General features: G+C 29.1%; 34 protein-coding genes, 12 tRNA genes and 1 other annotated feature (2 of these 47 cut by a window edge). Of the genes, 3 read left to right on the top strand and 43 right to left on the bottom strand.

The genetic code is table 11. The annotated features are described in order from the left end of the window. Positions 1-871 carry the 3' portion of a DUF5050 domain-containing protein gene (locus CNEONATNEC86_RS00785; protein WP_159115452.1) on the top strand. 146 nt of this gene lie to the left of the window's left edge, so 871 of the gene's 1,017 nt are visible here — the last part of the coding sequence; its start codon lies beyond the left edge, outside the window; its stop codon occupies positions 869-871. 48 nt (positions 872-919) lie between these two features. On the opposite strand, the gene murD is transcribed toward CNEONATNEC86_RS00785, so the two are convergent. From murD to purR, 42 genes are all read right to left on the bottom strand, one after another. Further along, a complete protein-coding gene (gene murD / locus CNEONATNEC86_RS00780) occupies positions 920-2,296 on the bottom strand; it encodes a UDP-N-acetylmuramoyl-L-alanine--D-glutamate ligase (RefSeq protein ID WP_159135403.1) in 1,377 nt (458 codons plus the stop codon). Positions 2,297-2,479: 183 nt separating this feature from the next. After that, positions 2,480-3,871: a glycine--tRNA ligase gene (locus CNEONATNEC86_RS00775; protein WP_159115450.1), complete on the bottom strand. Its 1,392-nt coding sequence runs from the start codon at positions 3,869-3,871 to the stop codon at positions 2,480-2,482. A gap of 47 nt (positions 3,872-3,918) precedes the next feature. Next, positions 3,919-4,086, bottom strand: a binding site (T-box leader). A gap of 100 nt (positions 4,087-4,186) precedes the next feature. Beyond that, positions 4,187-4,261, bottom strand: a tRNA-Asn gene (locus CNEONATNEC86_RS00770). Between the two features lie 197 nt (positions 4,262-4,458). Next, positions 4,459-4,533 (bottom strand) — tRNA-Asn (locus tag CNEONATNEC86_RS00765). A gap of 560 nt (positions 4,534-5,093) precedes the next feature. Continuing rightward, a tRNA-Asn gene (locus CNEONATNEC86_RS00760) sits at positions 5,094-5,168 on the bottom strand. Between the two features lie 158 nt (positions 5,169-5,326). Beyond that, positions 5,327-6,832 carry a lysine--tRNA ligase gene (gene lysS, locus CNEONATNEC86_RS00755; protein WP_058293110.1) on the bottom strand — a complete coding sequence of 502 codons (1,506 nt, stop codon included), beginning with the start codon at positions 6,830-6,832 and terminating at the stop codon, positions 5,327-5,329. Between the two features lie 16 nt (positions 6,833-6,848). Then, positions 6,849-7,331: a transcription elongation factor GreA gene (gene greA / locus CNEONATNEC86_RS00750; RefSeq protein ID WP_058293111.1), complete on the bottom strand. Its 483-nt coding sequence runs from the start codon at positions 7,329-7,331 to the stop codon at positions 6,849-6,851. Between the two features lie 235 nt (positions 7,332-7,566). Then, the gene (gene dusB / locus CNEONATNEC86_RS00745) at positions 7,567-8,532 is read right to left on the bottom strand and encodes a tRNA dihydrouridine synthase DusB (protein ID WP_058293112.1); all 966 of its coding nucleotides are present in this window, start codon (positions 8,530-8,532) and stop codon (positions 7,567-7,569) included. A gap of 6 nt (positions 8,533-8,538) precedes the next feature. Then, entirely contained in the window at positions 8,539-9,321 is a 783-nt protein-coding gene (locus CNEONATNEC86_RS00740; protein ID WP_058293113.1) for a type III pantothenate kinase, read from the bottom strand. A 132-nt stretch (positions 9,322-9,453) separates the two neighbouring features. Continuing rightward, complete coding sequence (locus CNEONATNEC86_RS00735) at positions 9,454-11,124, bottom strand: formate--tetrahydrofolate ligase (RefSeq protein ID WP_125147974.1); 1,671 nt, start codon at positions 11,122-11,124, stop codon at positions 9,454-9,456. Positions 11,125-11,375: 251 nt separating this feature from the next. Beyond that, the gene (ftsH, locus tag CNEONATNEC86_RS00730; protein WP_058293115.1) at positions 11,376-13,175 is read right to left on the bottom strand and encodes an ATP-dependent zinc metalloprotease FtsH; all 1,800 of its coding nucleotides are present in this window, start codon (positions 13,173-13,175) and stop codon (positions 11,376-11,378) included. A 69-nt stretch (positions 13,176-13,244) separates the two neighbouring features. Then, positions 13,245-13,784, bottom strand: coding sequence for a hypoxanthine phosphoribosyltransferase (hpt, locus tag CNEONATNEC86_RS00725; RefSeq protein ID WP_058293116.1), 540 nt, complete (start codon positions 13,782-13,784; stop codon positions 13,245-13,247). 1 nt (position 13,785) lies between these two features. After that, positions 13,786-15,180, bottom strand: coding sequence for a tRNA lysidine(34) synthetase TilS (tilS, locus tag CNEONATNEC86_RS00720; protein ID WP_125147973.1), 1,395 nt, complete (start codon positions 15,178-15,180; stop codon positions 13,786-13,788). 145 nt (positions 15,181-15,325) lie between these two features. Beyond that, on the bottom strand, positions 15,326-17,725 hold the full coding sequence (gene spoIIE / locus CNEONATNEC86_RS00715; RefSeq protein ID WP_058293117.1) for a stage II sporulation protein E: 2,400 nt from the start codon (positions 17,723-17,725) through the stop codon (positions 15,326-15,328). A 328-nt stretch (positions 17,726-18,053) separates the two neighbouring features. After that, positions 18,054-18,992 (bottom strand): AEC family transporter, encoded by a 939-nt coding sequence (locus CNEONATNEC86_RS00710; protein ID WP_159115447.1) that lies wholly within the window; start codon positions 18,990-18,992, stop codon positions 18,054-18,056. 161 nt (positions 18,993-19,153) lie between these two features. After that, positions 19,154-19,242: transfer RNA gene (locus CNEONATNEC86_RS00705), tRNA-Leu, on the bottom strand. A gap of 28 nt (positions 19,243-19,270) precedes the next feature. After that, positions 19,271-19,346 (bottom strand) — tRNA-Met (locus tag CNEONATNEC86_RS00700). Positions 19,347-19,369: 23 nt separating this feature from the next. After that, positions 19,370-19,458 (bottom strand) — tRNA-Leu (locus CNEONATNEC86_RS00695). A 5-nt stretch (positions 19,459-19,463) separates the two neighbouring features. Continuing rightward, positions 19,464-19,540, bottom strand: a tRNA-Met gene (locus CNEONATNEC86_RS00690). A gap of 4 nt (positions 19,541-19,544) precedes the next feature. Next, positions 19,545-19,620, bottom strand: a tRNA-Met gene (locus CNEONATNEC86_RS00685). 22 nt (positions 19,621-19,642) lie between these two features. Further along, positions 19,643-19,731: transfer RNA gene (locus tag CNEONATNEC86_RS00680), tRNA-Leu, on the bottom strand. A 5-nt stretch (positions 19,732-19,736) separates the two neighbouring features. After that, positions 19,737-19,813 (bottom strand) — tRNA-Met (locus CNEONATNEC86_RS00675). A 4-nt stretch (positions 19,814-19,817) separates the two neighbouring features. Next, positions 19,818-19,893 (bottom strand) — tRNA-Met (locus CNEONATNEC86_RS00670). A gap of 22 nt (positions 19,894-19,915) precedes the next feature. After that, a tRNA-Leu gene (locus tag CNEONATNEC86_RS00665) sits at positions 19,916-20,004 on the bottom strand. Between the two features lie 207 nt (positions 20,005-20,211). Further along, on the bottom strand, positions 20,212-20,622 hold the full coding sequence (locus CNEONATNEC86_RS00660) for a S1 domain-containing RNA-binding protein (protein WP_058293119.1): 411 nt from the start codon (positions 20,620-20,622) through the stop codon (positions 20,212-20,214). Positions 20,623-20,764: 142 nt separating this feature from the next. After that, complete coding sequence (locus CNEONATNEC86_RS00655) at positions 20,765-21,061, bottom strand: FtsB family cell division protein (protein ID WP_058293120.1); 297 nt, start codon at positions 21,059-21,061, stop codon at positions 20,765-20,767. A gap of 77 nt (positions 21,062-21,138) precedes the next feature. After that, positions 21,139-21,531, bottom strand: coding sequence for a spore cortex biosynthesis protein YabQ (gene yabQ, locus CNEONATNEC86_RS00650; RefSeq protein WP_058293121.1), 393 nt, complete (start codon positions 21,529-21,531; stop codon positions 21,139-21,141). 9 nt (positions 21,532-21,540) lie between these two features. Next, positions 21,541-21,834, bottom strand: coding sequence for a sporulation protein YabP (gene yabP / locus CNEONATNEC86_RS00645; RefSeq protein ID WP_058293122.1), 294 nt, complete (start codon positions 21,832-21,834; stop codon positions 21,541-21,543). 104 nt (positions 21,835-21,938) lie between these two features. Then, a complete protein-coding gene (locus CNEONATNEC86_RS00640) occupies positions 21,939-22,199 on the bottom strand; it encodes an RNA-binding S4 domain-containing protein (protein ID WP_058293123.1) in 261 nt (86 codons plus the stop codon). A 69-nt stretch (positions 22,200-22,268) separates the two neighbouring features. Further along, positions 22,269-22,544, bottom strand: coding sequence for an HU family DNA-binding protein (locus tag CNEONATNEC86_RS00635; RefSeq protein WP_058293124.1), 276 nt, complete (start codon positions 22,542-22,544; stop codon positions 22,269-22,271). A gap of 234 nt (positions 22,545-22,778) precedes the next feature. Further along, positions 22,779-24,224: a bifunctional methyltransferase/pyrophosphohydrolase YabN gene (yabN, locus tag CNEONATNEC86_RS00630; RefSeq protein WP_159115446.1), complete on the bottom strand. Its 1,446-nt coding sequence runs from the start codon at positions 24,222-24,224 to the stop codon at positions 22,779-22,781. Positions 24,225-24,240: 16 nt separating this feature from the next. Beyond that, positions 24,241-25,776: a putative polysaccharide biosynthesis protein gene (locus tag CNEONATNEC86_RS00625; RefSeq protein ID WP_159135402.1), complete on the bottom strand. Its 1,536-nt coding sequence runs from the start codon at positions 25,774-25,776 to the stop codon at positions 24,241-24,243. Between the two features lie 113 nt (positions 25,777-25,889). Continuing rightward, the gene (gene spoVT / locus CNEONATNEC86_RS00620; protein ID WP_058293127.1) at positions 25,890-26,441 is read right to left on the bottom strand and encodes a stage V sporulation protein T; all 552 of its coding nucleotides are present in this window, start codon (positions 26,439-26,441) and stop codon (positions 25,890-25,892) included. A gap of 257 nt (positions 26,442-26,698) precedes the next feature. After that, positions 26,699-27,736, bottom strand: coding sequence for a peptidylprolyl isomerase (locus tag CNEONATNEC86_RS00615; protein ID WP_058293128.1), 1,038 nt, complete (start codon positions 27,734-27,736; stop codon positions 26,699-26,701). Between the two features lie 154 nt (positions 27,737-27,890). Continuing rightward, complete coding sequence (mfd, locus tag CNEONATNEC86_RS00610) at positions 27,891-31,394, bottom strand: transcription-repair coupling factor (protein ID WP_125147968.1); 3,504 nt, start codon at positions 31,392-31,394, stop codon at positions 27,891-27,893. 14 nt (positions 31,395-31,408) lie between these two features. Continuing rightward, the gene (pth, locus tag CNEONATNEC86_RS00605) at positions 31,409-31,984 is read right to left on the bottom strand and encodes an aminoacyl-tRNA hydrolase (RefSeq protein ID WP_058293130.1); all 576 of its coding nucleotides are present in this window, start codon (positions 31,982-31,984) and stop codon (positions 31,409-31,411) included. Positions 31,985-32,001: 17 nt separating this feature from the next. Further along, positions 32,002-33,417: a sensor histidine kinase gene (locus CNEONATNEC86_RS00600; protein WP_125147967.1), complete on the bottom strand. Its 1,416-nt coding sequence runs from the start codon at positions 33,415-33,417 to the stop codon at positions 32,002-32,004. Continuing rightward, positions 33,417-34,103 carry a response regulator transcription factor gene (locus tag CNEONATNEC86_RS00595; protein ID WP_058293132.1) on the bottom strand — a complete coding sequence of 229 codons (687 nt, stop codon included), beginning with the start codon at positions 34,101-34,103 and terminating at the stop codon, positions 33,417-33,419. Before CNEONATNEC86_RS00595 ends, CNEONATNEC86_RS00600 begins: the two co-directional genes overlap by 1 nt. A 221-nt stretch (positions 34,104-34,324) precedes the next feature. Next, positions 34,325-35,290, bottom strand: coding sequence for a ribose-phosphate diphosphokinase (locus CNEONATNEC86_RS00590; protein WP_058293133.1), 966 nt, complete (start codon positions 35,288-35,290; stop codon positions 34,325-34,327). A gap of 49 nt (positions 35,291-35,339) precedes the next feature. Next, positions 35,340-36,710, bottom strand: a complete 1,371-nt coding sequence (glmU, locus tag CNEONATNEC86_RS00585) for a bifunctional UDP-N-acetylglucosamine diphosphorylase/glucosamine-1-phosphate N-acetyltransferase GlmU (protein WP_058293134.1) — start codon at positions 36,708-36,710, stop codon at positions 35,340-35,342. A 158-nt stretch (positions 36,711-36,868) separates the two neighbouring features. Beyond that, positions 36,869-37,144 (bottom strand): septation regulator SpoVG, encoded by a 276-nt coding sequence (gene spoVG / locus CNEONATNEC86_RS00580; RefSeq protein ID WP_058293135.1) that lies wholly within the window; start codon positions 37,142-37,144, stop codon positions 36,869-36,871. 289 nt (positions 37,145-37,433) lie between these two features. Continuing rightward, positions 37,434-38,249 (bottom strand): pur operon repressor, encoded by an 816-nt coding sequence (gene purR, locus CNEONATNEC86_RS00575; protein ID WP_058293136.1) that lies wholly within the window; start codon positions 38,247-38,249, stop codon positions 37,434-37,436. 391 nt (positions 38,250-38,640) lie between these two features. On the opposite strand from purR, the gene murC reads away from it, so the two are divergent. Beyond that, entirely contained in the window at positions 38,641-40,020 is a 1,380-nt protein-coding gene (gene murC / locus CNEONATNEC86_RS00570; RefSeq protein ID WP_159135401.1) for a UDP-N-acetylmuramate--L-alanine ligase, read from the top strand. 91 nt (positions 40,021-40,111) lie between these two features. On the opposite strand, the gene CNEONATNEC86_RS00565 is transcribed toward murC, so the two are convergent. Then, positions 40,112-41,188: a M24 family metallopeptidase gene (locus tag CNEONATNEC86_RS00565; RefSeq protein WP_159135400.1), complete on the bottom strand. Its 1,077-nt coding sequence runs from the start codon at positions 41,186-41,188 to the stop codon at positions 40,112-40,114. Positions 41,189-41,610: 422 nt separating this feature from the next. On the opposite strand from CNEONATNEC86_RS00565, the gene CNEONATNEC86_RS00560 reads away from it, so the two are divergent. Next, positions 41,611-42,158, top strand: partial view of a metallophosphoesterase family protein gene (locus tag CNEONATNEC86_RS00560; RefSeq protein WP_058293139.1) — the 5' portion only. 151 nt of this gene lie beyond the right edge of the window; the window shows 548 of its 699 coding nt (coding positions 1-548); it begins with the start codon at positions 41,611-41,613; its stop codon lies off the right edge, out of view.

Here is a 42,158-nt window from a genome sequence, read left to right as displayed (position 1 = left end):
AGACTCTTCATCAAAGATAGAATTAACTGATGATCTTAGTTATTATTCTCCTTTTATCTTCAACGGGACAGATTTAATTTTTTCTAATCCCGAAGAAAATAATAGAATCTCTATAATTCCAGACCCTATAAAACCAAATATTTTAGAAAGTAAACTTATAACTGATTTCGCTGATTACTCAGCAGATAGCATAGCATTAATCAAAGACACTCTATATTTTTCAAATGGATCAGAAAATAATTCTTTATGTTCTATAGATATTAATACTAAAGATTATAAAAAAATAAATACTCACTCTATTAACAATCTTACTAATTATAAAGACAAACTAGTATATACTAATAAATCTTCAAATAATAGATTATTTGTATTCGATACTAGCTCTTCAGAAACATATCAAGTTACTTCTGATAGCGTTGGATATTTTATTATAAATAACAATTATATTATTTATCAAAACCTTAGTGATAATTCTAAAATCTATTCTATTAAAATTGATGGATCAGAAAGACAAAAACTTACTGATTATACATCTAGTAGTTTTACAAGCTATGATAATGAATTATTATTCTTTAATTCATCTGATAATAATAACTTATACTCCTTTGACCCTTCCACTTCAAATTGTAAGAGACTTTGTATAATGAATGGTTCTCAAATCCAAAATATAAATAATTCATTATATTTTATTAATCAGGATGATTATAATTACATATATTCTATGACTTTAGATTTAGAAAAAGGCTCTGTTAAGTATTCACCAGAAATTAAAGAAAATGTCAATAAATATTATGCTACTGCTGCAGGTATTTTTTATGAATCATCTCTCAATGTTAATAATATTAAATTCAAAGAATTTCAATCTAAATAAGAAAAAGTGTACTCAAACTTCAGTAGTTATTGAGTACACTTTTTCTTTCTATAATGAATTAACTATTTCTTTAAACACATTACCTCTTGCCATAAAATTAGGGAACATATCAAAAGAAGCACACGCAGGCGATAATGTTACTATATCTCCTGATCTAGCAATTTTTTTTGCCACATCAACGGCTTCATCTAGGGAAGAAACTGTCTCTATATCAACTTTTATTCCTTTTTCTTTCTCAAGTTTATCAAAAACCAATTTAATTTTATCTTTAGTTTTTCCTAAAAGTATCAATGTTTTTATATAAGGATATCCTTCATAAGCTAATGGTTCAAATGGTATGTTTTTATCATATCCACCTGCAATTAATATAACTTTTTCATTAAAAGCTTTAAGCCCAGCTAATGTTCTTGTAGGGCTAGATGCTATTGAATCATTATAATACTTAACGCCATCAATTTCTCTTACAAGCTCGCACCTATGTTCTACTCCCGCAAAAGTTTTAGCAATTTTTTTCATAGTCTCTATGCTTACATCATCTTTAGTTGCAATAAATGCTGCTAAATAATTTTCAACATTATGAACTCCCTTAATTATAATATCATCTCTATCACAAACTTCTTTCCCTTCAAGATAAAGAATATTATCTTTTAAATATGCACCATCTTTAATTACTCTTTTAGAACTAAATTCTCTTACTTTGCCTTTTGCTTCTTTTTCAAACGAATAAGTTATATCATTTTCTCTATTAACAACTAAAACATCATCATCATTTTGATATAAGAAAATATTCTTTTTCGAATCTATATATTCTTGCATATCTTTATGCATATCTAAGTGATTTGGTGCTAGGTTAGTACAAATAGCTACATTTATTTTTTCATGCATTGTCATAAGCTGAAAACTTGATAATTCCAAAACTACTTTGTCATCATCTTTTATATTTTCTATTTGTGCAAATAAAGGAGTTCCTATATTGCCTCCAACCCAAGTTTTATATCCCTCTTCTTCTAATAACTTAGACACTATAGTTGTAGTTGTAGTCTTTCCATCGCTACCAGTTATGGCATATATTTTTCCTTTAGTATATTTAACAAATTCCTCCATCTCAGATGTTACATATGCACCTTCGTTTTTAGCTCTCACCAAAGCTTCACTGTCTATTCTCATTGATGGCGTTTTAAATATCACATCAAATCCTGTTAAATTATCTAAATAGTGTTCTCCAAGCTCTAAAGTTACTCCTTTTTTACTAAACTCATCTGCTACGTTTCCAAGATCTTCTTTATTCTTTTTATCAAAAGCGGTTACTTTTGCCCCTAGATCTAATAAAAAGTTTATCAAAGGGATGTTGCTGACACCAATACCAACCACCCCTACATTTTTACCACATATAAAATCTTTAAACTCTTTGAAATCCCTTTTCATTTTTTGCCTCCAAAATTTATATTAATATATAACGTTAAATTTAATTATATCACTCTAATCATCAGCATACCATATTAATACATCTTTATAAATTATGAACTATAATTTATTTTGTAATCGCTATATTATAAATAAAAAGTTGTTTTAGAATACTATTTTCATTCTAAAACAACTTTTTAATCATTAAAATTCTAAACTTTTTTGAATATAATTTTCTAATTCGCTTATTTTTATTCTTTCTTGAGTCATAGTATCTCTATCTCTAATAGTAACTGATTCATCTTCTAATGTATCAAAATCAATTGTTACGCAGTATGGAGTACCTACTTCATCTTGTCTTCTATATCTCTTCCCTATACTTCCTGTTTCATCAAAGTCAACACTAAACTTCTTACTTAATTCAGTATATATATCTAACGCCCTATCAGAAAGCTTTTTAGATAAAGGCAATATAGCAGCTTTAAACGGTGCTAAAGCTGGATGTAAATGCATTACCGTTCTAACATCTCCACCTTCTAATTCTTCTTCATCATACGCTTCTACTAAAAATGCTAAAGCAACTCTATCGGCACCTAATGATGGCTCGATAACATATGGAATATATCTTTCATTTGTAACTTGATCCAAGTAAGTTAAATCTTGACCAGAATGTTCTTGATGCTTATTTAAATCATAATCAGTTCTATCAGCTATACCCCAAAGTTCTCCCCAGCCAAATGGGAATAAATATTCTATATCAGATGTTGCATTTGAATAGAATGATAACTCTTCTTCTCCGTGATCTCTCATTCTTAAGCTTTTAGGATTAATGTTTAAATTAAGTAGGAAATTCCAACAATAATCTTTCCAGTATTTATGCCACTCTAAATCTGTTCCTGGCTTACAGAAAAATTCCAATTCCATTTGTTCAAATTCTCTTATTCTAAAAATAAAATTACCAGGAGTGATTTCATTTCTAAAAGATTTACCTATCTGAGCTATACCAAATGGCACTTTTTTTCTTGAAGTTCTTTGAACAGCTTTAAAGTTAACAAAAATACCTTGTGCTGTTTCCGGTCTTAAGAATATTTCTGCTTTCGCATCCTCAGTAACTCCTTGGAAAGTCTTAAACATAAGATTAAACTTTCTTATATCTGTATAGTTCATCTTTCCACATTTAGGACACACTATATTATTCTTTTCAATATATTCTTTCAATTGTTCATTAGACCATCCATCAGCACTAGCTACTTCAGCTCCATTTTCCGTCATATGATCTTCAACTAATTTATCTGCTCTAAATCTAGCTTTACATTCTTTACAGTCCATCAATGGATCTGAAAATCCTCCAACGTGACCTGATGCAACCCAAACTTCTCTATTCATTAATATAGCAGAATCTAAGCCTACATTATAAGGACTCTCTTGAACAAATTTTTTCCACCAAGCTTTTTTTACATTATTTTTAAACTCTACTCCTAATGGACCGTAATCCCAAGAATTTGCCAATCCACCATATATATCAGATCCTGGAAATACGAATCCTCTGTTCTTACAAAGCGCTACGATTTTATCCATTGTCTTTTCTACTGCCATTATTATCCCTCCAAATATTTTATTATAAAATAAAAAAGCTCTAACCATAAAGGGACGAAATTATTATTCCGCGGTTCCACCCTTCTTGGCTAAAGCCCAACTTTCAAAACATTACACTCAAAAGCTCCATTCATTTTAAATTATTAATGATTTTCACCTACCATCATCTCTCTTTAAATGAATTTAAAATTACTCTTCTTTCTCAACATGTATATTAAATTTTATAAATTAATTTTATCAAAATACCCATATATGTCAAGTTCAATTATCATTATATAATACATTCAATAATAGAGTAAAAAAATATAAAAAAAATGGCTCCGCGAAGAGGACTCGAACCTCCAACCTATCGGTTAACAGCCGAGTGCTCCACCATTGAGCTATCGCGGAACGTCATTACTTTTATTATTATAACAGATTTTTTAGATTATGCAACCCTTTTTTATTTAAATTTTTTATATAGCAAATTAAATTCAATATATCTTATTTATAAAATTAATAGTTAATGTTTGAACTATAAAAATAAGAAGCTATTATATAAAATAACTTCTTCACTCTTTCTTATGAAAACTTCTTTAATAAAAAAATGGCTCCGCGAAGAGGACTCGAACCTCCAACCTATCGGTTAACAGCCGAGTGCTCCACCATTGAGCTATCGCGGAACGTCATTACCTTTATTATTATAACAGGTTTTCTTAATTATGCAACCCTTTTATACTAAAATTAAATATTTAAAGTCTTTTTCTTTTAAATCATATATACCTTTCAAGTAACCTTATTATATATGATAAATTGCAGTATTAAGCTGACACTAATTAACTACAAAAAACAAGCAGCATGAACAAGTTCATGTTAAATTAATATTTGACTAGAAGATCACTTTAAAGAACGCGACTTATGATCTATAAACATATTACTATAAACTGATTACTACAGTTCATCGCAAAAAACAAATTAAAATGAAAATGATCTTATTATAGATTTTTTTCATAATAAATTTGATTTTCTTAATATAACGCGATCATATATTTATATATTAAATATATTGTAAATAATAAGCCAAGGAAATATCTTGGATTCACAGCCATACTAGAAGTATTTAACATAGAGTAAAATCAGTGCCACACTTAACTTGTTAATTCATCCCATTATAAAAAGAAGTTATCATAAAATATCCTCAAAAAATATCTTATGATAACTTCTTTATTTTTAAATAAAAAAATGGCTCCGCGAAGAGGACTCGAACCTCCAACCTATCGGTTAACAGCCGAGTGCTCCACCATTGAGCTATCGCGGAACGTCATTACTTTTATTATTATAACAGGTTTTCTTAATTATGCAACCCTTTTTATAATATTTTTCACAATTTATTTTATCAAAATATTATATTTCATCTTAAACAAATAAAAACCAGGCACAAATACATACTTTATGCCTAGCTTTCTATATAATCTATTACTTTTGTGGCTTCATTGTAGGGAATAAAATAACATCTCTAATTGATGCTGAATCTGTAAGGAACATTATTAATCTGTCTATTCCAATTCCTAATCCTCCAGTTGGTGGCATACCAGTTTCTAAGGCGCTCATGAATTGTTCATCTAACATGTACGCTTCATCATCACCAAGTTCTCTTTCTTTAGCTTGTTGTTCAAATCTTTCTCTTTGAACAATTGGATCATTCAATTCTGAATAAGCATTACAAAGCTCTCTACCAAATACAAAACCTTCAAATCTTTCTGTGAATGCTGGATTGCCTCTTTTTTTCTTAGTTAAAGGTGATATTTCTACTGGATAATCCATAACAAATGTAGGTTGAATCATATTAGCTTCACCAAACTCTTCATATAAAGCATTTAATACTTCACCCTTTGTTACCTTATCTAAAGGCTTAGAGAATTCTAGATTTTTTTCTTTAGCTATAGATTGTGCTTCTTCATCTGATTTTATTTCATTGAAATCCACACCCGCATGTTCTTTAACTACGTCTACCATTGTCACTCTTCTCCAAGGCGGCATGAAGTCTATTTCAGTACCTTGATAATTAACTTTAGTAGTACCATTTACTTTTTCACATATATACGCAACCATATTCTCAGTAATTTCCATCATATCATTATAATCTGCATATGCTTCATATAACTCTATAGCAGTGAATTCCGGATTATGTCTGACCGACATTCCTTCATTTCTAAAGTTTCTTCCAATTTCATACACTTTTTCAAATCCAGCCACTATTAATCTCTTAAGGTATAGCTCTGTAGCAATTCTTAAATACATATCAATATCTAAAGTATTATGATGAGTTATAAATGGTTTAGCAGCAGCTCCACCAGCAATTGGTGCAAGTATAGGAGTTTCTACTTCTAAGAAACCTTTATTATCTAGGAATTCTCTCATTGCTGATATTATTTTACTTCTCTTAATAAAAGTATCTTTAACTTCTGAATTAGTTATTATATCAACTTCTCTTTGTCTATATCTTAAATCCGGATCTTTTAATCCATGCCATTTTTCTGGTAATGGTTTTAATGATTTACATATTAATTCAAAAGAACTTACCTTTACAGATACTTCTCCAGTCTTAGTTGTGAATACTTCACCTGTAGCTGAAACCCAATCACCTAAATCTAAGCTTTTATATTGTTTTAGGTTTTCTTCTCCAACCATATCAATCTTTATAAATAATTGCATTTTTCCATCTTTATCATATATATCTGAGAATACAACCTTACCTTGACCTCTCTTAGACATAATTCTTCCTGCAACTGTTACTTCTTTGCCTTCTAATGATTCATAGTTAGCTTTAACTTCTTCTGATGTATGAGTACGTTCTACTTTGTAAACATCAAACGGATCTTTACCTTCTCTTTGTAATTCTGCTAGCTTCTCTCTTCTTAGGGCTTCTTGCTCACTAAATTGAGCTTCCAGCTCTTGTATACTCATTTCTTCTGTTGACATCATTGTCCCTCCATTTTTAACTTCTACTTATTTCTAATATTTCAAATTTATTCACTCCATCCGGAATTACTACTTCAACAATTTCTCCAACTTTTTTTCCTATTAAAGCCTTTCCAACAGGAGATTCATTTGATATCTTAAAATTCATAGGATCTGCTTCAGCTGAACCTACAATTGTATATTCTACATCTTCATCAAATTCATAATCTTTTACTTTTACTTTTGAGCCTACTGACACCATATCATTAGGTATTTCTGATTCATCAACAACTACTGCATTTTTTAACATAGCTTCTAACTGAACTATTCTTCCCTCAACAAAAGCCTGATCATTTTTAGCTTCATCATATTCTGAGTTTTCACTTAAATCTCCATATCCTAAAGCAACTTTTATTTTTTCAGTAATTTCTTTTCTTCTAACTGTTTTTAAATATTCTAGCTCGTTTTCTAATTTTTTTACACCTTCATATGTCATAACATATTGTTTTGATTCGCTCATATATTTGACTCCCCTTTAGAACCTTATTTTTTAATATTAATATAATATACTTAATATAATTATTTTTATACTAAGAATTATTAATTTGTAAATTTATTCAAACCATTTATTCAAAACATTATATGTGAATATAATTAAACTCATTTACAGATATCAATTAAATAGTTTATCTTGAAATCATTCTAATAATTATAAATCAGCATATATGATATGTCAATAAATCCTAATTCAAATACTATAATTCATTTCTATATTCTCTTAAAATTTCTATGACTTGATTACTGTCATCCAAAACATTTATTTTATTTCGTATTTCTGTGCATTTAGGAAGACCTTTTATATACCAAGATGCATGTTTTCTCATTTCTCTAACAGCTTTATAATTACCATCATATTTGATAGCTAGCTCATAGTGTCTTATACACATATCCAACTTTTCTCTGTTTGTAATTTCTTTTATTCCTTCACCTTTTAACGCACTTAATATTTGTTTAAATATCCAAGGATTTCCTTGACTCGCTCTGGCAATCATTATTCCATCACAATTAGTAAGTTCTTTCATCCTCATTGCATCTTCTGGAGTACAAACATCTCCATTCCCTATAACCGGTATGCTAACACTTTGCTTTACTTTCTTAATTATTTCCCAATCAGCTACACCTTGATACATTTGCTTGCTAGTTCTTCCGTGTATCGCAATTGCATCTATTCCAGCTTGTTCCATACCTTTTGCAAAATCTACAGCATTTACATTATCTTCATCAAACCCTTTTCTGAATTTTACTGTGACAGGTTTATTAGATACTTTCTTTATTTCCCTAACAATCTCAAATGCCAAATCAGGTTCTTTCAGTAATGCTGATCCTTCTCCATTCTTTACAATTTTAGGAGCTGGACACCCCATATTTATATCTATAATACAAATATCATCTCTTTCATTTAGGTGTTCCTCACAAATTTGAGCCATAATTTTAGGGTCTCTTCCGAAGATTTGAGCTGCAACTGGTTTTTCTTCATCTGCAATTCTAAGAAGAGATTTCGTATTTTCACTTCCATAATATAATGCTTTTGCACTTACCATTTCAGTGTAAACTAAGCCACATCCCATTTCTTTGCATAACCCTCTAAATGATATATCAGTAACTCCAGCCATAGGAGCTAAGAATACATTATTATCAAGAGTAACATTGCCTATTTTCATTTAAATTTACTCCTTATTTTTTTCATATAAAATTTTTAGTCCTTCTAAGGTTAAATCCGAATCAACTATATCTATAAAATCTGTCTGTTTAGCTATAAGATTAGCTAAACCTCCTGTAGCTATTACAAGCGGTTCTTCTTTATTCTTAGAATTCTTAATCTCTTCTTTCATTTTTTTAACTATATATTCAACTTGCCCAATATAGCCAAATAAAATTCCCGCTTGCATACTAGTTACCGTACTCTTGCATATTATAGTTTTAGGTACTTCTAATTCTACTCTTGGAAGCTTTGCTGCCCTCTCAAATAGTGCATCTGCTGAAATCCTAATACCCGGACATATACATCCGCCTAAATAATCTCCATTTTTTCTTAGAGCACAAAAAGTAGTTGCAGTACCAAAATCTATTATTATAGCAGACTTCTTATATATCTCATGTGCAGCAACTGCATTTACTATTCTGTCAGCTCCAACTTCTTTGGGATTATCATATTTTATATTTATTCCTGTCTTTATTCCTGGACCAACTATTATCGGTTCATGACAAAAACATTTTCTAAGCATATTTTCTAAAGAATGCATTATGTTAGGAACAACAGATGAAACAATAACACCCTTTATTTCCTTAGGATCAATTTCACTCACATTAAATAATTGCATAACTTGTATGCTATATTCATCTGAAGTCTTATTTCCATCACTAGAAATACGCCAACTAGCTATGTATTCTTGACCATTATGTACTCCTAAAACAATATTAGTATTTCCCACATCCACTAGTAAAATCACCAAAAGCACCACCTTTATAAAATTAAATTAAAAGCAGCCCAAAGAGCTGCCTTAATTTAAATCCATTCCAAAATAACAATATAATTTTAACAATTCTCATATATTTGTCAAGAGCTTATAATACAAATACTTCTAAAATAATCCTATTATTTCCCCATCTTTTAAAACATCCATTTTATTAGCTGCTGGTACTTTTGGTAAGCCTGGCATAGTCATAATATCACCAGTTAACGCTACTATAAATCCTGCGCCATTTGATACTTTTATTTCTTTAACTGTAATAGTAAAGTTTTCAGCTCTTCCTAGCAAATTAGGGTTATCTGATAATGAATATTGTGTTTTAGCCATACAAATAGGTAATTTATCTAATTTAAATGCTTCTAACTCTTTTATTTGTTTTTTTGCTGCTGGTGTATAGTTAACTCCATCAGCACCATAAATTTCTTTAGCTATAGTTAATATTTTTTCTTCTATTGTAGATTTTTCATCATAAATTGGAGCAAAATTTGATTTATCATTTTCTAAAATATCTATAACTATGTTTCCTAGCTCAATTCCACCTTCTCCACCTTTAGCCCACACATCAGATAAAGCTACCTTTACACCCAGTTTATCACAGTAATCTTTTATAAACTTAACTTCTTCATCACTATCAGTGACAAATTTATTTATTGCAACTACTGCATCTACATTAAATTTCTTAATATTTTCAATTTGTTTTTCTAGATTTGATATTCCTTTTGATAAAGCTTCAACATTTGGAGTATTTAAATCTGCTTTTGCTACTCCCCCATGATGCTTTAAAGCTCTAATAGTAGCAACTATTACAACACAAGACGGCTTTAATCCACCATATCTACATTTTATGTCAAAGAATTTTTCCGCACCTAAATCAGCACCAAATCCCGCTTCTGTAATAGCAATATCTCCAAGCTTCAATGCTAGCTTTGTTGCCATAATAGAATTACATCCATGTGCAATATTAGCAAATGGTCCACCATGTATTAACGCAGGTGTATTTTCTAACGTTTGTACTAGATTAGGTTTTATAGCATCCTTCATTAATAGTGCCATCGCTCCTTGTACATTCAATTGCTTTGCATATACAGGACATCCATCTAAATCATATCCTATAACTATATTCCCCATTCTTTCTTTTAAATCTTCCAAATCTTTAGATAGACATAATATAGCCATTATTTCCGATGCCACAGTTATTGTAAATCCATCTTCTCTAACAAATCCATTAACTTTTCCACCCATTCCAACAACTATATTTCTAAGAGCTCTATCATTCATATCAATAACTCTTTTAAAAGTTATCCTTCTTGAATCTATTCTTAATTGGTTTCCTTGATGGATATGATTATCTATAGCTGCTGATAATAAGTTATTAGCTGATGTTATTGCATGCATATCTCCTGTAAAATGAAGATTTATGTCTTCCATTGGGACTACTTGAGCATATCCACCACCTGCTGCCCCACCTTTTATTCCAAAAACAGGCCCAAGAGAAGGTTCTCTTAAAGCTATAACTGCTTTTTTACCTAATTTATTAAGCGCCTGCCCTAATCCAACGGTTACAGTTGATTTTCCTTCACCTGCTGGTGTTGGGTTTATAGCTGTTACTAAAACTAATTTTCCATCTTTTTTATCTACAACTTTATTATATGCATCTAAAGATATTTTACATTTATATTTCCCATAATACTCGATATCATCTTCACAAAGACCTAAGCCTTCAGCAATCTCTTTTATTGGTTTCATCTTTGCTTCTTGAGCAATTTGTATATCACTTTTCATTTAATCTTTCCCCCTAAAATTTATATATTAAAATAAATTCTTCTATCACAAATTCAATATATATTATATCATCCAAAATAATCTATTAAAAGTTATTTTCGAATATTTATTTGTATTTTTAACCTATCATTCGTATTTTGTCATAAGCAATATTATTATATATAGATATTTCTTCGGAAATAAAAAAATATGTATCCAATAAAATTAAAGTTTAATAATTTTATATAGATACATATTTATACTACATTATATTAACTATTTGCAAAAATTTCTTCAAATTCCTTTGCATCTAATTTTTCTTTTTCAATCAATGCTTGTGCAACTGCATGTAATTTATTTAGATTATTGCTTAATAAATCAATAGCCTTATTATATGCTTCATCAATTGTTTTCTTAATTTCCTTATCTATTTTAGCTCCTAATTCTTCACTGAAGTTTCTTCCTTTGCCGATATCTCTTCCCAAGAATACTTCATCTTGACCTGCATTATATGATATAGTTCCTATAACATCACTCATACCATATTCCATTATCATACTTCTTGCTATATTACTTGCTCTATCTATATCATTTTTAGCACCAGTGCTTATATCTCCCATTATTAATTTTTCAGCAACTCTTCCACCTAAAAGCCCTACCATTTCATCCTTTAATTTATTTTTAGATGTATACGAAGTATCTTCTTTAGGTAGATGCATCGTATAGCCACCAGCTCTACCTCTTGGTATTATACTTATTTCATGAACAGGATCACAATTAGGAAGTAATCTCATAACAACTGCATGCCCTGCTTCATGATAAGCTGTTAGCTTTTTATCATGCTCTGTTATAACTTTACTCTTCTTTTCCGGCCCTGCAATCACTCTAGTAATCGCTTCTTCCATTTCGTCCATAGATATTTGTTTTCTATCTTTTCTAACCGCAAGTAGGGCAGCCTCATTAGCCAGATTTTCTAAATCTGCTCCAGAAAATCCTGGTGTTCTCTTTGCTAAAACATCTAACTTTACACTTTCTTCAAGAGGTTTTTTCTTAGTATGAACCTTAAGTATTTCTTCTCTTCCTTTTACATCTGGTGCTCCTACAACAATTTGCCTATCGAATCTTCCAGGTCTAAGCAATGCTGGGTCTAATATATCAGGTCTATTAGTTGCAGCTATCATAATAATTCCTTCATTTACACCAAATCCATCCATTTCAACTAGTAACTGATTCAATGTTTGTTCTCTTTCATCATGCCCACCACCAAGACCAGCTCCTCTTTGTCTACCTACAGCATCAATTTCATCTATAAATACTATACAAGGAGAGTTCTTTTTAGCTTCTTCAAACAAACTTCTAACTCTAGATGCTCCAACACCAACAAACATTTCAACAAAATCTGAACCTGATATACTAAAAAATGGTACACCCGCTTCACCTGCGATCGCTTTGGCAAGTAAAGTCTTTCCTGTCCCCGGAGGTCCAACTAAAAGAACTCCCTTTGGTATTCTTGCTCCCATTTGAATATATCTTGAAGGTTGTTTAAGAAAATCAACAATTTCCTCTAATTCTGCTTTTTCCTCATCTGCTCCTGCCACATCAGAAAAAGTAACAGTTTGGCTTTCTGGAGTTACCATTTTTGCCTTACTCTTTCCAAAATTCATGACACCTCTACCACTTCCACCGCCTTGTGACTGCTGAGTAAATATGAAGAAAAACATAAAAATTACTATAGCTAATAAAACAAATGGTAGTAACGTTGCCAGCCATGTTGCATTATTAGATGGTGCTCTAAACTCAACTATAACATTTGGATTTTTATGATTTTCCATCAAAGATGTAAGTAGTTCATCAGGCGCATAAGTACTAAATTTTTTATTATCTTTCGTTTTTCCTTCTATTTTATTATTTTCTACAACAATGCTATCTATTTCATCCGCATTCCACTTTTGTGAAAATATATTAAACGGTATATCTGTAGATGGTTTCCCTGTTTCCCACATCATAACAGCAGCTAAAAATAACATTATTGCACATACAGTCCATACAGCTGTGCTCGAATATTTTTTCATTCAAGCCCCCCCTCTCTATTACTTCTAAATTTTATCATAGGGAATTTCTCATTACAACATTTTACATTATTACTTTTCATATACCTCTGGCTTCAATATTCCTATATAAGGTAAATTTCTATACCTCTCAGCATAATCTATTCCATATCCAACAATAAATGCATCTGGAACTTCAAATCCTATATACTTAACATCTAACTCAACTTTTCTTCTAGCTGGTTTATTTAACAATGAAACTATTTCTATGCTATTAGCTTTTCTTGCTTTAAGATACCCAAGTAAATACTTTAATGTTGTTCCTGTATCTACAATATCCTCAACTATTAATATATCCTTTCCCTCAATATTACTGTCTAGATCTTTAAGTATTCTTACTACTCCTGATGTTTCTGTAGAATTACCATAACTAGATACTGCCATAAAATCTATCTCACATTGAATTGAAATATTTTTTATTAGTTCAGCTGCAAATATGACTGATCCTTTTAATATCCCAACAACAACTAAGTCTTTACCTTTATAGTCTTCACTAATTTTCTCAGCTAATTCTCTAACCTTTTCTGATAATGTATCACTTGAAAATAATACTTCTTTAATATCTTCCTTCATCTTAATGTTCCTTTCTACTAACTATAACCTTTAATATATTTTTACTATTATTTGATATCCTATATTCTTCTGAAGTCCTAACTCCAATAACCCATGCAATCCTACTATCAAAACATAATATCGGAATTAAATCTCTTAAATCTTTAGGGACTTTCATATCAATAAATATATCTTTTACCTTTTTATTCCCTTTCATCCCTAAAGGAATCATTCTATCTCCATCTTCCCTTGTCTTCAAAAGAATTTCATCCTCTATTTTATCAAATTCAAAATATTTTATGAATTCATTTTCTTTTAAATTAATATTTTTGTCATTTTTCATTACAGTAAATTGTATAAAGAAATCTTGAAAATCAATTTTTTTATTGTCTATATCAAGTTTATTTAATCTTATCTTGTTACTATCTATTTTCTTTTGATTTAATTTATTCTTTATGTATATATCTCCATATATATTTTCCACAAAAATATTTTTAGGTAAATTAACAATTTTCCCGGTATCTTTTCTAGCTAAATCCATAATTTCATATATATGCTTCATTTCAAAATCATAGGTCTGATTAGAATATCTTATTAGTGCATTTCTTAACATCCTAGAGATAATGGAATCATGATTAGTAAATGCATCCTTTTTTATTATAAAATATTTATCGTATTCTATACAATATTTCTGGTAAACTTTTAAAGATTCACTTTCTAAAAACTCATTATCTTTTTGTAACAATCCAGCTGTTCTATTTAAAGTTTTTATTATGTCTTCATTAAAATATTCTTTTATATATGGTAATATATCTAAGCGTATTTTATTTCTATTATATATTTTTTCAAAGTTTGTTTTATCAATTCTTGGATTCAAGTTTTCTTTTCTAATATATTCTTCAACCTCCTCCCTATCAAGACATAATATAGGGCGTATTATTTTATTATCTCTATAAGCTTTAATACCACCAAGCCCCTCTAATCCACTACCTCTAATTAGCCTAAAAATTATAGTTTCCGCCTGATCATTGGCATTATGCGCTGTAGCAATTTTGTTATATTTACCATTTTTCATTACTTCTTCAAAGAAATCATATCTCACTTTTCTTCCAGCCATTTCAGATGACATTTTATTTTCAGCCGAATACGCATTTATATCTACTCTTTTTATATATGATGGAATTCCAATCTTATTACAAAGCTCAATTACATATTCCTCATCCTTGTCAGAATCTTCTCCCCTAAGCATATGATTTATATGTACTGCACCTAAAGTAATATTTAATTTATCTTTCAACTTATATAATATATCTAATAAACAAACTGAATCTGGTCCACCTGATAGAGCTACTAATACATTATCTCCAGGTTCAATTAATTTATTTTTTCGTATATAAGTAATAACTTTATCTTTCAAACAAACACTTCCTATTTTTTTATTAAAAACATAATATATATTTATTTTACGTATATATATATTAATTGTAAACATTATTAACTCAAATATATAATATAATCAAAATTACAAAGAGCTGTTTCAAAAGAAACAGCCTCACTATATACTAACTTACAGAATAAACTTTAGAAACAACTACCATCATATCATCTTTTAAAATTCCATTACTAAGTTCTTTTGCTCTTTTTAATATATTCTCTGATAGTTGCTTTGGATCATAACTATTCTCACCTAAATATTCTTCAATCCATAAATCATCTCCTACTTTTAATTTATCTATATCCACTATTCCATCACTTATACTTACTATCATATCGCCAGGTTTCAACTCTTCATTTATAACTTCTACATCCACTTCATCAACAAGACCAAAAGGTAAATTATTAGAAGCTATTTTTTGTACACCATCTTTTCTTTTTATAAAACTAGGTGAAGCACCTATCTTGATAAACGATGTTCTGCCATTATATAAATTAATTTTACTCAAATCTAAAGTTGCAAATTTTTCATTTTCTGCAAACTTCATACCCATTATTGAATTAACTGTATTAACAGTTATATCTTCTGCAAAACCAGCATCTGTTAAATGTTCAACTAAATTAACAGTTGCCTTGCTTTGATCACTAGCTTCAGGACCAGATCCCATTCCATCACTCAAAATAATTGTATAGTTTCCATCCGTAGTTTTTCCAAAGCTATAATAATCGCCTGTCTGACTTTCTCCATCTTTAATATCCATTGCAGCATATGACATGACATAATATTTGGGCGCTTCTTCAATTGTTATTGTACACTCATTGCTCTTCGGATTAATATTACACCCTTCACTACTAATACTTAATGGAATCTTAATTATATCATTTAATATAGGCAAAACATCTTTATTACAAAATTCACACCCTTCACAACTGTTCATACTTATTTTTATTCTAATTCTTCCTTCATAATTTTTATAACAAAATATATCATTATATTCTATAGAATTTCTATTTAACCCCCTTCTTATCATTCTCTCTAAATCATCCGATATTTTAATTTCTCTTTTGAAGTTATCTAATATTCTCTCTAACGTAATTCCTATATTGTTTATATGCTCCGATAAAATCTGTCTTCCTTCATTAATTTTTTCTTTTTTAGTTTCATTTAAATTATGGTTATTAATAATAGTTTCTGTGTTTTTTAGTATAGAAAGATGTTTAACACAATTTTTCTCTAAATAAATTGGTAATGTAACCTTTCCACTTTCATAATTATCTATCAGAGTTTGAAATGAAACATACGTCTGATTAAAATTCTTTTGCCAACACTTTTCTCTATTTATACATTGACTACAACTTCTTTCTGCAAGATTTTCTATTAACGCACATGATTTATTTTTGATTGATAAATTACTATTTTCGTTGTCCTCACCTAAGCATGCAGAAATTGCACCCAAAACATCAGTAATCCCTCTTATTCTTAGGGTAAACTCCTCCTTTAAATCATTTAAACTAATATTACTTATAGCATTTCTCTTTTTTTCAGGATTTATCTCAATTTCAATACTTTTATATGCAGATTTAGGAATTAACAAAAATAAAATAGCTCCTATCATCACTTCAATAATCAAGTTTGTTGTTAGCTGATTAGAATATAATCCCAAAGCAAAATATATTATTATACCTGCAAGTATTGAAAGAATTTTCCCAGTATCTTTAAATATTCCTACTATTAAGCCCTCAACTCCATAAAAAGCCACATTAAAAATCATATCATTTTCAGATATCCCCAATATTACTCCCATAGCAACTCCAATCATTGCCCCATAACTAGCTCCACCCATATAAGCAATAATAAAGACAGAAGTCAGAGCTAATATATTTCTAATTGAACAGTTTAATATATATATTTCTCCCACTCCTGTAATTATTAAGCAAAACAATATGGATATGCTTACAATTTCCTCAGCCGAAATACTACTATTTATTCTAAACTCATCTAAGGATCTAATTGAGTACTTTATAATATGATATATAGGTATAACTACTGATGTCTGGAGTAGGGTTAATGTTAAATTTATTCCACCATCATACTTAGAAATAAAGATTCCACCTAATACAAAAACTACTAATAATATGGAAAAGCTTATTATTTCTAATTTAATTTTATCTTTAGTTGATATCAATAGATAATAAATACTTAAAACAACTATTGAGACTAAATATATATATGGATCATTTATTGAATTCCACATAGATAAATATCCAAGACCAACACCAATTGATGCTAGAATACATTTCTTTTTATCTCTTTTAATAGCACATAGAGCCATTAAATACGCTATACCAAATGGTGCAATTCCTTTATTATCTGCTCTATTTAATAATAAAATCACTCTTCCAAGTGATACTCCAATTATAAAAATTGCAAATAGTCTTACCAAAGATATCCTTAACCACGGATTTTTTTTTACTTTATTCTCTCTCCCTATATCATTATAAGAATTTAATTCTAATTCGTATTGCATTTTCGTCGCCTCATTTCCAAATATTGTAATTAGAATTATATCACTCTAGTCTTTCGATATATGTCATAAACTGTTTTCAAACCATAACTTTCGTAGGACAACATCATCTAAAATTCTCTAATATTTAATAATATAGTGTTTTATTTTTAATCTATAATTTATATATAAAATATAAAAAAATCTATGCAAAATGTAGGTTTGCATAGATTTCTTGAAATTAAAATTTGAATAATTAATTTGTCGTTAATGTTAATTATTTTATATATTGTATCGCAAATAAACTGTATTTATTTTTCAGTTTATGAATATACTTATATATTATAAAAATTTAAAAATATCCAAGTTGCTTAATTAAAAGAACCCATAGAAATATGGTTACAATAGATATTGCAGTTGTAAAAACAACTAGCTGTCCAGCAAGTTCACTATCTGCCCCCATTTGTTCAGCCATTGTAAAAGATGATACTGCTGTAGGTGCTGAAAACATAATTAATACGCTCGCTAACTCAATATCTCTAAATCCCATAGCTATTGATATAGGAATAAATATTGAAGGAATAAATATTAATCTTCCAAATACTCCTATAAATATATTTCTTATATTTCCTTTTAATCTACTAAACTCAAATTCCCCTCCCAATATTACAAGTGCTAGAGGTGTTGCTATTTTTGATATGTCTTGTATTGCAGTTTCCATAAAAACAGGCAACTTTATATTTATGAAAAGAGCCATTAAACCAAGTGCTGATGCTATAATTAACGGGTTTTTAGCAATACCTTTAATTATAGCTTTTATGTTAATATGTCCACCTCTAAATATCTCTAAAACTATAACTGCGAGAAAATTAAAAGTAGGCACTACAACAGCTATAAGTAATGATGTAATTCCAATAGCGTCATCTCCAAACAGAGAAATTACTACTGGTATTCCAAATAAAACAAAATTACTTCTAAAAATAGTCTGTATTAATACCCCTCTTCTTGCATTTTCTTTTTCAATTAACGGTATTATAATACACATAAATAAACAACTTATTACTATAGAACTTGGAGCAAAAATCATGAGCTTAATATTAAAAACTCCATCCAAATTAGTTTTGTATACATTATAAAAAAGTAATGTTGGTAGAAATATTTTAAATGTTACATTATTCATAACCTTTAATGTATGTTTATCTATTAACTTAATTCTTTTAATAAAATACCCCAATGCAACCGTAAGAAATAAAGGTAAAACTACATTTAATGATAATATTATATTTTCCATAAGCCCCCCCAATTTATATTTATTATATAAATATTACATTTAAGAAATTTCTCTGTCAAACTCGTCACTTAATTTAGAAAAAATATAATGACATATATTTTTTCATCTTTATATAGAATTTTGCACAAAACAAAAAAGACTTAAGCTTTTGCTTAAGTCTTTGGTGCCGAAGACCGGAATCGAACCGGTACGGTGTTTAACCACCGCAGGATTTTAAGTCCTGTGCGTCTGCCAGTTCCGCCACTTCGGCATACTATAAGGCAATTGTTATATAATTATGGTTGCGGGGGCAGGACTTGAACCTACGGCCTTCGGGTTATGAGCCCGACGAGCTACCAACTGCTCCACCCCGCGATGTTAAATACTATTTATTTTTTTGGTGCCGAAGACCGGAATCGAACCGGTACGGTGTTTAACCACCGCAGGATTTTAAGTCCTGTGCGTCTGCCAGTTCCGCCACTTCGGCACTTTTGGTAGCGGAAATAGGACTTGAACCTACGACACCTCGGGTATGAACCGAGTGCTCTAGCCAGCTGAGCTATTCCGCCATAATGGTTGCGGGGGCAGGACTTGAACCTACGGCCTTCGGGTTATGAGCCCGACGAGCTACCAACTGCTCCACCCCGCGATGTTAAATACTATTTATTTTTTGGTGCCGAAGACCGGAATCGAACCGGTACGGTGTTTAACCACCGCAGGATTTTAAGTCCTGTGCGTCTGCCAGTTCCGCCACTTCGGCACTTTTGGTAGCGGAAATAGGACTTGAACCTACGACACCTCGGGTATGAACCGAGTGCTCTAGCCAGCTGAGCTATTCCGCCATAATGGTTGCGGGGGCAGGACTTGAACCTACGGCCTTCGGGTTATGAGCCCGACGAGCTACCAACTGCTCCACCCCGCGATGTTAAATACTATTTATTTTTTGGTGCCGAAGACCGGAATCGAACCGGTACGGTGTTTAACCACCGCAGGATTTTAAGTCCTGTGCGTCTGCCAGTTCCGCCACTTCGGCTTGTTGAACATCAAGCTGCTAACAACAAAACTTATTATAATGCATAATGTTATTACTGTCAACCTAATTTTTTTATAAATTTTATTATTTATTTTAATTAATTAAATTTTAATGTATAAAAAATGTAGAATAAATATAATTGCAAAACAAGCCAATTATTAATTCATCCTACATAATAGCGCCATTAATAATATCTTTGATAGATAATTAAACTCTTTTACTATTCTTACCTTTGAATTCTTGATGTTTTTTCACATCTTGCATTCTTTCCTCACTATCTTTTAAGAATTTTGACATAATATCTTCAAAGTTATTTGCTGCTGATTTTTTCTTTTCAGATGATTTCCAATCAATTTCCGCTGGTCTAGCTGATCTTTTAGGAACATTAGTATTTGCTTGTTTTATTGAAAGACTTATTTTACCATTATCATCAATTGATATAACTTTTACTTTAACTTTATCTTGTTCTTTAAGATGCTCCTTTATATCTTTTACATAAGAATCCGCTACTTCTGAGATGTGAACCAATCCAGTTTTCCCTTCAACTTCAATAAAAGCTCCAAAATTTGTAATATTAACTACTGTGCCCTCTACTATGTTTCCTGCCATTAAGGTCATGTTTAAACGACTCCTCCTTGAATTTGAAAATATATTGTTTAAGAACAATTTACATTAGTAATTATTCTTGCTTTAAACCTAATTATTAGTTAAATGATTTTTTATTATTCAATTTAAGATAAATATTTATAAAAATCAGAATCTAATTCCCATCGTTTTTGGCCGACTCTTCACTATTAACAACTTTCTCACCGGGTTTAATCATACCAAGTCTTTCTCTTGCCAATCTTTCTAAGTAATCCAATGATCCTTCATCAATTTTATTAACCTCATCTTGAAGTCTTTCATGTTTAGTCTTAATTTCGTCTAACTGAGATTGTTTGCTTTGTATTTCCTTTTCTATTCTGTTCATTGTTATCATTTGTCTAATATAGCCAAAACAAAAGATGAATAAAAATAAAGCAATTATCAATTTCTTTAATATTGACTTTTTTCTCATAATATAGAACCTCTATTTTTATAAATTACCCTAATTATATTGTAAACACTATATTAATATTATTCAAGATATTTTTCTTATTTATTCTTATCTATAATCTTATAAAATGCTAGTTTTAATGGATAACTTAAGTTTTTTAATATCACCCTTATAATCTTAAAAATTATATCTAGTATAAATTTTTCGATACTATAAAAATACTTACTTATAAATATCATATAAAGTAAAATAGTGCAACATATAAAAATATATACATATGGAGTTAAAAAAGCATAGTTAGTATATAATAAAAAAGTAAAAACAATTATACTTGCGAGTATCCAAAATAATATATCTTCCACAATCATAACAGCCTTAAAATTACTTAACCCTCTGATTATTCTATACATATCAAATAGTATGCCTGTTATTATTCCTGCTAATATACTAAAGAATACTATGTTAAATTGCATGCTTATCTGTAGCGGCATCTTCTTACCCTACCTAAATAGCCTTTTTATTATGCTTTCATCGCTCTTTTTTGTTACTTTTCCATTATACACCATAGATGCAATATTGCCTTCAATTATAACATCTCCATTTTGCACATCTAATTTATTCATTTTTAGATCTTCACCTTTAATAGTTAGATTACCTAAATTAGTAGTCAAATCTATTTTTAATTCATCAAAACTTATAACTTCAATAACTCCACTTATAGTTAATCTTCTTCTATTTTCTAAATTTAAATTAGACTTATTTTCTTCTTGTTTATTATCTACTCTTTTCTCCATAAAAACTTCCTCCTATATTCTTCTTATATACATATATGATTATAGGATTAGATTTAGAATTTATATTTTCTATTAAATATAATAAAAAGAGTAGTTATTAGTTTCTACTCTTTGTCTTCTTCGCCTTCTAGTATAGTATACATTTCTTTAGCATCTTCTTTTCTAACATGTTCAGCAATATTAATAATCTCTGCTTTAAGCATTCTGTTAGCAAATGTTATTTCGATAATATCACCTTCATTTATCTTTGTAGAAGGTTTTGCTACCTTATCATTTATTTTTATTCTTCCACTTTCGCAAACTTCCTTAGCTACCGTTCTTCTTTTTATTATTCTTGAAACTTTTAAGTACTTATCTAATCTCATTTCTTCTCCTTATAGTAAATTAAAAGAACCCGAAACTTCGGGTCCACTTTTCCTATTTTAAGTTAATTATTACTTATTAACTTTATCTTTAAATTCTTTTCCTGGCTTGAATACTGGAACTGTTGTTTCAGCAATATCAAGAGGTTCTCCTGTTCTTGGATTTCTTACTTTTCTTGCTTTTCTTACTCTGCTTTCAAAAGTACCAAATCCAACTAATTGAACCTTATCCTTGTTTTCTAAAGTTTCTTCAACTGTTTCGATGAATGCTTTTAAAGCTAATTCAGCATCTTTTTTAGTTAATTTACTTTTTTCTGCCATACTAGTGATTAATTCTGATTTATTCACAATAACATCCTCCTTAAAATACAGTTACATTTTATTTAAACTGTTCTTTTTATGTACTAAGTTGCACCCTTTTATTATATAACCTCTTTCCACAAGAGTCTATAGAAAAACAAATTCTTTCATTGAATTAAAAATAAAGCAAAATTATATAGCAAATAAGTTACAACATAGTTACTTTATAAATTATTATTCTTCAAAAAGTAGAAAATTCCTTTAATATATTGTTATATTAATCTATTTTTTTGATTTTTCCCAAAGTTTATCCATATCTTCTAAGCTCATATCAATTAATTCAATACCTTTTTTCTTTGATTCTTCATCAATATAAGCAAATCTACGTATAAACTTGTCTATAGCATTATTTAAAGAAATTTCTTCATCAACCTTTAAAAGTCTAGCAATATTTACACAAGAAAATAATAAATCACCGACTTCATCTTTTATTTTATCCATATTTTCCATATTATATACATCTATTACTTCTTGAATTTCTTCATTTAATTTTTTTATTGCTTCATCAACATTTTCAAAATCAAATCCAACCTTTTTAGCCTTTTCTTGAACTTTATGCGCTCTTAAAAGCGCTGGTAATCCTTTAGTTATTCCTTTCATTTCATCAACAAGTCCTAAATATCCCTTTTCTTTCTTTTTTAATTCATCCCATTTGATTATAACTTCATCAGAGGTATTTAAATTAACATCACTATTAAAAATATGTGGATGTCTATATATCATTTTATTACAAATCCCCTCTATTACGTCTAGAATGTTAAAATAACCATCTTCATTACCTATTGATGAATGAAATACAACTTGAAGTAATACATCTCCTAGCTCCTCTATCAAGGCGTCATCATCATCTCTGTCTATAGCATCAATAACTTCATAACTCTCTTCTACAAGTGCCTTTTCTAAGGATTTATGAGTCTGTTCTTTATCCCAAGGACATCCATCTTCACTTCTTAATTTTTCTACTATATCTAATAAATCATTAAAATCTTTTTTATTATTTAGATCCCTAGGCATATATATAGATGTTAGATAGTCTATATCCTCCTGCATATCTAGTTCAAATAAAGGTATCTTTCTAATACTTTCTTCTCCCTGTATACCTGCTGCTCTTACATAAAATATTTCTGTCTCATCATTATAATATTCTAATAATCTAAGTTTAACTTCTGATGCTATTAATGGATTATATACTTGAGTTACTATTGTTCCTATTCTCTTGTCTAATATTTGATTTTTTATATCAAATGCATCTATTACCTTTAATCCTTCTATTGGATCTATTTGTAGACCTTCCATCATAGCATCTATAAAACTAACAGCTGGAATTATTTTATACTCTATGTTTTCTTCTTTACATAAATCAATTAAATTAAAAACAGATTTTTCAGCAACTAGAGGATGACCCGGAACTGCATAAACCAAGTCCCCGCACTCTTTATGTTTACATATTAAATCTTGTGCTATATCTAAATATACTTCATCAAAGCTTTCCTTAGTCTCATATACGTTATCATAGGTGCTGAAATTCACTTTCTCTTCTATTAAGTAATCTACTGTTGGATGTTTTTCTGTTCTCAAAAACACATTCTTCCCATTTCTAAGTTCATTTAATGTTCCTATTGTTAATGATTCCTTTGATCCTGGTCCTAATCCAACTATTTTAATCATTAGGTTCCTCTCCTTTTTATATCCTTTTGATTCTATCTTTTATTTCTTCTATTCCAAATACTTTAAATACTATTACTAATATACCATATATTATTCCTCCTATAAATATTGACAACAAACATGATATACCATTACTTACAGTGCACTTATATATAATATTATAACTAAACATTACTGCTATTATCATAATTATTGATGCATATGAAGGTTTTATTAATATGTCATATAAATCTAATTTTATTTTTAGCGTAACTTTTAAGACTATAATATTTAATATACTTGCAATAACATATGCGCTTATAGTTCCAATAACTGCACCATAAATATTAAGATATTTAACAGGCATTAATGTCCATGTTAATATTACCTTAACAATACATCCAATAAATAAATTTATAACCGGCTTTATATAATGCCCTGTTCCTTGCAATATTGACGTAGTAGTTTGTGTTATTATTATAAATGGTATAGATATAGATAGATATGTCAATATTTCAAATCCTTCAAATCTTCCTGGAAAAATAAATTTCATTACAGGTTCAGCTAAAAAGAATAAACCAAGCGTACACGGAAGTGCTATTACTATTGCCATTTTCATTGACATATTTATTTTATTCTTTAATTCACTATTCTTTTTTAAAATAAAACTCTCAGCAATTATAGGAATTAAAGATGTGCAAATTGCCATTGAAAGTGTAAGTGGTATATTAACTATGACAGACGCTTTTCCAGTTAATTGAGCATATAATACTGTAGCTTCTGTAGTTGTAAAACCAGCTTGTAACAGCTTTTGCGGAACTAAAATGGAATCTATTAAATTCATTATAGTTCCTACTGTTGTTCCCAATGAAATTGGAATTGCAATTTTCAGTATTGTATTTAATACATCTGAATTAGCCTTCAATCTCTTTATTCCATATTCTTTTTTTATTTTTTTATATTTTGAATACAGATACGACGTACCTAAAACCGCTCCAGCTGTTGCACCAAAGGCTGCGCCACCAGCTGAATATTCTATACCCCTTGGCAATAAAAACACTGCTAATCCCACTCCAAAAAGCACTCTTCCAATTTGTTCTATTATCTGAGATATGGCTGATGGGGTCATATTTTGAAATCCTTGAAAAAATCCTCTTAGTATTGTCATACATGAAATAACAACAGGAGCAAAAGAGATCCCTATTAAAGAATAATACGACTTCTCATCCCATTTAAGATAATGAATTATAGGATGAGCAAAGAAAAATAAGAATACCGTCATGCCTGTCCCTATTATTATCATTAAAAGAAACGACTCCTTCATTACTTCGAAGGTTCCTCTTATATCATTTACAGCATTTCTTTCAGATATTATTTTAGACATAGCAACTGGTACACCTGAAGCTAATGCTATGTAAAACATATATAGCGGATAAGACATCTGATAATACCCTATACCTTCATCTCCAATTAACATTATCAATGGCCATCTAAAAAATAATCCTAGGAATCTTGTTAATATTCCTGCTATACCTAAAATTAAACTTGCTTTAACAAGTGATTGTTTTTTCATAAAACACCTCCAAACTTACATACTATTAATAATTCTTATTGTAAATCTGGAGGTATTATGACTTTTATTTTAATTATTGATAATTTTGATTTTTTATGTTTCTCAAAGAAGTATTATTGCTCCATTTGTTTTCCTAAAAATGCAGCTGCTGTCTCAACTAGTTTTGTTTCAACATCTCCTAATTCTACATCATCTTCTTTTGATAGAATAATTACAGCTCCAATCTCATCACCTTCTGCTATGATAGGTGCAATGACTTGACTGATATATTCTGTTTCTTCATCATCATTATGTAATGGAACTACTGATCCTGAAGATTTATTTAATAACACAGTTTTTCTATCATTCATTATTTTTTCTAATTCGTTACTTACTTTTCTTTCAATATACTCTTTTTTGGGAGCTCCACTTACTGAAATAAATGCATCTTTATCACATATCAATACAATATGTCCTATAACTTGTTGTAAACTTTCGCAATATTCCTTTGAAAAATCAGTTAGCTCTTCAATTGGAGAATATTTTTTCAATATTACTCCTCCATCACGGTCTGTAAAAATCTCTAACGGATCTCCTTCCCTTATTCTTAATGTTCTTCTTATTTCTTTTGGAATTACTACCCTTCCTAAGTCATCAATTCTTCTGACAATTCCTGTTGCTTTCATTAGTTATTCACCGTTGTAGAAAGTTTATAAAATATTATATGTTTTTGTTATATAACACTTAAAAATATTATTTAATATAAAGTTATCTATTCCTTTCTAACAACATGCTCCTTTCTTCTATATTTGTTTAAGTAATTTTATCTAAGTAATTTACGATATTATTATTTGAATATATAGAAATTTTATGCACTAATAACTAAATTTTATATTATATAAAAAAAAATTTTCTCCTCTTTAAGTTAAGAGGAGAAAATTTACTATAATCTATCTTCGTATGTCTTTATCTGTATATCCTTTTTCCATTCTTCTAATTTTGAATTATATGCTGCATTAGTTTTTTCTTGAGTTACTTGTGATTTAATGCTATCTTTTACTTCATCAAAAGGAGTTACTTTACTTTCTCCTCTTTCTGCAACTAAAATATGAGATACATTCGCACCTTCACTAGTTACACCAGTGACTTTAATTATATGATATCCAAATTGGCTCTTTACAGGTGCTGAAATTTCACCTTCTTTTAAATTTTTAAATCCATCCATAAATTCTTGAACATATTGAGTATCATCATACTTTACAAATCCTAAGCTTCCGCCATTGTCTTTTGTTCCAGTATCAGTTGATTTTTCTTTAGCTGTCTTAGCAAAATCTGCACCAGCATCTAATTCAGCCTTTATAGCATTAGCTTCTTCTAAAGATTTGTTATAATCTATTTCTCCTTGTGTAGTATACTTACTGTCTTTATTCTCTTCATAATAATTCTTTACATCATCATCAGTTATCTTAACATCTTTAGTCATTGCTTCATATATAGCATTTAATTTTGCTTGATCTCTTTGAATTTCTTTAAAGCTATCCTCTGTATAACCATATTGCTCTAAAGCTTTCTTATACTGATCTTCTCCACCGTACACTTGTTTATATTGAGAAATTGTATCTTCAACTTTCTTATTAAGTTCATCATCTGATGGTATTAATTTTAATTCAGTACCTTTTTGTATCATTACTTTTTCATTTACTAACATAGTTAAATATTGTTGTCTTATTTGTTTAAGTTGTTCTTTTGCTTGATCATTATTTGCATAATCTTCGCCATAAGTAGATTTTAATTGCTGAACAACTCCAGCTTTTTCCAATTCACTTTCTAAATCACCTTTAGTAATTTTCTCATCACCTACTTTTGCAATAACTGTTTTTGCTATAGCTTCAGGCGTTTTTTCAATCATTTTGCAACCCATCATTGATATTGCTAATGCACAAACTGCTGCAGTTGCAATAATTTTTTTTAATCTTTTCAAAGTATTCCCCTCGCTTTTTTCTAAGTATTGCTGTAAAAGACATAATATTAGTATATCAATATTATTTTTACAATTCAATTTTTTCAATTAATATTTATATTGTAATATTACTCAGTTCAAAATAAACAATATAATTTAGTATATCATTTTTTTATTACAAGATTATGTCATCTACTACTTCTTTTAAAAACTCTAACTTATTTTCTTTTTTTATTCCTTTAATTTTAAAAGCAAAATATGGTTCTAATCCAAATTTCAATACCACAATATCTTTGTATTTTTTAATAAGATTTACATAAATATTAGAATAATCACTTTCGCCTTGAGCGAATTTAAATATTATCACTTTTGGCATTTCTTTTATTTCCTCAATAAATACAGTTTTTGCTTTATTCTTTATATATGCTATATCCATCAAGTTACGAACTGATTCAGGCATTTTAGAGTATCTATCGTTTAGTTCTTCTTCTATATCATTATAATCATCTATATTTTCAATAGCTGCAATCTTTTTATATACCTCTATCTTTTGTATTTCATCTTCTATATAATGTTCTGAAATAAATGCATCAACTTTTATATCTACTGTAGTTTCAATAGGTTCTTTACTTATTTCACCTTTAATTATCTTAATAGTATCCTCGAGCATTCTACAATATAAATCATATCCTATAGTTGCCATGTGTCCATGTTGAGAAGATCCCATCATGTTACCTGCTCCCCTTATTTCTAAATCTCTCATAGCTATCTTAAATCCTGATCCTAATTCCGTAAAATCCCTCAAAGCTTTAAGTCTCTTCTCTGCTACTTCTGTTAAAACCTTATCTTTAGTATATAGCAGATATGCATATGCTATTCTGTTAGATCTACCTACTCTTCCTCTCAATTGATAAAGTTGTGATAATCCCATTTTATCAGAATCATATATTATAATAGTGTTTACATTCTGAATATCCATTCCAGTTTCTATAATTGTTGTACACACCAGTACATTATGCTCTCCCGACATAAAGTCCATCATTTCTTTTTCAAGTTCTCTTTCTGCCATTTGACCATGTGCGATGCCTATCTTAGCCTCCGGAACCAATTCTTGGACGTATTTAGCCATTCTATCAATATCTTCTACTCTGTTATAAACAAAATATACTTGCCCATCTCTGCCTACTTCTCTCAAAATTGCATCTCTTATAAGTTGATCATTTTGTTCTACAACATAAGTTTGTACAGGATATCTCTCTTCTGGAGGAGTTTCTATAACCGATATATCTCTCACCCCTGTTAATGACATATGAAGAGTTCTTGGTATAGGAGTAGCACTTAAAGTTAATACATCTACATTTTTCTTTAAATTTTTTATTTTCTCTTTTTGTTTAACTCCAAATCTTTGCTCTTCATCAATTATTAACAATCCTAAGTCTTTGAATTGTATGTCCTTTGAAACTATTCTATGAGTTCCTATTAAAATATCAACGTTTCCTTCTTTAAGCCTTTGAAGTGTTTCCTTTTGCTGTTTTGTAGTTCTAAACCTACTTACCATATCAACTTTTATTGGAAAATCTGAAAATCTATTTTTCATATTCTTGTAATGTTGTTCTGCTAAGATTGTAGTTGGAACTAAAAAAGCCACTTGCTTTCCATCCATAACACATTTAAATGCCGCCCTTACTGCAACTTCTGTCTTTCCATATCCAACATCTCCACATAAAAGTCTATCCATAGGCTTATCTGATTCCATGTCACTTTTAATTTCTTCTAATGATGTTAATTGGTCCGGAGTTTCTTCGTAAGGAAATTCATCTTCAAATTGTTTTTGCCATTGTGTGTCCTTTGAAAATTTGTAGCCCCTTACTGTTGCTCTTGTTGCGTAAAGCTTAACTAGGTCCTCAGCTATTTCATTAATGGATTTTCTAGCCTTAGCTTTAGCTTTTTGCCATTCAGTTCCACCAAGTTTGTTTATCTTAGGGAATTTCCCTTCACTTCCAACATATTTTTGTATTAAATCCAATTGCTCAACAGGAACATAAAGCTTATCCCCCTTATCATACACAATATCTAAGTAATCTCTCTTATGTCCTGCAACATCAATTTGTTTAATACCCTTATATACACCAATTCCATGGTTAGCATGAACTACATAGTCACCTGGTTTAAGTTCTGCAAAACTTTTTATCTTTGCAATACCTTTTTGCTTAGATTTATTTTTAGTCTTTAACTTTCTTTTAGCTTCGCCAAATACTTCCTTATCTGAAATTACACAAATTTTATAGTTTGGATATTCAAAACCTTTCAGCTGATTTCCAAAAGTAATTACAACTTCACCAAAATTAATTTTATCTACAGAATCTTTATATGAGCTTTCAATTCCTCTATCACGTAATGTGTCTACTAAACGTTCTCCCCTTGCTCTTGTACCTGATAAAATTAACGTCTTATATTCCTCAGATTTCTTTCTTGAAATATCATCAATTAATAAATCTAACTGACCTTGATAATTTGTTAACGTTGATTGACTTATATCAATTTTTGTAATTGGTCTTAACCAGTTATTATTCTGAGATAACGATTCTAAAAAAATTATTTTTTGTTCTGAAAATAATCCTAGTATTTCTTCTTTATTAAGTAATAGTCCTCCTTGTCCCGGAAAAATATCTCCTCTTTGAGAAAATGCTGTAAAATTCTCCTCAAACTCTATATATGTAGAACTTAATTTTCCCTCACATCTTTGAACATTATCCATTATAAAATAATAATCATTAAAATAATCAAATAAGCTTTCTGTCTTCTTAGAAAAATAATTTAAATAACTATCTATAGTTTCGAAAGAACATGTTTCTTCTAGTGATTCTAAATTCTTATTTAAAATTTTTCTTAATTTTTCTACTCTGTCTTTATCTTTATCCTTATCTTCTATTTCCTCAAATTCACTCTTTAGTTTTTCTCTACCATATTCTAAAGCCTCGTCAGTAAGGACTATTTCTTTTGCTGGAAATATGTTTACTGATTTAACTTTTTCAATGCTTCTTTGTGATTCTATATTAAATGTTCTTATGGATTCTATTTCATCTCCAAATAATTCAATTCTATATGGATAACTTGAGCATGTTGGGAAAACATCAAGAATCCCCCCCCTTAAAGAAAATTGACCCTTTCCTTCAACCATTTCTACTCTTTCATATCCTGATTGAATTAGTTTTTTGCCTATCTCTTTAACATCAACATCATCATTTTCTTTTAATTTTATATTATATTCTGTAAATAATTTATGTGGTGTATATTTAGAGGCAAATGCATCTACAGATGTTACAATTATTTTTTTATTATTATTTAATATCTCATTTATTACTTTTAATCTAGCCCATCTTAAATCTCCCGATACAGCATCAATATTATAAAATACTACCTCCTTAGCTGGGAAATAGTAAACCTCATTTGTGTATAATATTAAATCTTCATATAGGTTTTTGGCTTCTATATCATTTTGAGTTATTACTACTATAGACTTATCAATATTCTCAAATATACCATCTATTATATATCCTCTTCCAGATTCTGATATACCATATATTCCTATAGGATATTTTTTACCTTTAATTGAATCTTCTAAGTTCTTAAACTCTGAACTCTCCTCTAAAGGCTCCAATAATCCTTTTAACCTCATATTTTGCACCATCCTTAAATACTTAAATTCGGCTTAAATCCGTTATATTTATTCATAGCCTGCTTAACATCTGATTTTATAATCTCTTCTACTGCTTTTGTGGATGCATCTATACTAAATTTTAAAATATCCATTTCCTCTTTTGTAAATTTACCCAGTACATATTTTACAAGATCAACGTCAGGTTGTCCTACGCCCACCTTTATTCTCGGGAAAATATCTGTACCTAAATGCGCTATTATGCTCTTTATTCCATTATGCCCACCTGCACTACCTTTTTCCCTTAATCTAAGTCTTCCAATATCTAAACTTATGTCATCATAAATAACTATTATCTGCTCATTAGTAATCTTGTAAAAATCAACTACTTCTCTTATACTTTCTCCACTTAAATTCATATATGTAGTTGGTTTTAATAAAATCACTTTTGTATTGCCTATAAAGCCTTCGCCATACATACCTTTAAATTTTTCCCTATTTATATCAATATTATACTCCTTACTTATATTATCGATAACATTAAATCCTATATTATGTCGTGTATTTTCATATTGAATACCTGGATTTCCAAGTCCAACTATTAAAAACATATTTCATTACTCCTTTATTATAATTCTTTAAATTTAGTTAAGGTGAAAATAAAATTTACACCTTTAATTTTATCATTTTCTGCCCAGATTTCTTCTCCCTGCTGCATGAGTATCATTCTAACTATTGGCAGTCCTAGTCCAGTACTTACCTTGTTAGTTCTAGATTTATCTGATTTATAAAATCGATCCCATATTTTATTTATTTCTTCTTCTTCTATTTGAGGTCCATCATTGTATATTTGAGTAAATATTTTATTTCCTTTAATATAATTACTTATTTTTATAGTTCCACAATCTCCACAATACTTAACTGAATTATCTAACAAATTTGTTACCACCTGCATCATCTTATCTTCATCTGCATTTGCAAAACATTTTTCGTATTGAAAATTAACTTCTAAATTTATATTTTTATCATTTAATTTTTGCTCATTATTTATAATACAAATTCGTATTATTTCATTAATATCAACTTTTTTCATTTTAAATTTAAGTTTTCCTGACTCAATAGCTGATAAATCCAATAAATCATTAATTAATCTGGTTAATCTTTGAGTTTCATTATACGCTCTTTCTAAGTAATATCCCTCTTTATCTTTTGGGATTACGCCATCTATTATTCCTGATATAAACCCTTTAATTGAAGTTATAGGACTCCTTAATTCATGAGAAACGTTAGATATAAATTCTCGTCTATTATTTTCAACTTTTTCTAATGATTCAGCCATTATATTAAACGATTTTGCCAATTCTCCGATTTCATCATTTGAACATATACTAACTCTTTTATCCACTTCTCCATTGGCAAATCTTCTTGCGGTCTTGCTTATTTCATGCAATGGATTAATTAATATTATATTTGTAAAAAATGATAAAACTATAGTAGATAAGATCATAAAAAGACCTGCTGAAATCCAAATAATAATATATATTTTACTTAATTGACCTTTAACTAAAAATAAAGGCGACTCCATAACAACACAGCCCTTAAATTCACCATCTTGCATTACAGGATATATGCAAGTATAATTCTTTTTTATATATTTTATCGTCTTCCCGCTTTTTAAGACATCTGAAGATAAATTTAAAATCTTAGCATCTTCAGCATCATATATATGTTTAATATTATCTGCTGAAATATACATTCTCATCTTATCATCTAGTATATATATATCAGCATTTATTGCTGTTCCTGATATATTTAATATATTTTTCAATTTAGAAATTCTACTTTCTTCAGTATCTTCAATATCAGAATAAGTTATTATCATATTACTTATATATTGCCCCATTTGATTAAATTGAAGCTCTTTTTCTGTAATAAAATTCATTTTTATCCATATAGATAGTAAACAAGCTAAAAAAGTTAAAACACAAGCCATAATAATAGCATTAATATTCATTAATTTATGCAATAAGCCATGTTTCCTCATTATTTCACCTCAAACTTATATCCCACACCCCAAACTGTTTCTATCTGCCATTCTTCACCACTAGTTAATTTTTCTCTTAATCTTTTTATATGAACATCAACTGTTCTAGAATCTCCAGGGTAATCATACCCCCATACTTCGCAAAGTAATTGTTCTCTTGTAAATACTCTATTTTTATTTTTTGCTAAATAATACAAAAGTTCAAATTCCTTTGGCGGCATTTTTATATCTTCTTTATTAAAAATAACTTTATATGATGTTGGATCTATTGATAAATCACTAAGCTTTATTATTTCACTCTTAGCATTATCAGCTGAATATCTTCTTAAAACAGCCTTTACCCTTGCTAATAGCTCTTTTGGTTCAAAAGGTTTAACTATATAGTCATCTGCTCCTAATTCTAATGCTAAAACTTTATCAAATGTATCACCTTTAGCTGTAAGCATTATTACAGGAACTTCGCCTTGCTTTCTCACCCACTTTAATACATCTATCCCATCTATTCCAGGTATCATTACATCAAGCAACACCAAATTGGGATTATATTCCAAAAATAATTCTTGAGCTCTTTTTCCTGTACTAGCTATTTTAGTAGTATATCCTGAGCTCTCTAAATACATATTTAAAATTTCACTTATATTTTCATCATCATCTACTATTAAAATTTTATCCGATAAACTCTCCATATTTTATTTCCTCCAAAATATTCAAAATTCATTATATATAATTATGCCTTACATTAGGTAGTAAATAAAGCATTTTTATAATAAACCATATATTATTACAAACATGACATATTAAATTCTATCATCATAATTTTAAGTAATATTCTTAATAATGCCTTAAAATTCATACTGCAAAAACCCTCTACAGCTTTAATGCCATAGAGGGATATTTCCAATATGTATCATCTTTGATATTCAAACAACTTACTTATTGGCTGATCATCATAAATCCTTCTAATTGCTTCCGCAAATAGAGGAGCAACAGATATTGATTTAATTTTATAATTATCATTTTCTTCTTTTAGCGGTATAGTATTGAGCATTATTAATTCTTCAATTGATGAACTATTTATTCTTTCCATAGCAGGACCTGATAGCACTCCATGAGTACAACAAGCATAAACATTCTTAGCTCCCAAATCCTTAAGCGCATTAGCAGCATTTGTTATTGTTCCTGCTGTATCAATCATATCATCAAGTAGTATACATCTTTTTCCGTCTACATCACCAATTATATTCATAATTTCAGAAACATTAGCTTTTGGTCTTCTTTTATCTATAATAGCTATCGGCGCATGTAAATTATCTGCAAATTTTCTTGCTCTAGTAACACTTCCCAAATCCGGTGACACTACCACAACATCATCCTTGTCAATTAATCCTTTATTTATAAAATATTCTGCAAGTATTGGTGATCCAAGTAAATGATCCACTGGAATGTTAAAATATCCTTGAATTTGTGCTGCATGTAAATCCATAGTTAATACTCTATTTGCTCCAGCTGTTGTTAATAGATCAGCTACTAACTTAGCCGTTATTGGATCTCTTGATTTAGCTTTTCTATCTTGTCTAGCATATCCGTAATATGGAATAACAGCTGTTATTCTTCCTGCTGATGCTCTTTTAAAAGCATCAATCATTATTAGTAATTCCATAAGATTATTATTTACAGGCGAACAAGTTGATTGTATTATAAATACGTCTGTTCCTCTTACTGTTTCAGAAATATCAACTGATATTTCTCCATCACTAAAAGTTGAAACTTTTGATTTTCCCATAGTTACATTTAGTATATTTGCTATTTCTTCTGCTAACTGCGGATGAGAATTACCAGTAAAAATTTTTATATTTTTTCCATGAGTTATCATAATGTCAGAAGACCTCCTTAAAAATTATTAGCTAATAATATTTAAATTGCTATTTTTTTAATCCTCTTTTTTCAACCCAACCACTAATATTTCTTTGTTTTGCCCTTGCTACAGCTAGATCTCCTTCTTTTACTTCAGCTGTAATAGTTGATCCTGCTGCAATATAAGTATTATCACCAACTTTAACCGGAGAAACTAAGTTAGTATTACATCCAATAAAACTATGGTCTCCAATAATTGTCTTATGCTTTTCTTTTCCATCATAATTTACTACTACTGTTCCACATCCAAAATTACATCCTGAACCCACTTCTGCATCTCCAATATAAGTTAAGTGAGATACCTTAGTTCCATCTCCAATGGTAGCTTTCTTTATTTCAACGAAATCTCCTATTCTTGTACTCTTACCTATAATGCTATCTGGACGAATATAAGCAAAAGGTCCAACGGTTGTATTATCACCAATTTTACTATCTAATATTACAGATGATTGGATATCTACTTCATTACCTATTACACTATCCTTAATTCTTGAATTTTGATATAATAAACAATTCTCACCTATAACAGTATTTCCTTCTAGTATGTTATTTGGATATATTATTGTATCTTTTCCTATTTCAACATCCGCACCTATATATGTTGTTTTAGGGTCTATTAATGTAACGCCATTTTCCATGTGAATAGTATTGATTCTATTTCTAAGAATCTCTTCTGCTTCTGCTAGCTGAACCCTAGAATTTACTCCAATAGTTTCTTCGATGTCAGTAACAACTGCACCAATTGAATATCCTTCATCTTTTAAAATTCCAATTACATCTGTAAGATAATATTCACCTTGCTTATTATTATTATTTAATTTATCTAATGATTTAACTAATAATTCTATATCAAAGCAATAAATTGCTGAATTCATCTCTTTAATTTTGAGTTCTTCTTCATTACAGTCTTTATGTTCAACAATTTTTAATACTTTTCCACTTTCATCTCTAACTATTCTTCCATATCCAGTTGGATCGTCTACCATAGCTGTTAAAATTGTTGCTGCATTCTTGTTGTTTATATGATCATTTATTAAGCTTTCAACTGTTGACTGCTTTATTAAAGGTGTATCTCCTGTAAAAACAGCTACAACTCCTGATTTATTTTCCAAAAATTTTTTAGCACATTTAACTGCATGCCCAGTCCCTAATTGCTCTGCTTGAAGTGAATAAGTGACACCTGTGTCCTTAGTTTTTTCTTCTACAAGCTCTGCTCCTTTACCTATAATTAAATTTATATCTTGAATTTCTGCTTTTTTTACCGTATCTATAACATGCTTTACCATTTCCTTACCACATACTTTGTGAAGTACTTTAGGTAAATTTGATTTTATCCTTTTACCTTGTCCTGCCGCTAGAATTAATGCGCATTTATACATTATAATAACACCTCTTTATATAAGCTATAAGCCTATTCTATTATTCTAATTAATTATATTTGAAAGATAAATTTATTTCAACCCATGAGAATCTTAGATGTTTGATACTTCAAACGAAATAAGAGGAAGCACAAAACTTCCTCTTATTTCATAAATCATTATTCTTCTGCATTTTCTTGAGCTACTGCTTTTTCATAGGCTTCTAAAATTGCAGTTTGAATTTTTTCTCTTGCTTCTGTATTTATTGGGTGAGCTATGTCCTTAAATTCTCCATCTGGTGTTTTTCTGCTTGGCATAGCAATGAATAATCCCATTTGTCCTTCTATAACTTTGATGTCATGAATCACGAATTCATTATCAAAAGTAACAGAAACTATTCCTTTCATTTTACCTTCTGCTGAGATTTTTCTAATTCTAACGTCTGTAATTTGCATTTTTACTCTACCCCTTCCCAGTTGCTTATTAAAATTTCATATTTATATAATTTCTCCACAAATTTCTAAATTCCTTTTTTAATTTGTTAAATTATTAGAAAATTTATTTTTTATGTCAACTTTCCTAAAAATTATCTTATATAATGAATTAACACATTGCTTTTTTGTATATTTTTGTATAATAAAACGAAATATTTTATTATATTTTTATAAGATAATTTTACTTTTTAATAAACTTGGGTTCTCAAATTACAAAATAATATATTTCAATCTCTAATTTTTAATTATTTTAAGAAAATATCTTAGAAGGTTGAACATCTATTATTGCTGACTTATCTACAGATTTGAGTTCTACCACTGAAACATACTCATCCACTAATTTCTTTTCTATTGCTTGATTATCTACTAACACTCCGATGCCAACTAATTCACTGTCAAATTCCTTTAATAAATCTTTAATCCCAACAGCAGTTCCGCCGCCTTTCATAAAGTCATCAATGAATATACATCTACTGTTTGATTTCATTGACTTTTTAGAAAGAGCCATTTGTTGCAATCTTCCACTTGTTCCTGATACATAATTAATTGTAACTGTAGATCCTTCAGTTGCTATGCTACTTCTTCTAGCAATAACTAACTGAACTCCTAAATTTCTAGCTACTTCATATGCTAAAGGAATTCCTTTTGTTTCTACTGTTATTACATAATCCACATTTTTATCTTGAAAACATGATGATAATAATACACCAGCTTTATTTATTATCTGTGGATTATACATTAAATCTGTCATATAAATCATATTCCCCGGAATTACCCTACTTCCATCTTCTAATTGTTTACATAACTCTAACGCAAAATCTTTCTTCTGTTCATTACTTATTCCTGGCACATATCTTATTCCTCCAGCTACCCCGGCAATAGTTTCAATTTTACCCATTTCTAATTTTTCTAAAACTTCTCTTACAACAACTATATCTTCACTTATTGTTGATTTAGCTGCATTTAATAATTCTGAGAAAGTATTTAATCCAATTATTTTATTTGGGTTTTCTAATAATATTTTAGTTATTGCGACCACTCTCTTATTTCTCGTAAACTTTTCCACTAAAATCACCTACACGAATTTTATTTTAATTTATTGCTATTAATATTCATATTTTATTCTAAATTCAAATTAATAGCAATATTTTTAGATATAAACTTAATATTATATCTAAAATTGATTAACAAATATAATAAAATTACATATAATATTATGTATTTATTGTTTTTCTATGGTTCATTCTCTGAAAAATGTATATAATTATATATGGTTATATGTAAATTTATAATTTATTCTATGCTTCACAAATTTCTAGTAAATCTTATTTACAGCTATTTAATATTAACTTAAATTTTAATTTTTGCAATATATTATAGATAAAAATTTATTTTACTTGTAATTTTCTTATTTTTTAGAATAATTATAGATATTTTTATGAAAAGGAGTTGTTAATGTGTCTTTTGATTTTATAAAAGATAAAAATAAAAAAGTTCATTTTATTGGTATAGGTGGAATCAGTATGAGTGGACTTGCTGCTGTTTTATTAAATAGTGGATTTAAGGTATCAGGATCTGATGCAAAAAATTCTCCGATTGTTGAAAAGCTTAAGTCTTTTGGAGCAGAAATATACATAGGTCATAGAAGAGAAAACATTAATAATGTTGATTTAATTGTTTATACTGCTGCAATACCTAATGATAATCCAGAACTTTTGGAAGCCAAAGAAAAAAACATTCAATTAATGGATAGAGCTGAATTCTTAGGTCATATAATGAAAGGTCATAAATATAATGTAGCTATTTCTGGTACACACGGAAAAACTACATGTACATCTATGCTATCTCATGTTACTCTTGATGGAAATTTAGATCCTACCATATTGGTTGGTGGAGAACTTGATATAATAGATGGTAATTTCAGAATTGGTAATAGTGAGTACTTCTTAACAGAAGCTTGTGAATATAAACGTTCATTCTTGAAATTTTTCCCTTATGTTGGTGTAATTTTAAACATTGACGCTGATCATTTAGACTGCTACAAAGATATAAATGAAATAGCTGAAACATTCGAAAAATTTTCAAATTTAATACCTGATGACGGATATCTTGTAGGATATGGAGAAGATCCTCGGGTTAAAAACATTATCAATAAAGCAAAATGTAATACATTAAGTTATGGATTTGAAAATGCAGATGTAACTGCAAGAAATGTTAATTTTAACAAAATGGGTTGTGCTTCATTTGATGTATATAAAGATGACGAAAATTTATTTAGTGTATCTTTAAGTGTTCCAGGAAAGCATAATGTATTAAATGCTTTAGCCACAATTTGTGTTTCTCTAATTTTTAATATAACTTATGATTCAATAGCTAGTGGATTATCTAAGTGTAAGGGTGCTCATAAAAGATTTGAATATAAGGGAGAATTTAATGGAGTTACTGTAATTGATGATTATGCTCATCATCCTACAGAAATTAAAGCGACTTTAAGTACAGCAAAAAAAATAGATCACAATAAAATATATTGTGTGTTCCAACCACATACTTATACTAGAACCAAAACGTTGTTTGATGAATTCACTACTGCTTTTGATGATGCAGATGAGCTTATATTGATGGATATATATGCTGCACGTGAAAAAGATACAGGAATAGTATCTTCAGGTATGCTTGGAGATGCTATACGTGAAAGAGGAATAAAATGTACTAATGTTCATTCACATGATGAAGCATTAGAATATGTTAAGTCTAAAGTTGGTAATGATGATTTATTATTAACAGTAGGTGCTGGAGATGTAGTTATTGTTGGAGAAAAATATTTAGAATCTAAATAAATTCATATTAAGAGTAAAAAGATCATATCAATATTAATATTGATGTGATCCTTTATTTTAGTTAAATTCATTAATCTTACTTAATTCAAAATTAAATTATTGTTATATCTTTTGAAACTGAGTTAAGAACTTCGCATCCATCTTTAGTTACAAGCACTAAATCTTCTATTCTTACTCCAATTTTATTAGTTAGATATATTCCTGGTTCTATTGAAAAAATCATTCCTTCTTGAACCTCATCGTTATTTACTGAGCTCACATCACCTTTATCATGTACCTCAATTCCAATGCTATGCCCTGTTCTATGAGTAAAATACTCTCCATATCCCCTCTCAGTTATATAATCTCTAGCCGCAGCATCTATTTCTGAGAATTTCACACCTGCTTTAACCTTTGATATAGCTTTTAAATTTGCATTTTTAACAATTTCATATACTTCTCTTTTTTCTTTAGTTGGTTCTTCTTTAAAAAATACTGTCCTTGTCATATCAGAGCAATAATGATTATATAATCCTCCAATATCTATAACTATACTGTCGCCTTTTTTTAGCTTTGTATTATCACACTCATGATGTGGATCAGCTCCATTTGCCCCAAATGCTACAATTGGCTCAAAAGAAAATCCTTGAGCGCCCTCTTCTTCATATAATTCTGTTAATATTCTAGAACATTGTTTTTCAGTATATCCTTCTTTAATCTCTTTCCAAAATCTTTCCATGACCTTATCATTTATTTGAGATGATTTTCTCATAAGTTCTTTTTCTTCCTCATCTTTTCTCATTCTTAATTCATCTATAACGTCTGAAGAATTTACGAACTTTGAAATAATGTTAATATTCATTAATTTAATAAGAAAATGTGCTGGCCAAAATTTATCAACACCTAATTCTTCATTTTTTTCAACTATGCTTCCTAATACAGAAATAGGATCATCATTATCTGTATACCATACTATATCAATTCCTATATTTCCTTCTATAGGGAAAAGTTTATTTACTATAAATTTATGCTTTCCATCTATATTTAAATATAGAGCAATCATTCTTTCTCCACTTGAAATCCATTTACCAGTTAAATAATATATAGAAGCTGTTGATGTTACAATAATCTGTTTTAAATTATTTTCTTTCATCTTTTTAATTACATTGTCTATTCTACTTTGTTTCATTAAAAATATCCTCCTTAGATTTATCTAAAAATAAAATTTATTATCTAGGCCCAAGTTCATAAGTGAGTTCCTATCTTGTGAGCCTATCAAATATTTCATTTGGTGTGAATCGCTTACTAAGCGAACATGTGCGAGCCTAAGCTCAATTATATTCCTATATTCTTAAGAATATATATTATTATATTCTTAGAATATATAAATATCCTTTGCTTTTGATTAGTGATATTTATAGTAAAAAGTATATAATTTTTATTATAAAATTAATAATATTATTTATTAAGTAAATGCTATAATAATATTATAACACTTTAAAATTATAGTATTTTTATATATCTAAATTTTAGATAAATGACAATTACATTTTAAATAAAATATTTTTATTGTCATTATCAACTAGAAGCTTATCTCACGGGGGGATTTTTGTGAAAATTGCAGTAATTTCAGACATACATTCTAACATTTATGCTCTTATAAATGTACTAGAAGATATTGATTCAGAAAAGGTTGACTCAGTTATTTGCTTAGGAGACCTAGTTGGATATGGACCTCATCCTAATGAAACTATTTCTATGATTAGGAGAAGAAATATACTTTGCATAAAAGGTAATTATGATAATTCAGTAACTGATAATGAATTCTCTTATATCAGAGAAACAGCTATAAATAGGTTCTCTTTGCCTTGGACTGTTAATGAATTAAGAGCTGAGAATAAATCATATCTTAAAGGATTACCTTCATCGCTAACAATAAAAGCTGGAGATAAAAATTTATTATTTGTTCATGGTAGTCCATCTAGCATTAATGAATATCTCTTTATTGATTCAGAGAACACAGTTGAGAACTTAAATAAAATAAAAGAAGATGCATTGATCTGTGCTCATACTCATTTGCCTGGAATTAAAGAAATTAATAATAAAACATATATTAATGTTGGCAGTGTTGGCAAACCTAAAATAGGTCGTCCAAATAG

Origin of the sequence: Clostridium neonatale, from assembly GCF_900465025.1 — a bacterium.
GTDB classification, from domain to species: Bacteria; Bacillota; Clostridia; order Clostridiales; family Clostridiaceae; genus Clostridium; species Clostridium neonatale.
Note: the sequence above shows the minus strand (reverse complement) of the source record. Positions and strands in the feature narration are given on the sequence as shown.

Excerpts from the sequence above, each read along its gene's own strand:
- CNEONATNEC86_RS00655 (WP_058293120.1), bottom strand. The coding sequence starts at position 21,061 with ATGAGAAAAAAGTCAATATTAAAGAAATTGATAATTGCTTTATTTTTA.
- spoVT (WP_058293127.1), bottom strand. The coding sequence starts at position 26,441 with ATGAAAGCAACAGGAATTGTCAGAAGAATTGATGACTTAGGAAGGGTA.
- spoVG (WP_058293135.1), bottom strand. The coding sequence starts at position 37,144 with ATGCAAATTACAGACGTTAGAATTAGAAAAATCTCAGCAGAAGGTAAA.
- spoIIE (WP_058293117.1), bottom strand. The coding sequence starts at position 17,725 with ATGCAATACGAATTAGAATTAAATTCTTATAATGATATAGGGAGAGAG.
- CNEONATNEC86_RS00565 (WP_159135400.1), bottom strand. The coding sequence starts at position 41,188 with ATGAAACAAAGTAGAATAGACAATGTAATTAAAAAGATGAAAGAAAAT.
- CNEONATNEC86_RS00625 (WP_159135402.1), bottom strand. The coding sequence starts at position 25,776 with ATGAAAAAACAATCACTTGTTAAAGCAAGTTTAATTTTAGGTATAGCA.
- dusB (WP_058293112.1), bottom strand. The coding sequence starts at position 8,532 with ATGAAAATAGGCAATGTTACTCTTGATAATAATGTATTCTTAGCTCCT.
- murD (WP_159135403.1), bottom strand. The coding sequence starts at position 2,296 with ATGAAAAGGGATTTCAAAGAGTTTAAAGATTTTATATGTGGTAAAAAT.
- yabQ (WP_058293121.1), bottom strand. The coding sequence starts at position 21,531 with ATGCCGCTACAGATAAGCATGCAATTTAACATAGTATTCTTTAGTATA.
- yabP (WP_058293122.1), bottom strand. The coding sequence starts at position 21,834 with ATGGAGAAAAGAGTAGATAATAAACAAGAAGAAAATAAGTCTAATTTA.
- yabN (WP_159115446.1), bottom strand. The coding sequence starts at position 24,224 with ATGATTAAAATAGTTGGATTAGGACCAGGATCAAAGGAATCATTAACA.
- glmU (WP_058293134.1), bottom strand. The coding sequence starts at position 36,710 with ATGTATAAATGCGCATTAATTCTAGCGGCAGGACAAGGTAAAAGGATA.
- CNEONATNEC86_RS00640 (WP_058293123.1), bottom strand. The coding sequence starts at position 22,199 with ATGAGATTAGATAAGTACTTAAAAGTTTCAAGAATAATAAAAAGAAGA.
- CNEONATNEC86_RS00710 (WP_159115447.1), bottom strand. The coding sequence starts at position 18,992 with ATGGAAAATATAATATTATCATTAAATGTAGTTTTACCTTTATTTCTT.
- mfd (WP_125147968.1), bottom strand. The coding sequence starts at position 31,394 with ATGAGGTTAAAAGGATTATTGGAGCCTTTAGAGGAGAGTTCAGAGTTT.
- lysS (WP_058293110.1), bottom strand. The coding sequence starts at position 6,832 with ATGTCAACAGAAGAAATGAGTATACAAGAGCTGGAAGCTCAATTTAGT.
- CNEONATNEC86_RS00735 (WP_125147974.1), bottom strand. The coding sequence starts at position 11,124 with ATGAAAAGTGATATACAAATTGCTCAAGAAGCAAAGATGAAACCAATA.
- greA (WP_058293111.1), bottom strand. The coding sequence starts at position 7,331 with ATGAGCGAATCAAAACAATATGTTATGACATATGAAGGTGTAAAAAAA.
- CNEONATNEC86_RS00775 (WP_159115450.1), bottom strand. The coding sequence starts at position 3,871 with ATGGCAGTAGAAAAGACAATGGATAAAATCGTAGCGCTTTGTAAGAAC.
- hpt (WP_058293116.1), bottom strand. The coding sequence starts at position 13,784 with ATGAAGGAAGATATTAAAGAAGTATTATTTTCAAGTGATACATTATCA.
- CNEONATNEC86_RS00660 (WP_058293119.1), bottom strand. The coding sequence starts at position 20,622 with ATGACCTTAATGGCAGGAAACATAGTAGAGGGCACAGTAGTTAATATT.
- CNEONATNEC86_RS00600 (WP_125147967.1), bottom strand. The coding sequence starts at position 33,417 with ATGAGGAAACATGGCTTATTGCATAAATTAATGAATATTAATGCTATT.
- CNEONATNEC86_RS00590 (WP_058293133.1), bottom strand. The coding sequence starts at position 35,290 with ATGATAACTCATGGAAAAAATATAAAAATTTTTACTGGTAATTCTCAT.
- CNEONATNEC86_RS00595 (WP_058293132.1), bottom strand. The coding sequence starts at position 34,103 with ATGGAGAGTTTATCGGATAAAATTTTAATAGTAGATGATGATGAAAAT.
- ftsH (WP_058293115.1), bottom strand. The coding sequence starts at position 13,175 with ATGAAAAAATATTCGAGCACAGCTGTATGGACTGTATGTGCAATAATG.
- pth (WP_058293130.1), bottom strand. The coding sequence starts at position 31,984 with ATGTTTTTAATAGTTGGACTTGGAAATCCAGGTATTCAATATGAAAAT.